At 60.8% G+C, this 43,961-nt stretch carries 40 protein-coding genes, 1 pseudogene and 2 riboswitches; of the genes and pseudogenes, 25 read left to right on the forward strand and 16 right to left on the reverse strand.

Annotated features, from left to right (window positions below):
- Positions 1-154 precede the first annotated feature (154 nt).
- The 3 genes from Q9290_RS16015 to Q9290_RS16025 are packed head-to-tail and all read left to right on the forward strand — an operon-like array spanning position 155 to position 2,951.
- Entirely contained in the window at positions 155-1,291 is a 1,137-nt protein-coding gene (locus Q9290_RS16015; RefSeq protein ID WP_306080645.1) for an ABC transporter permease, read from the forward strand.
- Positions 1,288-2,226: an ABC transporter ATP-binding protein gene (locus Q9290_RS16020; RefSeq protein ID WP_306080646.1), complete on the forward strand. Its 939-nt coding sequence runs from the start codon at positions 1,288-1,290 to the stop codon at positions 2,224-2,226. Before Q9290_RS16015 ends, Q9290_RS16020 begins: the two co-directional genes overlap by 4 nt.
- The gene (locus Q9290_RS16025; protein ID WP_306080647.1) at positions 2,223-2,951 is read left to right on the forward strand and encodes an ABC transporter permease; all 729 of its coding nucleotides are present in this window, start codon (positions 2,223-2,225) and stop codon (positions 2,949-2,951) included. The genes Q9290_RS16020 and Q9290_RS16025 overlap by 4 nt, the downstream gene beginning before the upstream one ends.
- Positions 2,952-3,074: 123 nt before the next feature.
- Here Q9290_RS16025 and Q9290_RS16030 read toward each other — a convergent pair whose 3' ends face one another.
- The 4 genes from Q9290_RS16030 to Q9290_RS16045 all read right to left on the reverse strand — a co-directional run bounded on the left by Q9290_RS16030 (position 3,075) and on the right by Q9290_RS16045 (position 6,531).
- The gene (locus Q9290_RS16030; protein ID WP_306080684.1) at positions 3,075-3,896 is read right to left on the reverse strand and encodes an IS4 family transposase; all 822 of its coding nucleotides are present in this window, start codon (positions 3,894-3,896) and stop codon (positions 3,075-3,077) included.
- 5 nt (positions 3,897-3,901) lie between these two features.
- Positions 3,902-4,111, reverse strand: a complete 210-nt coding sequence (locus Q9290_RS16035) for a hypothetical protein (protein WP_306080648.1) — start codon at positions 4,109-4,111, stop codon at positions 3,902-3,904.
- 348 nt (positions 4,112-4,459) lie between these two features.
- Entirely contained in the window at positions 4,460-5,758 is a 1,299-nt protein-coding gene (locus Q9290_RS16040; protein WP_306080649.1) for an LLM class flavin-dependent oxidoreductase, read from the reverse strand.
- Positions 5,758-6,531, reverse strand: coding sequence for a 3-oxoacyl-ACP reductase (locus Q9290_RS16045; RefSeq protein WP_306080650.1), 774 nt, complete (start codon positions 6,529-6,531; stop codon positions 5,758-5,760). The genes Q9290_RS16040 and Q9290_RS16045 overlap by 1 nt, the downstream gene beginning before the upstream one ends.
- Positions 6,532-6,579: 48 nt before the next feature.
- Positions 6,580-6,676: riboswitch (TPP riboswitch) on the reverse strand.
- 194 nt (positions 6,677-6,870) lie between these two features.
- Between Q9290_RS16045 and pyrC the strand changes: the two genes are divergently transcribed.
- The 4 genes from pyrC (at position 6,871) to Q9290_RS16065 (ending at position 12,139) form a co-directional block, all read left to right on the forward strand.
- Positions 6,871-7,902: a dihydroorotase gene (gene pyrC / locus Q9290_RS16050; protein ID WP_306080651.1), complete on the forward strand. Its 1,032-nt coding sequence runs from the start codon at positions 6,871-6,873 to the stop codon at positions 7,900-7,902.
- A gap of 92 nt (positions 7,903-7,994) precedes the next feature.
- Positions 7,995-8,101, forward strand: a riboswitch (TPP riboswitch).
- A gap of 81 nt (positions 8,102-8,182) precedes the next feature.
- Positions 8,183-9,622 (forward strand): sodium:solute symporter family protein, encoded by a 1,440-nt coding sequence (locus Q9290_RS16055; RefSeq protein ID WP_306080652.1) that lies wholly within the window; start codon positions 8,183-8,185, stop codon positions 9,620-9,622.
- A gap of 159 nt (positions 9,623-9,781) precedes the next feature.
- The gene (locus Q9290_RS16060; RefSeq protein ID WP_306080653.1) at positions 9,782-10,207 is read left to right on the forward strand and encodes a PGPGW domain-containing protein; all 426 of its coding nucleotides are present in this window, start codon (positions 9,782-9,784) and stop codon (positions 10,205-10,207) included.
- Positions 10,208-10,435: 228 nt separating this feature from the next.
- A complete protein-coding gene (locus Q9290_RS16065) occupies positions 10,436-12,139 on the forward strand; it encodes an AIPR family protein (protein WP_306080654.1) in 1,704 nt (567 codons plus the stop codon).
- An 89-nt stretch (positions 12,140-12,228) separates the two neighbouring features.
- Here the strand turns inward: Q9290_RS16065 and norR are convergent, their stop codons facing one another.
- A complete protein-coding gene (norR, locus tag Q9290_RS16070; protein ID WP_306080655.1) occupies positions 12,229-13,761 on the reverse strand; it encodes a nitric oxide reductase transcriptional regulator NorR in 1,533 nt (510 codons plus the stop codon).
- A gap of 154 nt (positions 13,762-13,915) precedes the next feature.
- Here norR and ytfE point away from each other — a divergent pair, with 154 nt between their 5' ends.
- The 4 genes from ytfE to Q9290_RS16090 all read left to right on the forward strand — a co-directional run bounded on the left by ytfE (position 13,916) and on the right by Q9290_RS16090 (position 18,501).
- Positions 13,916-14,593 carry an iron-sulfur cluster repair protein YtfE gene (gene ytfE, locus Q9290_RS16075; RefSeq protein WP_306080656.1) on the forward strand — a complete coding sequence of 226 codons (678 nt, stop codon included), beginning with the start codon at positions 13,916-13,918 and terminating at the stop codon, positions 14,591-14,593.
- The gene (locus Q9290_RS16080) at positions 14,586-16,886 is read left to right on the forward strand and encodes a nitric-oxide reductase large subunit (protein ID WP_306080657.1); all 2,301 of its coding nucleotides are present in this window, start codon (positions 14,586-14,588) and stop codon (positions 16,884-16,886) included. Before ytfE ends, Q9290_RS16080 begins: the two co-directional genes overlap by 8 nt.
- 236 nt (positions 16,887-17,122) lie before the next feature.
- Positions 17,123-17,392 (forward strand): DUF4282 domain-containing protein, encoded by a 270-nt coding sequence (locus Q9290_RS16085; RefSeq protein ID WP_306080658.1) that lies wholly within the window; start codon positions 17,123-17,125, stop codon positions 17,390-17,392.
- A gap of 227 nt (positions 17,393-17,619) precedes the next feature.
- Positions 17,620-18,501, forward strand: coding sequence for a pirin family protein (locus Q9290_RS16090; RefSeq protein ID WP_306080659.1), 882 nt, complete (start codon positions 17,620-17,622; stop codon positions 18,499-18,501).
- Positions 18,502-18,510: 9 nt separating this feature from the next.
- Here the strand turns inward: Q9290_RS16090 and Q9290_RS16095 are convergent.
- Positions 18,511-19,488: pseudogene (locus Q9290_RS16095) on the reverse strand (PAS domain-containing protein).
- A 39-nt stretch (positions 19,489-19,527) separates the two neighbouring features.
- Complete coding sequence (locus tag Q9290_RS16100) at positions 19,528-20,298, reverse strand: EAL domain-containing protein (RefSeq protein ID WP_306080660.1); 771 nt, start codon at positions 20,296-20,298, stop codon at positions 19,528-19,530.
- A 150-nt stretch (positions 20,299-20,448) separates the two neighbouring features.
- On the opposite strand from Q9290_RS16100, the gene Q9290_RS16105 reads away from it, so the two are divergent.
- The 5 genes from Q9290_RS16105 (at position 20,449) to Q9290_RS16125 (ending at position 23,607) form a co-directional block, all read left to right on the forward strand.
- Entirely contained in the window at positions 20,449-20,823 is a 375-nt protein-coding gene (locus tag Q9290_RS16105; protein ID WP_306080661.1) for a thiol-disulfide oxidoreductase DCC family protein, read from the forward strand.
- Positions 20,824-20,825: 2 nt separating this feature from the next.
- Entirely contained in the window at positions 20,826-21,824 is a 999-nt protein-coding gene (locus Q9290_RS16110) for an NAD(P)/FAD-dependent oxidoreductase (RefSeq protein ID WP_306080662.1), read from the forward strand.
- A gap of 96 nt (positions 21,825-21,920) precedes the next feature.
- Positions 21,921-22,334 carry an arsenate reductase/protein-tyrosine-phosphatase family protein gene (locus Q9290_RS16115; RefSeq protein WP_306080663.1) on the forward strand — a complete coding sequence of 138 codons (414 nt, stop codon included), beginning with the start codon at positions 21,921-21,923 and terminating at the stop codon, positions 22,332-22,334.
- Positions 22,328-22,678, forward strand: coding sequence for a metalloregulator ArsR/SmtB family transcription factor (locus Q9290_RS16120; RefSeq protein ID WP_306080664.1), 351 nt, complete (start codon positions 22,328-22,330; stop codon positions 22,676-22,678). Before Q9290_RS16115 ends, Q9290_RS16120 begins: the two co-directional genes overlap by 7 nt.
- Before the next feature lie 77 nt (positions 22,679-22,755).
- Entirely contained in the window at positions 22,756-23,607 is an 852-nt protein-coding gene (locus Q9290_RS16125; RefSeq protein ID WP_306080665.1) for a putative metalloprotease CJM1_0395 family protein, read from the forward strand.
- A 2-nt stretch (positions 23,608-23,609) separates the two neighbouring features.
- Here Q9290_RS16125 and Q9290_RS16130 read toward each other — a convergent pair whose 3' ends face one another.
- Positions 23,610-25,031 (reverse strand): aminotransferase-like domain-containing protein, encoded by a 1,422-nt coding sequence (locus Q9290_RS16130; RefSeq protein ID WP_306080666.1) that lies wholly within the window; start codon positions 25,029-25,031, stop codon positions 23,610-23,612.
- Between the two features lie 124 nt (positions 25,032-25,155).
- On the opposite strand from Q9290_RS16130, the gene Q9290_RS16135 reads away from it, so the two are divergent.
- The 4 genes from Q9290_RS16135 to Q9290_RS16150 all read left to right on the forward strand — a co-directional run bounded on the left by Q9290_RS16135 (position 25,156) and on the right by Q9290_RS16150 (position 28,400).
- Positions 25,156-26,043, forward strand: coding sequence for a DMT family transporter (locus tag Q9290_RS16135; protein WP_306080667.1), 888 nt, complete (start codon positions 25,156-25,158; stop codon positions 26,041-26,043).
- A 51-nt stretch (positions 26,044-26,094) separates the two neighbouring features.
- Positions 26,095-26,592: a M48 family metallopeptidase gene (locus tag Q9290_RS16140; protein ID WP_306080668.1), complete on the forward strand. Its 498-nt coding sequence runs from the start codon at positions 26,095-26,097 to the stop codon at positions 26,590-26,592.
- Positions 26,593-26,788: 196 nt separating this feature from the next.
- A complete protein-coding gene (locus Q9290_RS16145) occupies positions 26,789-27,349 on the forward strand; it encodes a c-type cytochrome (RefSeq protein WP_306080669.1) in 561 nt (186 codons plus the stop codon).
- Between the two features lies 1 nt (position 27,350).
- Positions 27,351-28,400 carry a c-type cytochrome gene (locus tag Q9290_RS16150; RefSeq protein ID WP_306080670.1) on the forward strand — a complete coding sequence of 350 codons (1,050 nt, stop codon included), beginning with the start codon at positions 27,351-27,353 and terminating at the stop codon, positions 28,398-28,400.
- A gap of 51 nt (positions 28,401-28,451) precedes the next feature.
- Here Q9290_RS16150 and Q9290_RS16155 read toward each other — a convergent pair whose 3' ends face one another.
- Both Q9290_RS16155 and Q9290_RS16160 read right to left on the reverse strand, forming a co-directional pair.
- The gene (locus tag Q9290_RS16155) at positions 28,452-29,744 is read right to left on the reverse strand and encodes a mechanosensitive ion channel family protein (RefSeq protein WP_306080671.1); all 1,293 of its coding nucleotides are present in this window, start codon (positions 29,742-29,744) and stop codon (positions 28,452-28,454) included.
- A gap of 57 nt (positions 29,745-29,801) precedes the next feature.
- Entirely contained in the window at positions 29,802-30,479 is a 678-nt protein-coding gene (locus tag Q9290_RS16160) for a glutathione S-transferase (protein ID WP_306080672.1), read from the reverse strand.
- Between the two features lie 152 nt (positions 30,480-30,631).
- On the opposite strand from Q9290_RS16160, the gene Q9290_RS16165 reads away from it, so the two are divergent.
- On the forward strand, positions 30,632-32,095 hold the full coding sequence (locus Q9290_RS16165) for a DUF3360 family protein (protein WP_306080673.1): 1,464 nt from the start codon (positions 30,632-30,634) through the stop codon (positions 32,093-32,095).
- 122 nt (positions 32,096-32,217) lie between these two features.
- On the opposite strand, the gene sbcC is transcribed toward Q9290_RS16165, so the two are convergent.
- Entirely contained in the window at positions 32,218-35,616 is a 3,399-nt protein-coding gene (gene sbcC, locus Q9290_RS16170; RefSeq protein ID WP_306080674.1) for an exonuclease subunit SbcC, read from the reverse strand.
- Positions 35,613-36,830, reverse strand: a complete 1,218-nt coding sequence (gene sbcD / locus Q9290_RS16175; protein ID WP_306080675.1) for an exonuclease subunit SbcD — start codon at positions 36,828-36,830, stop codon at positions 35,613-35,615. Before sbcD ends, sbcC begins: the two co-directional genes overlap by 4 nt.
- Before the next feature lie 125 nt (positions 36,831-36,955).
- Here sbcD and Q9290_RS16180 point away from each other — a divergent pair, with 125 nt between their 5' ends.
- Positions 36,956-37,852 carry a DMT family transporter gene (locus Q9290_RS16180; RefSeq protein WP_306080676.1) on the forward strand — a complete coding sequence of 299 codons (897 nt, stop codon included), beginning with the start codon at positions 36,956-36,958 and terminating at the stop codon, positions 37,850-37,852.
- Positions 37,853-37,862: 10 nt separating this feature from the next.
- Here the strand turns inward: Q9290_RS16180 and Q9290_RS16185 are convergent, their stop codons facing one another.
- Entirely contained in the window at positions 37,863-38,483 is a 621-nt protein-coding gene (locus tag Q9290_RS16185; protein WP_306080677.1) for a glutathione S-transferase family protein, read from the reverse strand.
- Between the two features lie 149 nt (positions 38,484-38,632).
- Positions 38,633-39,154 (reverse strand): MarR family winged helix-turn-helix transcriptional regulator, encoded by a 522-nt coding sequence (locus Q9290_RS16190; protein WP_306080678.1) that lies wholly within the window; start codon positions 39,152-39,154, stop codon positions 38,633-38,635.
- A gap of 161 nt (positions 39,155-39,315) precedes the next feature.
- Between Q9290_RS16190 and Q9290_RS16195 the strand changes: the two genes are divergently transcribed.
- Positions 39,316-39,777, forward strand: coding sequence for a c-type cytochrome (locus Q9290_RS16195; protein ID WP_306080679.1), 462 nt, complete (start codon positions 39,316-39,318; stop codon positions 39,775-39,777).
- An 83-nt stretch (positions 39,778-39,860) separates the two neighbouring features.
- On the opposite strand, the gene rep is transcribed toward Q9290_RS16195, so the two are convergent.
- Complete coding sequence (rep, locus tag Q9290_RS16200; RefSeq protein WP_306080680.1) at positions 39,861-41,879, reverse strand: DNA helicase Rep; 2,019 nt, start codon at positions 41,877-41,879, stop codon at positions 39,861-39,863.
- Positions 41,880-42,000: 121 nt separating this feature from the next.
- On the opposite strand from rep, the gene Q9290_RS16205 reads away from it, so the two are divergent.
- Complete coding sequence (locus Q9290_RS16205) at positions 42,001-43,215, forward strand: aminotransferase class V-fold PLP-dependent enzyme (protein WP_306080681.1); 1,215 nt, start codon at positions 42,001-42,003, stop codon at positions 43,213-43,215.
- Positions 43,215-43,637 (forward strand): cysteine desulfurase sulfur acceptor subunit CsdE, encoded by a 423-nt coding sequence (gene csdE / locus Q9290_RS16210; protein ID WP_306080682.1) that lies wholly within the window; start codon positions 43,215-43,217, stop codon positions 43,635-43,637. Before Q9290_RS16205 ends, csdE begins: the two co-directional genes overlap by 1 nt.
- Positions 43,638-43,659: 22 nt before the next feature.
- Here csdE and Q9290_RS16215 read toward each other — a convergent pair.
- The coding region (locus Q9290_RS16215; protein ID WP_306080683.1) for a hypothetical protein at positions 43,660-43,961 on the reverse strand (302 nt) is incomplete at its 5' end.

Raw genomic sequence — 43,961 nt, forward strand, 5'->3', positions numbered from 1 at the left:
AGTTATGGCAGACTGTGCGGACGGCAGGCATGGCGGGTCCTCTTTGTTTTTTTGGCGATTAACAAAAGAGAAAATCTACCATGCCTGCCTATTTTTTTGGGGATCCCTCAGCGCCTTCGCGGGGGTGACTGTCTTCAGCCATTAAGGAGTTTGTTTGACCTTACCCAAAACCGACAAGGTCGGCGGCCTGCTGACTACAGCGCTGGTAGCCAGCCTGCTGGCGCTGCCCTTTGTCGGCCTGCAACCCAACCGTATTTTGCCCGGCGAGTCGCTGGGGCTGCTGACCGCCGCCGGGCCTGCCGGACTATGGCCGCTGCTGTTACTGCCCCTGTGCTCGATTAACCACGGGCTCAAGCAGCGGCTGGCCCTCACCGCTGCTGCCCTGCCGCTGCTGCTGTATACCGCCGGCCACACCGCCACCGCCCTGCTGGAAAACGCCGGCCCCCTGGCCCGGGTGTCGTTGGGGTCGGGCTTCTGGCTGGGGCTGTTCTGGCTCAGCCTGTTGATCACCGACGCTGCCATCAGGCTGCAACTCAGGCCATTGCCACGACTGGCGCTGGTGGCAGCCCTCACCGGCGCCGTGGTGGCGCTGCTGGCCTCGGGCCGCTGTGACGACCTGTCGCTGCTGCGGGAATTTCACAACCGCAGCGACTTCTGGCGCCAGGGCCTGCGCCATCTGCAACTGGCCCTGGGCAGCCTGGTGCCGGCGGTGCTGGCAGGCATTCCGCTGGGTGTGGCCTGCCACCGCTCGCCGGGGCTGCGGGCGGCGCTGTTTCCGGTGCTCAATATTCTGCAGACCATTCCCAGCCTCGCCATGTTTGGCCTGCTGATGGTGCCGCTGAGCCTGCTGGCCACCGCGCACCCCTGTCTGGGAGAGCTGGGCATTCGCGGTATTGGCGCGGCACCGGCGGTAATCGCCCTGTTTCTGTATTCGCTGCTGCCCATTGTCAGCAACACGGCGCTGGGCTTTGACCGGGTCGACGCTCATGTGCGCGAGGCCGCCACCGCCATGGGCATGAGCCACCGCCAGCGCTTGTGGCGAGTGGAGTTTCCGCTGGCGTTGCCGGTGATCCTGAGTGGCTTGCGCGTGGTGGTCACGCTAAATATCGGCCTGGTGGCGGTGGCGGCCCTGGTGGGGGGCGGTGGCTACGGCACCTACATCTTTCAGGGGCTGGGACAGACCGCCACCGATCTGGTGATCCTCGGCGCCCTGCCGACCCTGCTGCTGGCGTTCTTGTTCGCCATCCTCATCGACACCCTGATCGCCCTGCAACAAGGCATTCGCAAATGATTGAAGTAAAAAACCTGAGCAAACAGTTCGGCCAGCAACTTGCAGTGAAAGACCTGTCTTTCCGGGTAGAGAGCGGCCGGGCCTGCGCCCTGGTGGGCACTTCCGGTTGCGGCAAGTCCACCACCTTGCGCATGCTCAACCGGCTGATTGAACCCAGTTCGGGCGAGATATTTATTCAGGGGCAGAATGTCACCACGATTCCCGCCGAGCAGCTGCGCCGGCGCATTGGCTACGCCATTCAGGGCGTGGGGCTGTTTCCGCACCAGACCATTGCCCGCAACATTGCCACAGTGCCGCGCCTGCTGGGCTGGCGCAAAAGCGACATCGATGCCCGGGTGAGCGAGCTGCTGAGCCTGTTCCGGCTCGACCCCGCCACCTTTGCCGGCAAATACCCGCATCAGCTCTCCGGCGGCGAGCAGCAACGAGTCGGTGTGGCCCGGGCGCTGGCAGCACGCCCCCAGCTGCTGCTGATGGACGAGCCCTTTGGCGCCCTCGACCCGCTCACCCGGGAGCACCTGCAGGACGAGCTGCTGCATATTCAACAGTTGCTGGGGATCACCATCATCATGGTGACCCATGATCTGGAAGAAGCCATTAAAATGGCCGACGTTATCGCGGTGATGGACAAGGGCGAGATATTACAGATGGACAGCCCAGAGGCCCTGCTTCGCCACCCCAAACCGGGCTTTGTGCAAAGCCTGGTGGGCGGCCAGGACAGATCCCTGCGGCTGCTGGCCACACAAACACTGGGCGACATCATGACCCCGGCCTCTCAGCCCGGCGGCCCGGCCATGGCCGCCGGCACCAGCCTGCGGGACGCCATGGCCGAGTTGCTCTGGCAGGGCGCCGACCGGCTGACCGTGGTGGATAACGCCGGCGAGCCGGTGGGCGAAGTGACCCTGAATGAGCTGTTAAAACGGGGAGCCGGGGCATGAGCCGCGCCCTTGGGTGGCTGGCGCCGGGGCTGCTGCTGGCCCTGCTTACCGTAAACATGGAAGCGCTCACGCCGCTGTTTCGCCCCCTGGTGATTGAGCCCGCCCCGGCCATTTATGCCCGCGACAGCTTTGCCAACCTGCTGGGCTGGCATGCCCTGGCGGTGTTTGCTGCCATTGCCGCCGCCACCCTGCTGGCACTGGGGGCGGCCGTGGCCGTTACCCGGCCATGGGGCCGGGCCTTCTTTCCGCTGGCCCGGGCCGTGGCCAACCTGGGCCAGACCTTTCCGCCGGTGGCGGTGCTGGCGCTGGCGGTGCCGGCCCTGGGCTTTGGCCTGACGCCCACCCTGGTGGCCCTGCTGCTCTATGGCATGCTGCCGATCTTTGAAAACGCCGTGACCGGCCTGCAGCAAATTCCTCCCAGTGTGCGCGAGGCGGCCAAAGGCATGGGCATGACGCCCCTGCAGCAATTGTGGCGGGTGGAGTTGCCCCTGGCCTTGCCCACCCTGGTGGCAGGCATTCGTATTTCACTGGTGATCAGCATCGGCACCGCCACCATCGGCTCCACGGTGGCGGCCAAGGGCTTTGGCGAGGTGATTATCGCCGGCCTGCTCACCGACAACCTGGCCTTTGTGCTGCAGGGGGGCGTGATGGTGGCGCTGATGGCCATGGTGCTCGACGCCCTGTTCCGCCGCCTGGAGCTACGACTCACGCCGCCGGGCGGGTGATATGCCGTCATGCCCGTGAAGTGAGCATTCAAGAACAGAAATGCACAGGGCTAAACACGGCACCGCCTGTGACATGGCCCCCGTCCCCGCCTTCGCGCTGAGGGCTCCCCAGTTTTTTACTGGTCATGCAGAAACGCCTGGTGAGAGTAAGTAAAGGCGGCTCAACCTTGCCAGAGCTCGCTCCAGTAGTGAGCCTGTCACTCGCCGGGATTCATGAAACAGCACTTGCTTGCCCAGAGTGATAAAAGACAGCACCCGGCGTTGCAGCGTATTCGCCTGATAACGCCGGTGCCGTCCTTGTTGTTCGCACTCGAACCCCACCAGCCACAGCATCAGCGTGGCAACCTGGGCAATCAGGCACAGCACCGCAATCCGTTTTTCCCCGAGCGTTTTACTGTTACTCCAGCCAAAACCGTAGCGCTGGCTCTTGTCATCGCGGAAGTTCTGCTCAATTTGCATCCGGGTCTGGTAGATGGAGACCACTTCTTTCGCGCTCAGGCGCTCATCCGAGGTCACCAACAACCAGGGCTCCTTGGCCAGGGCGCTGTAACGTGCCTCTGCTTGCGGATAAAGCGGCTGTTTTTTACCCCGCTTTTTATGCCGTCCCTTGGATGGTCCGTGATATTGATGAAAATACACCGGGCAACGCCGCTGCACTGACTTGCCCAACAAACCCAGCCCCAGTGCCTTGGGGATAGAGTTCGCATGCTGTGCCAGTTCGGCCGCCGGGTGCCATTCCTGTTCACTATCCAGCTTGCCGTAGATACGGCCGCGGACCCGCCCCACAAACTCCCAGCCCAATGCGCGTACCTGCCGTAACCATGGTGTTTTGAAGCCGGCATCTGTCACAATCACCACACGACGCAGTGTTCCCAGCAGTGTTTGCAGGTCGAGAAGAAACTGCTGGTGCTCATCGGTGTGCTCCTGACGCTCGGAGGACACCACCCGGTTCAACAAGGGTAACCCACGCCCTCGTACACCAGACTGGCACGCAACACATGGAAGTCCTGGCTGCAGCAGCCACTCCAGTCAATGGCAATGACACAGCTGGGCAGGCATGCCGTGATACGGCGGGCAATAGCGGCGCTGATGGCGGTATTTTCATGGTGCAGTTTTTTATTGCCGATGAACCGGTCTACCCGCTTTATCTTGTGCTTCACCTTGGATTTTCCCGGAAAATGGCGACCAATTTGCGTCAGGGAAAGCGTGTTCCCCGCGATCAACCCTTCCGCGCAAGACAGCAGGTTTTTGGTACGAGCCTGATGGAAAGAAGTGAGGGCAGAGCGGAAGAAGTTATGGCAGACTGTGCGGACGGCAGGCATGGCGGGTCCTCTTTGTTTTTTTGGCGATTAACAAAAGAGAAAATCTACCATGCCTGCCTATTTTTTTGGGGATCCCTCAGCGCCTTCGCGGGGATGACGTTCCTTCGCGGGGGGTGACAGTATTTAGATTTCGCGGGGTGACGAGCAGAGTAAGCGCTGGGCCGTCGTGGTCAGCACCGAACCGCCTTACGGCTTCGCCAGCCCCAGATGGTCACGCAGGGTAGTGCCTTCATACTCGGTGCGGAACAGGCCTCGGCGCTGCAGCTCGGGCACTACCTGCTCCACAAAGTCCTCAATACCGGCGGGCAGCGACGGCGGCATCAGGTTAAAGCCGTCGGCGCCCTCGTTGTTAAACCACTGCTCCATGCGATCGGCAATGGACTCGGGCGTGCCCACCATGGTGCAGTGGCCGCCGCCGGCGGCAAGCCGGCCCAGCAGCTGACGCACCGTGGGCTGCTCGGTTTCAATAATGCGCAAGATGGTGGCGTAACGGCCCTTGGGACCGGTGAACACCTCCAGTGACGGCAGTGCCGGCACCGGCGCGTCCAGCTCCCAGCCGGAGCAGTCCTGCCCCACATAGGTGCCGAGCTGACGCAACGAGGCGTCGGCAGGCAGCAGCTCGTCCAGCTCCCGCTGCTTGGCCTTGGCCTCAGCCTCGGTGGAGGCCACATAGGTCACCAGCCCGGGCATAATGGGCACATTGGCACTGCGACCGCTTTCATGCACCCGGCGCTTGATGTCGCGGTAATAGTCCTGGGCAGCCGGCAGATCGTAGGCCACGGCATAAATGGCCTCGGCGCATTTGGCCGCCAGGGCCCGGCCCTGCTCGGACGCGCCGGCCTGAAACAGCACCGGGTGACCCTGAGGCGGGCGCGGCACGTTGAGCGGGCCGTCCACCAGAAAGAATTCGCCGTGGTGGTTGATGGGGTTCACCTTGTCCGGGTCGGCGTAGTGACCGGCGCGATCCATCACCAGGGCATCGGCAGCCCACGAATCCCACAGTTTAATCACCGCGTCCACAAACTCCTCGGCCCGGCGATAGCGCTCGGCGTGGGCCGGCATCGACTCGTAACCGTGGTTACGGGCTTCCACGTCGAACATGGAAGTGACCACGTTCCAGCCCATGCGGCCACTGGAAATATGATCCAGCGAGGCCATCATGCGGGCGGCGTGAAAGGGGGTGAAAAAGGTGCTGGAGACGGTGCTGATAAAACCGATGCGATCCGTGGCCCGGCTCATGGCCGCCATGGCGGTGAGCGGCTCCAGAAACCAGTAACTGCCGTCCGTCACGCTGCCGGCAGACTGACCGTCGGCAAAGAACACCGCATCCAGCTTGCCGCGTTCGGCGGTTTGCGCCAGCCGCTCGTAATAGCGAATGTCACCCAGTTGCTCGACCGATGAGTTGGGGTGACGCCAGGCCGCCCTGTGGTGGCCGCATCCGAACAGAAACAGGTTCAGGTGCATCATGCGTTGATTCATGCTCATCAGTTTTTCACCAGACCGCCGTCCACCACCAGGTTCTGGCCGGTGACCGAGCGCGACCAGGGTGAGGCGAAGAACAGGGTGGCGTCGGCAAATTCCGCCGGCGTGGTCACCCGGCGCAGCGGCGTGCTGGCGGCAATGTAATCAAACACAGCTTCCGGAGTGGCGGCAGAGGCGTCGGTGGTGCGCAGCAGGCCGCCGGACACCATGTTGACGGTAATGCCATTCGGGCCCAGATCCTGAGACAGGGTACGGGTCAGGGACAGCAGTGCGGCCTTGGCGGCGGTGTAGTCGTGATAGGGCACCACCGGGTTCTGGAACAGGTTGGTGCCCACATTGACGATGCGGCCAAAGCCCTGCTTGCGCATGCCGGCCAGCGCCGCCCGGGTGGTGTTGATGGCACCGCCCAACACGCCTTCCAGCTGCTGGTTGAGGTGCTCCCAGGCCAGTTCCTGGGCGTGAGTGCGGGCGTCACCGTTAAAGGAAAAGGCCGGCAGGGCGTTGTTGATTACGGTGGTCACCGGGCAGCCGAAGTGGGCTTCGGCCTGCTCAAACATGGCCTGCACGGCGGCGGCGTCGGTCACATCGGCCTGAATGGCCAGCGCCTGCTGTGGGGCCTCGGCGGCCAGTTTCTGGGCTGCCTCGGCGCTGTTCAGGTAATTGATCACCACTTTGGCGCCTTCGCGCAGAAAGGCGCGCACCAGATGTTCACCCAGGCCGCGGGCACCGCCGGTGACCAGCACCAGTTGTTCGTTCAGCTTGATGGAAGTTTGCATGACTACCTCGATAGTGAGGCGAAGGCATGATGCGGCAGCAATGGCCCTTGGCCGGCAGGCTGACATCCCTTCGCCAGTATGAACTGGATCAGGTTCAACGGGTGTTATCTCAGCCCTGCGCTGCAGGACACCCCGTGTCTCGCTGGCACCATAACATACCCCTGCGCCCAAGGGCGAGAGGCGTGAGGGGTAAGGTGTGAGGGGAAAAATACCTGCCAGGCCGTCTGTTTTTCACCTCACCCTTCACGCCTCACCCCTTACGTTTTCAGAAGTTTGGTGAAAAAGGCTCGTGGGTGGATAATAAAGCCCTCGAAAGCAATGGATAACGCCGAGCCGACTATGACCACCTTAACAATTACCCGCCCCGACGACTGGCACCTGCACCTGCGCAACGGTGAGCAACTGAAAGACACCGTACGCGACGCCAGCCGCTATCTGGGCCGCGCCCTGGTGATGCCCAACCTGGTGCCGCCCGTCACCACCACTGCGCTTGCCAATGAATACCGCGAGCGCATTCTGGCGGTACGCCCCGAAGGCAGCAAATTCGAGCCGGTGATGAGCCTGTATCTCACCGACAACACTGACCCCGAAGAAATTCGCAAGGGCCGCGCCAACGGCGACATTGTGGCCTGCAAGCTTTACCCGGCCGGCGCCACCACCAACTCCGACTCCGGCGTGACCGATGTGAAGAACATCTACCCGGTGCTGGAAGCCATGCAGGAAACCGGCACCCTGCTGCTGGTACACGGCGAAGTGACCGATTCCCGCATCGACATCTTTGACCGGGAAAAAGTATTCCTGGAAACTGTGCTGCCCGACGTGGTGCGCGACTTCCCCGATCTCAAGATTGTGCTCGAGCACATCACCACAGAGCACGCGGTGAAGTTCGTAGAGCAGGCCGGCGATAACGTGGCTGCCACCATCACCGCCCACCACCTGCTGTTCAACCGCAACCACATGCTGGTGGGCGGCATTCGCCCGCACTACTACTGCCTGCCGATCCTCAAGCGCAACACTCACCAGCAAGCGCTGGTGCGCGCCGCCACCAGCGGCAGCAAAAAGTTCTTTATGGGCACCGACTCGGCGCCGCACTTTCAGCACCGCAAGGAAGCCGCCTGCGGCTGCGCCGGCGCCTATACCTCTCACGCCGCCGTGGAGCTGTATGCCGAAGCCTTTGAAGAAGCCGGCGCCCTGGACAAGCTGGAAGCCTTTACCAGCCACAACGGCCCAGACTTCTACGGCCTGCCCCGCAACAAAGACACCATCACCCTGGTGAAGGAGTCCTGGACCGTGGGCGAAACCCTGCCCCTGGGCGGCGACCGGCTGGTGCCGATCCGCGCCGGCGAAGAAATTGGCTGGATGGTGAAATAAGCCATTCGCCCTTTACAAAACGCGGCTCAGGCCGCGTTTTTTATGCGTCTGCACCGCATTGACAATAAATCGTCCACCCCTTACTCTCATTTCGCTATTCCTGGGGGAGCCCACACGGGCTGAGACTCCGCCACACCGGCGGTAACCCTTAGAACCTGATCCGGGTAATGCCGGCGAAGGGAAGGAAACGAACGATCCCGCGCCATTCCGATCTGCCCTCTCCCTTCCTCAGCCCGCGTTTTCCGGCCATTTAGTGCCTGTGAAGGCAAAGGGAGAACACATGCTGGACACCACCACCGCCATTTTATGGCTCTGTTTATTTGCGGCGGTCTTCGCCATACCCGGCCTGCTTTACGCCCGCCGGCAAAACGATCAGCCGGAAGACTTTATCGTGGCCCGCAACAGCCAGAGCGGCAGCGCCACCATGCTGACCCTGCTGGCCACCACCATGGGCACCTGGATTCTGTTTGGCCCGGCCCAGGCCGCCACCTGGGGGGGCGTGGGTGCCATTACCGGCTACGCCCTCGGCGTGCTGGCGCCCCGATTGGTGATGATACCCCTCGGCAAGCGCATTCGTGAGCTGATGCCCGAAGGCCACACCCTCACCGAGTTTGTGATGGGCCGCTATGGCCGGGGCATGTTCGGCTTTGTGCTGGTGATCATGCTGTTCTACATGTTTATTTCGCTCACCGCCGGCCTCACCGCCATCGCCCAGATGGTGGCACTGCTGGCCCCAGTGCCGCTGTGGACCACCGCCGGCATTGTGATGGTGGCCACCCTGCTCTACACCCTGTACGGCGGCCTGAAAGTGACCATTTTCACCGACCGGGTGCAGATGCTGGTGATACTGCCGTTTTTGCTCACCCTGATCGTGCTCGGCTGGCAGGCCACCGGCGGCCTGGCGCCGGCCCTGGCCGCCCTGCAGGAAACCGCCCCGCACCTGCTTGACCCGCTCGACACCACCGGGCTGAAGTCGGGCCTAACCTTCTTCCTCGCCGTGGTGCTGACCGGCCTGTTCTACCAGGGCACCTGGCAGCGGGTGTTTGCCGCCCGCGACAACAAGGTCATTCGCAACGGCTTTATTCTGAGCGGCGTGCTCAGCTTTCCCATCATCTTCATCATGGGCCTGTTTGGTCTGGCCTTTGTGGGCCTGGGCTCGAACGGCGATGGCTCGGTGGCGCTGTTCAGCGTGCTCATGCCCAACATGCCGCTGTGGTTTGCCATTGGCCTGCTGCCCTTTGGCCTGGCGCTGATCATGAGCAGTGCCGACTCCACCATCAGCGGCCTGACCAGCATGCTGGTCATCGACCTGCGCCGGCTGCTGCCGCAAACCAGCGTGCACACCCTGCTGGGGTTGTCGCGCTGGCTGATTGTGCTGCTGTCGATTCCGGTGCTGTATGTGGCCTCTCAGGGCTTCAGCGTGCTGTACCTGTTTTTGCTGGCGGATCTGCTGTGCTGCGCCGCCGCCTTTCCGGTGTTTTTCGGCTTTTACAACGCCCGCTATCAGGGCTGGAACGCAATGCTCAGCACCCTCGGCGGCCTGGTGGCCGGCCTGATGCTGTTCCCGGCCCCGGGCGAGCCAGCCACCTACCTGCTGGAGTCCTTCCTGCTGGCCACCTTTGTGCCTGTGGCCATTTCTGCCCTGCTGCTGCTGGTGCCCAACCGCCAGCCCTTTGACTTTGCCGCTCTCGCCGGCAAGGTGCGCAGCCTGGAAAGCTGATTTCGATTCGTCGCAAAAAATTACCGGCGCGCCGCAAGGCCGCCGGTTTTTTTGTGCCCAACACCGCCCTTGTTCATTCGGAAGGCTGCCGGCCGCATTGTTTTCACTCATAATGGCGCTATTCGAGCCGGCATTTTTACCCAGAAGAGCAACTACACCGTGAATGAGCTTATTCAACTACTCAGCCACCCTACCCTGCTATGGACTCTGGGCATATCCAGTGCGGTGTGCTTTATCGGCTCGCTGCTGGTGATCCCCTGGCTGGTGGTGCGCATTCCGGTGAACTACTTTTGCGATGAATACCGCCACCGGGTGCCCTGGGCCAAACAGAACCCGCTGCTGCGCTGGCTGCTGCTGATCCTGAAAAACCTGCTGGGGCTGGTATTTCTGCTACTGGGCATCGCCATGCTGGTGCTCCCCGGCCAGGGGCTGCTGACCATACTGATCGCCCTGGTGCTGCTGAACTTTCCCGGCAAATACCGGCTGGAACGCCGGCTGTTCAGGGTGCCCTCGGTGCGCAAGGGCGTGAACTGGCTGCGCAAACGGGCCGGGCGTGAGCCGTTGAAGTTTGATGGGGAGGTGTAAGAGGCCGTACTTATTAGCTGACCGCCCTCGGCGGTCGAGTACACAGTCTAGAAAGCTAGTTTGTCTGGTTGCAAAACACTTAAGTTGTATTGATTTTTTTCGTGCAACTCGTAAAGATATCAACTGTCAACATGAAAAATAACGCTCATTAAAAACATCTCTCCAGACTAAAAACAACGTTCACAAAAACAAAAATACAAATCAACCAACTTAAAGCACAGAGGATTTATGTCAGAAATTGCTAGCATTAACGACTTCAAACTTTTAAATATAAAATGCAAAAAGTATTTTGATCTATTCTCAAAAGGCGCCGCCTTCCAAAACCTCCCTGAAAATGAAAAGCTTAAGGAAAGGTTTGGGTTTTACCTATTCATGCTTGAAAGTTTATGCAATGAGAAAGATTTAGATCGCATAAGTGATATCATAACTGACACTGAATACAACGCTCACCTAAGTAACAGGAGAAGTAACGACCAAGGAATTGACGCGATATACATAGACGATGACAAAAAAGAGATAATGCTATTTAACTTTAAGTTTAGAGAGTCATTCAAGGTCGGACAGATGCAAAGTTCGAACGAAGTCTTTGTATCAACAAAATTGATAAACTGCATATTAAACGGACACACTGATGGCCTCGAAGGAAAACTGAAAGAACTTGTTGGCAATGCAGTAAAGAAGTTAAACTCCAATGACGTTTGGAAAATTACTCTTTATGTAATAAGCAATGAAGCGATTCCAATTGACATAGACGAGACCGCCATTCAGCAACTAAAAGATTTTTATGACATGGAAGTGGAATCCATCTGCTTACCAAAGATAAAAGCAATAATGTCAATTCGACCGAACCCTATTAAAGCAGAATTGATAATTGACAATGACGCTTTAATGTCTTATTCGGAAAGTACAATTTCGACATCTAAATCATATATTGTAAGATTAAATGCTGCTGACATCATTAGGATAACATGTAAAAACTCAGAAGTACGTAATAACTACAATTGTGAACGCATTGAATCCCTTAGCAAAGAGAAAATAGATTACGGCGTCCTTTTTGATAATGTTCGAGGTTTCGTTCAGAGATCAAAATACAATGAAGCAATAGCCAAATCCCTAAAAGAAGAACCAAACAAATTCTTCATGTACAACAATGGGATGACAATTGTTGCACGCGACATAAAAGCCACCCAAGTCAATGGAAATAAAAAAGTAAGGATTACAATAGATGACTTCCAAGTTTTAAACGGGGGGCAAACATTAAGAACCTTACATAACTTTAATGCTCAAGATGAAGAAAACATAACTAACTACTTATCAAAGAGTGAAGTTTTAGTTCGTATATTCAATGCATCAAATAGTGATGCTGTTAACAAAATTGCAGAGTACACAAATAGTCAGAATGCCATTTCCAATGTAGATCTGAAGTCACTAAGCACCTTACAGATTCAACTAGAACAAATACTTGATGAGCACGATATAATCTATTCAAGAAAAAATGGCGACACAGGAATGAACGATAATAAAAATTATCGTTACAAAATCAGCATGGAACAATTTGGACAAATATTATTCGCAATACAAGGAAACCCTGAGAAATCATCAAACCAAAAACAACACATATTTGGAAAATATTACGACGAGATTTTCTCAGAGAAAAACTTCAACGTTTCTGAAGCACCATCAATAATTGAGAACTATTTTGAAGTTAAAAAAGCATATGATACTGAGTCCGATAGCCTCCAAAAAATAGAACAAAAAGTATTCTACATCCTTTACATGAAAAAAATCAGGCCAGACTTAGAGTACCATCAATGCATTAAAGAACTAGAACGGATATTGAGAGAATTCGAGCCAACAAAAGAATCTATCACTGATGCTCGTAAAATGATCCAAGTTAGATTCAAGGAGTTTTTAAATTCAGAGTTGTGCTAAGTATCCTTATCATTCTAATCGCACAACAAAAGTAACAAACTTACTCCCACCCGCTGCTCCCGCAGCGGTTTTTCTTTCAAAGCTTCCCCTCACTTCATCCCCAGCCGCTTCGCCAGTTTATGCAGGTTACTGGGGTCCACTTCCAGCAGGCGGGCGGCGGCAGCCCAGTTGTGGTCGGTGGCGGCCAGCGCCCGTGCAATGGCCTGTTGCTGGGCCTGGTTGGTCACCTGTTGCAGGCTGGCCTGCGGGGTTGGTGCCACCGGTGTGGGCCTGCTTTCTGCCTGAGCGGGTTCGGCCAGTGGCTCACTGCCCCCCAAATCCAGCAGCTCCGGCCCAAGAGTGATGATATCGGCGCGGTCGGCCCCCCGGCTCAGGGCCTTGATGGCGGCGCGGCTGATCACATGCTCCAGTTCGCGCACGTTGCCGGGCCAGGCGTAGGCGCACAGGGCCCGTTCGGCGGCGGGGGACAGCCGCAGGCTGCGCAGGCCCAGGCGGCCCCGGTTCAGCTCCAGAAAGTGGCCAGCCAGCACCAGCACGTCGTTTTCCCGCTCGCGCAGCGGCGGTATCGGCACCGGATACACCGACAGCCGGTGATAGAGATCCGCCCGAAAGTGGCCGTCGCGCACGCTGTCGTGCAACTGGCGGTTGGTGGCGGCAATCACCCGCACGTTCACCTTACGTGGCGCGTCTTCCCCCAGCCGCTGAATTTCGCCGTTTTGCAGCGCCCGCAACAGCTTGGCCTGAATGCCGAGCGGCAGCTCACCCACTTCATCCAGAAACAGGGTGCCGCCGTCGGCGGCTTCAAAGCGGCCGGGCCGGGCGTTGCCGGCACCGGAAAAGGCGCCCTTTACGTGACCGAACAGCTCGCTTTCGGCCAGGGATTCGGGCAGGGCGGCGCAGTTTACCTGCACCAGGGGCTGATCGCGGCGGGGCGAGCGCTGGTGCAGGCGGCGGGCAAACAAGTCCTTGCCCACCCCGGTTTCCCCGGTGAGCAGCACCGGCAGATCCGAGTCGGCCACCACGTCCAGCTCGTGCAGCAGCCGCTTGAGCCCGGTGCTTTGCCCCAGAATTTCCCCTTCCTGCCGGTCGCCAAGCGGCACCGGTGAATCCTGCCGGGCCAGGCGCAGGGCGCGAATGTCCCGCTCCAGCCGGGTCATGCGCACGGCGGCGGCCACGGTGAGCGCCAGCCGTTGCAGGGAATCTTGAGCGTCCTGATCAAAGGTGCCGGCGGTGAGCGCGTCCAGGGTCAGGGCGCCCCACTGCTCGCCGTTTACATACAGGCTGATGCCCATGCAGTCGTGCACCGGCAGCGCCTCGCCCACGTGGTGTTCCAGCAGGCCGTCGTAGGGGTCGGGCAGGGGAGAGTCGGGGGCAAAGGCTACTGTGCTGCGACTGGCCAGAATGGCCGCCAGCCGGGGGTGCTGGGCCACCACAAAGCGCCGGCCAAGGGCTTCGCGCACCAGGCCCTCTACCGCCACCGGGCTGAGCACGCCGTCCTGCAGCCGCAACAGGCACACGGCACCGCAGCCAAAGTGTTCGCGCATCATGCGCACCAGACTCTGGAGCCGCACGGCACTGGGCAATTCGGCGGCCAGATCCGCCAGCAGGAGTTCATAGAGCATGGTTGTTTTTACCATTAAAGGGTTTTATTCACCCTATTCGATTAGGGTAAAAAATACCATCTAAAATACATAACCCATTAAAATCAGCAAGTTAAAAAGTGGCATGTTAATTGCCATTTATTGAGCAAGGGTAACATGAACAAGGAGCCATATCATGAGCCTGCTCAACCATTCCCTGGGCACACTGGCCCGGGACATTCCGGGAGCCACCCGGGTATTTCATCATTACCGGCTGGATTATTGCTGTGGCGGCAACGTGCTGCTGAGCGAAGCACTGGCCGAACGCGGGCTGGACAGCGCCGAGGTGATTGCCCGGCTGGAAGCCCTGCCCGCTCGCAACGAAGACGACACCAACTGGGCCGAGGCCGGCACCGGCGAGCTGATCGATCACATTCTGGCTCGCTACCACGAGGTGCACCGCCAGCAGTTGCCCGAGCTGATTGAACTGGCCCGTCGGGTGGAGGCGGTGCATAACGAGCATCCCCTCTGCCCGCACGGGCTGGCGGATCATCTGGAAACCATGCGCCAGGAGCTGGAAAGCCATATGCAGAAGGAGGAGCAGATTTTGTTCCCCATGCTGCGCCGGGGCCTGTTTGCGCCCGCCCAGGGGCCGATCAGCGTGATGCGCATGGAGCACGACGATCACGGCCAGGCCCTGGCAAAACTGCTGGAGCTGACCGGTAATTTCTCCCTGCCCGCCGATGCCTGCGCCAGCTGGCAGGCGCTGTATGCGGGTATTGAAGAGCTGCAGCTCGATTTAATGCAGCACATTCATCTGGAAAACAACCTTCTCTTTTCTTCTTCCCGGCACCAGGAGGTGCAGCATGGCTAACTATCGTCGCCTTTGGCTACTGTTACTGGTGGTTCTTGGCATTACCTTTGCCATTCTTGGTTACTTCGGACGTGAAGTGTACCGGGTGGCCCCGCCCATTCCTGCTCAGGTAGTGACCGAAAACGGCACCCTGCTCACCACTCACGACGGCATTCTCGACGGCCAGACCGCCTGGCAGTCGGTGGGCGGCATGCAGCTGGGCTCAATCTGGGGCCATGGTGCCTATCAGGCGCCGGACTGGACCGCCGACTGGCTGCACCGGGAGCTGATGGCCTGGCTGGAGCTGGCCGCTCAGGAGGAGTTTGGCACCGCTTATGCCAATCTTGAAGGCGAGCAGCAGGCCGTGCTGCAACACCGGCTGAAGCAGGAATACCGCAGCAACGGCTATGACGCCGAGGCCGATGTGCTGGTGCTGTCGGAACGCCGGGCGCAGGCCATGGCCGATACCGCCGCCTATTACGATCAGCTGTTCAGCGACAATCCGGCACTGCGCGGCACTCGCCAGAGCTTTGCCATGAAGGAGAACACCCTGCCCAGTGCCGAGCGCCGGGCCGACATGACCAATTTCTTCTTCTGGACCGCCTGGGCCGCCGCCACCGAACGCCCGGACAGCACCGCCACCTACACCAACAACTGGCCCCATGAACCGCTGATCGGCAACAAGCCCACCGCCGAGAACATTGTCTGGTCCATCGTCAGCGTGGTGCTGCTGATCGCCGGCGTGGGCGGCCTGGTGTGGGCCTGGTCGTTCCTGCGCAAGGAAGACGAAGCCGACCCCGAGCCTCCGGCGAAAGATCCGCTGACCAGCTTTAAACTGACGCCGTCACAAAAGGCACTGAGCAAATACGTGTTCCTGGTGGTGGCGCTGTTTACCTTTCAGGTGCTGCTGGGTGGCGCTACTGCCCACTACACAGTGGAAGGCCAGCATTTCTACGGCGTCGAGCTGTCGAAGTGGTTCCCCTATTCACTGCTGCGCACCTGGCACATTCAGAGCGCCCTGTTCTGGATTGCCACCGGCTTTCTCGCCGCCGGCCTGTTCCTCGCGCCCATCATCAATGGCGGCAAGGATCCCAAATATCAGGCTCTGGGCGTAAACGTACTGTTCTGGGCGCTGGTGGCCGTGGTAGTAGGCAGCTTTGCCGGTAACTATCTGGCCATTGCCCAGATCATGCCCGCCAACCTCAACTTCTGGCTGGGTCATCAGGGCTATGAATATGTGGATCTGGGCCGTCTGTGGCAGATTGGCAAGTTCACCGGCATCGTGCTGTGGCTGGTGCTGATGCTGCGCGGCGTGGTGCCGGCGCTGCGCCAGCCCGGCGACCGCAACCTGCTGGCCCTGCTTACCGCGTCCTGCGCCGCCATCGGCCTGTTTTACGGTGCCGGCTTCTTCTACGGCGAACGCACCCATATCTCGGTAATGGAATACTGGCGCTGGTGGATTGTGCACCTCTGGGTGGAAGGCTTCTTTGAGGTGTTTGCCACCACCGCCCTGTCCTTTATCTTCTGCAGCATGGGCCTGGTGTCACGCCGCGCCGCCACCACCGCCAGCCTGGCCTCGGCCTCGCTGTTTATGCTGGGCGGCATTCCCGGCACCTTCCACCACCTGTATTTCTCCGGCACCACCACCCCGGTGATGGCGGTGGGCGCCACCTTCAGCGCCCTGGAAGTGGTGCCCCTGGTGGTGCTGGGCTACGAGGCCTGGGAGAACTGGCGTCTGAAGAACAGCGCCCCCTGGATGGAAAGCGTGAAATGGCCGCTGATGTTCTTTGTGGCGGTGGCGTTCTGGAACATGCTGGGTGCCGGTGTGCTGGGCTTTATGATCAACCCCCCGGTGGCGCTCTATTACATTCAGGGTCTGAACACCACCCCCACTCACGCCCACGCGGCCCTGTTTGGTGTGTACGGCTTCCTGGCCCTGGGCTTTGCCCTGCTGGTGCTGCGCTACATTCGCCCCAACATGGTGTTTAACGAGTCACTGATGAAAACCGCCTTCTGGTGGATGAACGGCGGCCTGGTGCTGATGCTGTTTACCAGTGTGCTGCCGGTGGGAGTCATTCAGTTTGTGGCCAGCGCCAGCGAAGGCCTCTGGTATGCCCGCAGCGAAAGCTTTATGCAGCAGGGCCTGCTGCAAACCCTGCGCTGGGTCCGCACCTTTGGTGACGTGGTATTTATCATCGGTGCCCTGGCGGTGACCTGGCAGGTGATCATCGGCCTGCGTCAGCCCGCCGGCCACGCCCTGCCTCACGCCATTGAGCCGCAGGAATGCGATGTGCCCGAACTGATGTCGAAATAAGTATTGGTGTAAGTTGTTAGTCTGGTTTGGCCCCGCTTGTCGGGGCCTTTTTTTGCCCGTAACCCATACGCTGGCGCACTCCGGCATTCGCAATACACCTGCGGACAAACAAAACATACAACCCCAAAAAAAGATTCAAGTGGAACATATTATCGTGTCGTTCTGTTTCCCTGATCATAATCATAAGCTCAGCGAAAACCACAGAGCGCAAATAACCAACTAGGAATAACTACTCCATGAAAAACCTGTTTTTCTTCGACTCCATGCTGACTCCCAAGATCATCACCCTGGTTTACTGGCTCTTGCTGCTGGCTTCCATCATCTCGGGCGTCAGCTACATGTTTGCCGGCTATGGTGGCTTTACTGTCAGCCAGTTTTTTCTGGGCCTGCTGATCATCGCAGGCGGCGCCGTGTCTGCCCGTATCTGGTGTGAGCTGCTGATCGTGCTGTTCAAGATCAACGGCAATCTGCAGCGAATCTCCCACGATCGGACCGCGGAAAAGTAATTTTCAGGCAACCCATGTTTACACGGCCGCTGTTGCGGCCGTTTTTTTGGTTACCCAAAACCATGCATAAGACCGGGTTTAAACACGCAACCCGGTTGCCAGCACACCTGATACAAAGGTGTTTAATCGATTTTATTGTTATCAACGCTCTCTCTGCTCTTTCGAATGCTTTCTCCCTTGTACCACTATGCTGAACAAGGAAGCCCTGACAATGAGAAGGAGCCATGATGAGCCCGTTTGAACGACTGCCCGCCCGCCAGGCCGAGGTGGGCGGCATTCCGGTGGCGCGCTTGCTGCCGGTGCGCCAGCGGCGGCTGATTGGTGCCTGGTGTTTTCTCGACCACGCCGGCCCCGCGCAGTTTGCCGCCGGCGAGCCGGGATTGCGGGTGGGCCCCCATCCGCATATTGGCCTGCAAACCTTTACCTGGATGCTCAAGGGCCGGGTGCTGCACCGAGACAGCCTGGGCCACGAGCAGGTGATTCAGCCCGGCCAGGTGAACCTGATGACCGCCGGCCACGGCATTGCCCACAGCGAGGAATCGGTAGCCGGTGAGCGCGTGCTGCATGCGGCCCAGTTGTGGATTGCCCTGCCCGAGGCCGACCGGCATACCCCGCCCCGCTTTGATCACTACCCCCGGCTGCCCATGTGGTCGCAACAAGGCGTGTGTTTTACCCTGCTGGCGGGGGATTACGCCGGTCACAAGGCGCCTACCCTGTTGTTTTCCCCCCTGGTGGGGCTGGATCTCCATGCCCGGCAGGCCGCCACACTGACCCTGCCGCTGCGGCCGGAGTTTGAATACGGTTTGCTGGCACTGGAAGAAAACATGGACGTGGCCGGCGAGCGGGTCGGGCCCGACGAGCTAGTGTACCTGGGCGCGGCGCGGGACCGGCTTGAACTCACCCTTGAAGCAGGCGCCCGCGCGCTGTTGCTGGGCGGCGAGCCGCTCGAAGAGCGTATTTACATCTGGTGGAACCTGGTGGGCCACAGCGAGGCCGAGATTGCCGAGGCCCTGGCCGACTGGCAGGCCGGTAGCCAGCGTTTTGGCACAGTGACAGGCTACAACGGCGAGCCGATGACGGCACCGCCGCTGCCGGCCGGCCTGAAATAGCCGGAGACGCTAGCCGGTGCGCCTCTGGCGCTCCGTCACGCCAATGCGTCCGGCCACCGGCTCGGTATTCACCGCCATGCCGTGCTTGCCGGCGCGCTTTACCTGATACATGGCGGCGTCGGCCCGGGCTATCACATCGGCGAAGTCGTCGTGCTCGCGCACGCCTTCCACTCCCATGCTCATGCCCACTTGCGCCTCGCCGTTGTCCAGCTCAAAGGGCTCATCCAGGCAGTCGATACAGGCCTGGGCCAGCGGCTGGGTACGGGACTGGTGCAATGACTAGGGCAGCAGCAGCACAAACTCGTCGCCGCCCAGGCGCCCCAGCACCACCTCGGGCGGGCACAGCCGGCGCAGGCGTTCGGTCAGCTGCACCAGCAGCCTGTCGCCGGCCCGATGGCCAAGGGTGTCGTTCATCTGTTTGAAATCGTCGAGATCGATAAAACACAGGGTGAGTTCGCCCTCGGCTTTCAGGGCGTTAAAGCGCTCAATCAGGCCGCTGCGGTTAAGCAGGTCGGTAAGCGGATCCTTGTGGGCCAGGCGCGACAGAGCCTGCTCGTATTCCTTTTCCTGAGTAATGTCGATATGGGTGCCCATCACTCTGAGCGGCCGGTGTTGCTCGTCCCACTCCACCACCCGGCCTCTGTCCTGCACCCAGGTCACGGCGCCGTTTTTGGCCACCATACGGTGCTGCACCTCGTAAAAAGTGCTGCGTCCGTGCAGGTGATCATAAAAGTTGTTGAGTACCTCTTCCCGGTCTTCCGGATGCAGGTGCGCTTTCCACACCTCAAAGCTGGCTTCCAGCTCCTTGGGCTGAAAGCCCAGCATGGAGCCCCAGCGCCGGTTAAAGATAATCAGCTTGCCGCTGGGCACATGCAATTGCCACACGCACAGGCCGGTGCCATCCATGGCCGCTTCCAGCTTTTCCCGGGCGTCGGCGGCAATGCGTTTTAACCGCTCGTTTTCCGCCTGCAGCTTCAGCAATTCCATTGAAGGGGTTCTGTCCATGGTTACCTTCCAACAGCCGGCTCAGTCCCATCCCGTGATTTGCGCCGGCCCCAGCAGTTCTTCCAGCATGGGCCGGGCAAACAGATAACCCTGCAAATAGCGCACACCGGCGTTAATCAGGTAGTCCCGCTCTTCCACCGTTTCTATGCCTTCGGCCAGCACCAGGGCACCCAGCTCTTCGCACACCCGCTGCACCTCAGCCAGTTGTTGCTGCCTGACCGAGTCCTGATGAATATCGCGCACCATGCCCATATCGAGCTTAACGATGGCGGGCCTCAGGCTGTACAGCCATTCCGGGCTGGTGAAGCCGGCGCCGTAGTCGTCGATGGCGGTATAAAAACCGTAGCGGGCGTAGGACTCAAAAATGCGCTTGAGCTTTTGCTGGCTGACGATGCGCTCGCCTTCGGTAACCTCGAAAATAATCTTGTTGAGGTCAAAGCCGTACAGCTCGGAAGCCTCTATGGTGGCGCGAATGCAGGTGTCGGGGTTGTAAATGGCGTTGGGCAGAAAATTAATGCTGAGCAGATGGTCGCAACCCAGGCGGGCGGCGGTTTCAATGGCTTTTACCCGGCACATCTGGTCGAAGTAATACTTGTTGCCCTCGTTGATGCGTTCAAACACCCAACCAGCACCCTGCCCTTGCGGGCCGCGCACCAGCGCCTCGTAGGCAAAAATGTCTTTCTGCTGCCAGTCGATGATGGGCTGAAACGCCATTCGAATATCAAACCCCAGGGAATGGCCGCTCAGACAGTCCATGCAGGTTTGCCGCTTGATCCGTATCGGAATATCCATACTCACCCTGTTATGACCGTCGAAAAGTACTCATTGTAATCCTGAGTGCGATGAAAAACGCGGCTCAGGGTTGAAAAAACACTGAAAGAAAAGAAGGTCGGCTTCGGTCTCAAAAAAATTCTAACCGCTCACTTCACAGGAAGCGTCACCATGCTGACCGTGTTTTACGATGGCCGCTGCGGCCTGTGCGACCGGGAAATTGCCTTTTATCGCCGCCACGCCCGGCCGGACTCGGTGCGCTGGCTCAATATCTGGGAGCACCCCACGGAGCTGGCCGCCGCCGGCCTGACCCCGGCGCGCTGTGTGCAGGAGCTGCACCTGCTGGATGAACAGCAGCAAGTACACACCGGGGTAAATGCCTTTGTGCTGCTGTGGCAGACGGTTCCCCGGCTGGTCTGGCTGGCCCGCCTTGCCCAAATAGCGCCGGTGCGCTGGCTGCTGACCCTGGGTTACCGGTTGTTTTTGTGCTGGTACCGCCGCCAGCCCCATGTTCAACAATGCACAATAAACTCAAAGCAAGGATAACAATGAAACCAAGCATCGCCATTATCGGCGCCGGTCTGGCCGGCCTGACCCTGGCCCGGGAGCTGAGTGAGCACGCCGACATCACCCTGTTTGAAAAGGCCCGGGGGCTGGGCGGACGCATGTCCACCCGCCGCCGCGAACAGCACCGCTGGGATCATGGCGCTCAGTTTTTTACCGCCCGTTCCCGGGCTTTTAAAACCCTGCTGAGACCCTTTATCGACAGCGGTGCCGTGGTGGAATGGCAGCCCAATATCACCACCCTGAACCCGGAGCAGGCCCCCTACAAGCGGCCCTGGTTCGAACCTCACTATGTGGCCGCGCCCGGCATGAACGGCCTGCTCAAGGCCATAAGCCCCGGCCTGAACATTGCGCTGCAAACCCGGGTGGAAACTCTGGAGCAACACCAGGGAAAATGGCAGCTGTTTGATGACAAGCATGAGCCGCTGGGCGAGTTTGACTGGGTCATCAGCTCGGCGCCGCTGCCACAAACCGAGGAGCTGATGCCGTTTGAAGCCAGCACCTGGGCCGGCTTTGGCATGCTGCCCTGCTATGCCCTGATGTTGAAGGTGGACGACCACGACCTGCCGGTGTGGGACGCCGCCCAGGTGAACGACTCACCCCTGCGCTGGATTGCCTTCAATCATCGCCTGCCCGGGCGCAATCGGGAACTGGGTGCCGTGGTGGCCCACAGCACCGCCAACTGGGCCGCGGCTCACCTGGAAGACGATCAGGAGCAGGTCACCCACATCCTGACCGAGCACTTCTGCGCCCTGACCGGGGTCGCCCCCGAGGCGGTGCAGGAGGCGCAACTGCACCGCTGGCGCTACGCCCTGGCCACCGAGGTGGAAAACGATCCTTTGGGTCATGAACCTCAGGGTTATGTACTGGATAGCGAACGCAAACTCGCCGCCTGTGGCGACTGGTGCCTTGGCGGGCGGGTGGAAGCGGCCTTTACCAGCGCACACCGGCTGGCAGTGCAACTGAAGCAACAGGGGCTCTGACTCAGGGCTCAAAATATGACAGCGCCGTGACAGCAGCGTTGACATGCAAAAGTCCGTATATAAGATGAGCGCATTCATCAGGAAACAGACTTTGCCATGACTTCCGTGCTTTTTGTCTGCCACAGCAATGGCGTGTGCTCCCCCATCGCCGAGGCGCTGCTCAATCACCTGGCGGCCGACCGTTACCGGGTCATGAGTGCCGGCGTGCAGCCCACCCAAACGGACACCAACGCCCTGGCCGCCCTGCACAAGCTGGGGGTCAATACCGACGGCCTGAGCTGCAAGGGGCTCGAGGCCGTGGACGGCGAGTATTTTGATATTGTCATCAGCCTGTGCGAACAGGCCGAGCCTGCTGCTCAGGGAGTGCCGGCAGCACGCCACATGGCCTGGCATTTTGATGACACACCCTGCTGCACTCAGGCCAACGCCACCAAGGTGGCTCAGGAAATTTACGAGCGCATCAAGCTGCTGGTGCTGGTGCAGGACCGGCAGGAAAAAAGCCTGTGGTAAGCTCACCCCTGCCTCTGTTCAAGGCCCTGGCCGACGACACCCGGCTGCAGCTGGTGCTGCTGATCATGGCTGAGAGCGAAGTGTGCGTGTGCGAAATGACTCACGCCCTGAATGAAACCCAACCCAAGATTTCCCGCCACCTGGCACTGCTGCGCCAGGCCGGCCTGCTGGCCGACCGCCGCGAAGGCCAGTGGGTGTATTACCGCATTTCTCCCACTCTGAGCGAGGCCGCGCACACCCTGCTGCGCCACACTCAGTACCACTATCAGGACTATATAACTCCGGCCCTGACCCGGCTGGCTCAAATGGGCAACCGCCCCGAGCGCCAGCGGCTGTGTTGCTGACCGCACGCGCGCCCTTTCCTGTTTGGCCAAAATGATGAATAATCAAACAATTCATTCAAGTCTTTGGTGAGGCGCTCATGAACATCGACAACCGGCTCAACGATCCGATTTTCACGCCGGCGCCGCTGGCCGGCAGCCAGCCGCGCCAGGACAACAATAAGCTGGAGCGGGTGGCCCCCGCCGAGCAGGCTGACGCCTTTGCCGGCCGGGATGAACGCCGGGAGCGCGGCAGCGATGACGTGGCGTTGTACGATGCCCGTGGCCAAAAAACCGCTGACAACAGCGGTACCGCAAAGGCCGAGGACGAGCCCGCCGAGGCCACCGAAGACAATCCTCAAGCCGCCGAAGAATCCTCACGCCCCAGCAAACCGTCCGGCGAGCCCATGAGCGAAGAGGAAGTGCTGGAGCTGAACGATCTCAAACTGCGGGATCAGGAAGTACGTACCCATGAGCAGCAGCATGCCGCCGTGGGTGGCCAGCATGCAGGCTCGCCCAGTTATGAGTATGAAACCGGCCCCGACGGCAAGCAGTACGCGGTGGAAGGCTCGGTACAGGTGGACATGTCGCCGGTGCCGGGCGACCCGGAAGCCACCATCGACAAGATGCAGCAGGTCAAGGCCGCGGCACTGGCCCCGGCAGAACCCTCTCAGGCCGACCGCAGCGCCGCTGCTCAGGCCGAACAGCTGATTGCCGAGGCCCGAAGCGAGCTCAGGGAGCAACAGAACGAGCCGGCTACCGGCGACAAACCCGGGGCCCGCCCCGACGACACCGGCGAGGACAAGACCACCACACCGACTGCCAACACCGCCGAACCTGCCGGCCCGGCACCGAACAACAGTGCTCAAATGCAGCAGCGTAACGAGGTGATCGCCGGCGTGTATGGCCACTCCGCCGAGCGCCAGGCCCGGGCGCTGATCGGCCTGGCCTGAGTTCAGTCGCTCACTTCATTCATCAATCGTTCCAGCCGGGGCCAGAGCGCCTCCGGACAATGGGCCGGGTTGATGCGCATGTAGCTGTCGGCATCGGGCTGATGACTGAAATAGCGTCCCGGCGCCAGCAAAATGCCTTCTTCCGCCGCCCGCCGGCTGAGCCCCGAGGCGCTGAGCCCGTCGGGCAGCCTTAACCAGCCGAAAAAGCCCCCCGTCGGCCGGTGCATCACCTCAAACCCCAGAGATTCAAAGCGCGTCAGCGTGGGCTCGCGCACCTCGTCGAGTCGTCGGTGCAGTTGTTCCACATGACGACGATACCGCCCGCCGGTGAGCAGCCGGTACATGATGGTTTCGGTCGAGGGCGGGGTCGACATGCCGGTGATCAGCTTGATGTCGGTGAGTTCGGCGATCAACGCCGGACTGGCCACCAGAAACCCCACCCGCAGATCCGCCGACAGGGTTTTCGACAGGCTGCCCAGGTACACCAGCCGGTCGAACCCCGCCAGACTGGCGTAGCGCAGGCTTTGCTGTACGTCGAAGTCGGCGTAGATATCATCTTCCAGCAGCCAGCAACGGCGCTCCGTCAGCAGGCTGAGCACCCGGTGCGCCCGGCTGCGGCTGACACTGGCGCCGAGCGGGTTGCTCAGCACCGAGTTGGTCAGGTAGAGCACCGGTTTGTGCTGCTCCAGCGCCAGTCGCAGCGCCGCCAGCCCGGGGCCGTCTCCGTCCCGGGGCAGCGCCACCGGCACGGCGCCGTGCAGCCGGATCAAGGCCTGAAAGTTATAGAAGCCGGGATCGTCCACCAACACCCGGTCGCCCGGGCGTACCAGCGCCCGCATCACCAGATCCAGCCCGTGGGACGCACTGGAGGTCATCAGGATCTGGGCCGGATCGGCGGGAATATCGAGCCGCTCCAGGCGCAACCCCAACTGCCGGCGCAAGGCCGGGTGGCCCTGAGCGCTGCCATATTCGGTGAGCGGTGCCGGCTGACGGGCCAGCTCTCGCAATGCCGAACGAATATCGCCGTCTCCCAGCCAGTCGGCGGGCAGGCAGCCATTACCGGGCTTGAGGGAAAAGCGCTCGGTATCCATCACCCGGCGCAACAAAATCACTTCCTGGGCCATGGCGCTGGCGGAGGCATCCACTTCCAGTGCCAGCCGGCGGGTTTGCGTGCTGCGCGCCACATACACACCGCTGCCCTGACGACTGACCACCAGGCCGGCGGCGGCCAGCCGCTCGTAGGCGTCGGCCACGGTAAACCGGCTGACACCCAGCCGTTCTGCCAGCTGACGAATGGACGGCAGTTTTTCACCGGGTTTCCAGCGGCCCTCGCCCACGGCCTGAGTGGCACAGCGCACCAGTTGCTCTACAAAAGGCTCGGTACTGGCCTTGTCAAAGGCCCAGTCGGCGGCAGAAATTGTCATGGCCATATCACCTGCACACTTGGGTCAATACCGGACAAAGTGTCCTGATTGTCTGGTAGTAAAGCGACTATGATGATCAAACTCAAGCGCTTCCTTACTCCATTGTTGTGATCAGGATATTGTCATGAACCAGGCCCAAACACTGTCCTCTCCGGCCCCTCAGCCCCTGCTCGGCATGGCGCTGGGCGTGCTGGCCGTGATGCTGTTTTCCGCCGGCCTGCCCGCCACCCGGGTCTCGGTGGAGGCGGGCATGTCGGGGCTGTTTACCGGGGCTGGCCGTGCCGCCCTGGGTGCGCTCTTTGCCACCATATTGTTGCTGGCAACCCGCCAGCGCCTGCCCGCGCCACGCCAGTGGGTCCGCTTGAGCGTGGTGGCGCTGGGGGTGGTGTTTGGCTATCCCCTGCTGTCGTCGGTGGCGCTGGAAACCGTGTCGGCCACCCACAGCGTACTGGTGACCGCCCTGCTGCCCCTGTGCACCGCCCTGTTCGGCGCCTGTTTACATCGCCACCGCCCGCGGGCGGGGTTCTGGCTGTGCGCCGTGGCCGGCACTGCCCTGGTGCTGTTTTACGCCGGCCGCCAGGCCGAGGGGCAATGGCACCTGGCGGATCTGTGGTTGTTGCTGTCCTGTGTGCTGTGCGGGCTGGGGTATGCCGAAGGCGCCCGACTGGCCAGGGAGCTGGGCAGCTGGCAGGTGATCTGCTGGGCGCTGGTGCTGTCGCTGCCGTTGCTGCTGCCCATTGTCTGGGTCAGCTGGCCACAGACCGAGGTGGCCCTGTCGGGCTGGCTGAGCATGCTTTACCTGAGCTCGGTCAGCATGTTTATCGGCTTTTTCTTCTGGTATCGGGGGCTGGCCATTGGCGGCGTGACCCTGGTGAGCCAGACCCAGTTGCTGCAGCCCTTTGGCGCGCTCTGGCTGGCGGCGCTGCTGCTGGGTGAGCCGGTATCGGCCCAGGCCATATGGATCTGCCTTGGGGTGGTGGCCTGCGTGGCCCTGGGGCGGCGCTACGCCTGACGCCCGCTTTCACCTTATAATGGGGCTCACGACAACCTGCGGAGAGCCCCGTTGAACACTCCCAATTATCTGGCCGGCTATCCGGACACCCTGCAGCAACAGGCCGCCGAACTGCTTGCCAACGGCCGGCTGGGCCTGTATCTGGAACGCAAATATCCCGCCAGCCATGCGGTGCAGAACGACAAGGCGCTGTACGACTTCGTGAGCGAGCTGAAAAGCCGCTATATGAAAAAGGCGGCGCCGCTTAGCCAGGTGCGCTACGACAGCAAACTCAATGTGGTGAAACAGGCGCTGGGCCTGCACACCTACCGGGCCCACCTGCAGGGCAGCAAACTCAAAACCCGCAACAGCATTGCCGTGGCCGCCCTGTTTCGTGACGGGCCGCCGGAATTTCTGCGCATGATAGTGGTTCATGAACTGGCCCATTTTCGGGAAAAGGAGCACAACAAGGCTTTTTATCAGCTTTGCTGTCATATGGAGCCCGGCTATCACCAACTGGAGCTGGACACCCGGCTGTGGCTGCTGTGGCGGGATCACCACACAGCCTGAACACCTCGCTTCAAGCACTCACTTTTTCTTTTAAAAACAATAAAGAACCCGTTGTTTATGTGGGAAATACGTATACTCGCCCCGCGCCGCGGGTTCTAGAATTAGCCCTGATAAATATCACTCCACATCGGGGATAATAACAGTGACCAGAACCATACTACTGAGTGCTTTACTGGGAGCCGGTGCCGCCCCTGCAATGGCAGAGATGCCAGCCCAGGCTGCCACCTGTATCAGTTGCCATCAGGCCTCGGGCCTCGGCATGGCCAACGTGGCGCCTTCCATTGCCGGCATGCCGGCTTCCTACCTGGCCGCACAACTGCGCCACTTTCAGAATGGTGAGCGCAACAATGCCATCATGAAACCCATGGCCATGATGCTGGATGACACCGGCATTGAAGCGGTAAGCCAGTGGTTTGCCGGCCTGCCGGTGAGCCTGCCTGAAGATCCCGCATTCCGGGGCGAAAAGCCCGCACCACAAAGCATGGCCGCCGGCGAAAAGCTGGCCTATCAGGGAGACTGGCAGCGGGGCATTCCGAGCTGTGTGTCCTGCCATGGCCCCGAAGGCGTGGGTGTGGGTAAGGTCTTTCCCCACCTGGCCGGCCAGCATGCCGACTACATTGAAAGTCAGCTCAAGGCCTGGCAAAGCGGCGGCCGCGCCACCGATCCCAACGGCCTTATGGCTCCCGTGGCCAAAAAACTGACCGCGGAAGACATCACCGCCGTTGCCAGCTATTTCGCCAGCCTGGGAGGCCAGTAACATGAACCGAATTTCAGCCATTATGCTGGGCCTGTCGCTGGCCAACATCACCGCGGCTCACGCCGTAGACACCGCCAAGCTGGCCATTCAGGAAGAGCTGCCGGTGGGCAAGGCCGCCGGCGACTACCCCGCGCCGCCAGGCTGGGACAAACTGCCCGAGGGCGAGTTTGGTGAAAAGGTGGTACGCGGCTACAACTATTTCGTCAACACTCAGTCGCTGTCGCCGGAATTCGTGGGCAACGGCCTGAACTGTGTGAACTGCCACATGGACGGCGGCAAAAAGGAAAACGCCGCCCCGCTGTGGGCTGCCTACATGAGCTACCCGGCCTATCGCAAAAAGAACGACCGCATCAACAGCTATGAAGAGCGAATTCAGGGCTGCTTCCTCTATTCCATGAACGGCACGCCCCCGGAGCACATGAACCCGGTGCTGGTGGACCTGTCCGCCTACGCCTACTGGCTGGCTCAGGGCACCCTCACCGGCGAACAGTTCGATCCGGCCAGCATGACCATTCCGAGCGACGAAGACCTGCTCAAGGGCGGCAAACGCGACGATTTCCCCTTTACGCAGGCCTATCTGGCCACGGGCGGCAGCGCCGAACTCAAAACCCCGGGCCGGGGCTACCCCAAACTCTCGGAGCCGGAACAGGCCCCCGATATTGCCCGGGGAAAACAGGTGTATGAACAGGAATGCGCGGTGTGCCACGGCGCCAATGGCGAAGGTCAGAAGGTCAACGACCGTTATGTGTTCCCGCCACTATGGGGCCCGGATACCTACAACTGGGGCGCCGGCATGCAGCGGGTGAACACCGCCGCCTACTTTATTCACCAGAACATGCCCCTGGGTCAGCCGGAAAAACTCACCGAGCAGCAGGCCTGGGATGTAGCCATGTTCCTCGACACCCACGAGCGCCCGCAGGACCCGCGCAACCAGGGCTCACTGGAAGACACTACCGAGAAGTTCCACGGTGGCTTCAGCCAGTACGGCAAGGAAGTGAACGGCAGCGTGCTGGGCACCGCCAGCTACCCCAACCATCCCAACAAGCCGTAATTACCGCACTTAGCACTTAGCAAAAGGCCGGGCATTCCCCGGCCTTTTTGGTTACACCACCTGTCTGAACGAGGCCGGATTCGGGCTTCCTCCCGCCAGCATGCGCAGATCAAAGCCGGTGGGGCTTTGGTGCACGCGCAGGTCGAATTCGGGCAGCACGGCAAAGACGTGATCGAAGATGTCGGCCTGTATGCCTTCGTACTCCACCCAACTGGTGGTGTTGGTAAAGGCGTAGATCTCGATGGGAATGCCTTCGTTACCGGACTCCAGCTGGCGCACCATCAGGGTCATTTGCTGGTGAATGTGCGGGTGCTGGTGCAGCATCACCGCCAGGTAGGCCCTGAAGGTGCCCAGGTTGGTAAGGCGGCGACCGTTGACCAGTGAGCTCATGTCGGCCGACTGTTCAATGTTGTAGCGTTGAATGTCCTGCAGCTTGTCATTGAGGTAGCCGCCGAGCAGACAGGATTTCTGCAGTCGCTGAATGTCGGCTTCGTCGAGAAAGCGCACGCTGGCGGCGTCAATCTGCAGGCTGCGCTTGATGCGCCGGCCACCGGACTCGCTCATGCCCCGCCAGTTTTTAAAGGAGTCGGAGATCAGCGCATGGGTGGGAATGGTGGTAATGGTGTGATCCCAGTTCTGCACCTTGACCGTGGTGAGGCCGATGTCGATCACTTCACCGTCGGCGCCATAGCGGCCCATTTCCAGCCAGTCGCCTACCGCCAGCATATCGTTGGCGGACAGCTGAATACCTGCCACCAGGCCAAGAATGGGGTCCTTGAACACCAGCATCAGTACCGCCGTCATGGCGCCCAGGCCACTCAGCAGAATCACCGGCGACTTGCCGATCAGGGTCGAGACGATCAGCAAGCCGATAAAAATGCTGGCAATGAGTTTGACGCTCTGAAAAATACCCCGCAACGGAAATGCCCGCATGGCCGGACGCTGACGAAAGATATCGAGCACGGCATCGAGCAGGGAATAGAGCGACAGCAGGGCAAAGAGCAGTATCCACAGGTTGGCGGCGGTCTGAATTGAAGGCTGCAACAGGGTGCCCTCTTTCAACCAGAGACCGGCCTGCATATAAATGATGATGCCCTGCAGGGTCAGCGCCAGCCGGCCAAACAGCTTGCGCTCAAAAAAGGCCCGCCGCCAGATGCGCCGGGCGCCACGGGCCCGGCCTTCCACCCAGCGCAGCACCACCCGGTGCAGCACAAAGTGAATGGCGAGAGACATCACCACGATCAGCGTCAGCACTATGCCGGTATAAGCCAGCTTGGCAAACTGTGGAACATAGGTGTTGAGCCAGGGCATCAGCCAGCCTTCCAGATCCTTGACCTCGTTCATTCTCTTAACCCGTGTTGTTGATATGAGCGTTCATGCTACCGGCTGCATGCTGCCCCATCAATTGGCCGGACCATAACGGTAGTCACCGCCGGCCTTGAGTGCCTTGCGATAGGCCGGCCTGGCCTGCAATGCATCCACGTAGGCCCGCAACCGGGGAAAGCTGTCGGCAAGCTCGGGGCTATGCATGGCGGCCTCCAGGGGAAAACTCATCTGAATATCGGCGGCGGTAAAGCGGTCACCGATGATCCACTCGTGGCAGGCCAGGTGATCGGCAACGAAGTTGAGGTGGGTCTGGATCTGCTCATTAAGAAAGGCCTGGTTCACGCCCGCCACAATTTTGCCCACCAGGGGGCGCACAAAAAACGGCATGGGCGCCTGTTTGACCCGCTCAAACACGAAGCGCATCAGCAGCGGCGGCATCAGCGAGCCCTCGGCATAGTGCAGCCAGTATACATAATCCCACCAGGTGTCGGTATCACGGGCGGGCAGCAGGGTGGCGGCGCCGTAACGCTGGGCCAGATAGTCGATAATGGCGCCCGACTCGGCCAGGGTGAGCTTGCCGTCGGTGATCACCGGCGACTTGCCCAGCCCATGTACTTTTTTCAGGCTGCCGGGCGCCAGCCCGGTGTCGGCATCGCGCCGGTAACGCACCAGCTCGTAGTCCAGCTCCAGCTCTTCCAGCAGCCACACAATGCGCTGGGCGCGGGAATGTTCCAGATAATGCAGGGTGATCATTCGCGACTCCTTGTGAACAAAGGCCCGTTTGGTACCGACCCTAAATGTAACAAAAATGTTTTAAGACTTATGTCCAATGGTGACAGCCATTAACAGGCCTTAGGATGACAGACGCTTAAACAGGGAAAGTATTATTCATCGAGGAGATGACCATGTCTGATGCACCATCCCAGACCTACCGCTCGCAACGCAAGCCCCGCAGTGACTTCGACAGCCGGGCTGCCTACCTTGAGCACGAATTGTCCATCATGTCGCCCCGCCGCTGGGGGATCAACCTGCCGTTTCGCGACTACAGCTTTGAGCTGGAAGATTTTGTGCCGGCACTGGCAGCAACCATCGGCAAAATCGTCATGGTCGCCGCCGTGGTGGCCGCCTTTGCCGGGCCGCTGGGCCTGAGCGACGCCTTTGTAGTGGAAAACGTTCGCTTTGAAATGCTTATCGCGGCGCTGCTGTTCGTGATTTTGTTCTCGGGTTTTGTCAACCCCAACGCCAACCTGGCCGGTACTCATGGCCCCATGATTCCGCTGATCCCGCTGATTGTGGCGTCTGGCGGTCACCCGTTGGCACTGGGGTTAATGGTGGGGATGCTGGGGCTGCTGCTCAGTATCAGCAAGGGCGGCAGCAAGCTGATGGCGCTTACCAGTGACGGGGTGCGCGGCGGCCTGCTGATTTACCTGGGTGCCATGGGGCTGCTCAGCCAGATCAAGGCGCTCACCGCCTGGGCCAACGGCCTGGAGATGGGCCACATCGCTTTTGTGGTGATCCTGGCCACCATCATCATGTATGCCCTGCTGGCCCGGCTGGAGATGCGCTGGCTGTCGATTCCACTCGGCTCCGGCATCGCCTTTCTCATCGCCATCGCCCTGGGCGCCCCCTTTGAGTTCGTGACCGAGCCCGGCATGCCGCACCTGAGCCCGTCCTACTGGTGGGGCGAGAACACCGGCTGGCAGATGGGCTGGCCCGAGTTCCATCACTTTATCAGCGTGGCTCCCTTCGCCGTGCTGGCAGTGGCCATGTGGTCCCCCGACTTTATGGGTCACCGGGTGTTCCAGGAGCTGAACTACCCGAAGAAGGCCACCAAGGTGCTGATGAACGTGGACGACACCATGTCAGTGGCGTCAGTACGCCAGGCCGTGGGCAGCGTACTGGGTGGTGGTAACCTGGCGTCTTCCTGGGGTACCTACATGATCCCCGCCGCCATCGCCAAGCGTCCCATTCCCGCCGGCGCCGTGCTCACCGGTGTGCTCTGTGTGGTGGCCGCGCTCTGGGGTTACCCCATGGATCTGGCGGTATGGGCGCCGGTACTGCGGGTAGCACTGATTGTGGGTGTGTTCATGCCGCTGCTGGAAGCCGGCATGCAGATGACCCGTAACACCACCAGCAGCCAGTCGGCCGGTATCGTGGTATTCGCTTCCGCCTTTGTTAACCCGGTGTTCGGCTGGTCCATGACCATGCTGCTCGACAACCTGGGCCTGATTGGCGACAAGGAGCGGGGCAAGAAACTGCGCCTGATGGACCGCTGGGTGATTCCGGGCATCACCTTTGTCATTCTGCTGGCCATCATGGCTGCCGTGGGCATGCTGCCGGGCATTCCGGCACTGATCACCGGCGAATAAGCGCCAGCGTGATACCAAAAGCCGGAGCAGTGCTCCGGCTTTTTTATTGCCTTCTGGTAAGGATGGAGGAGCAAGGAAACCCACAGACACTTCCCCGGCTTTTTCTCCTCATTCCGGTCCCCTCACCCCTTACCGTTAAACGCAAATTCCGGTGCCAGCCGGCTGAGGCCCAGGCCCTGGCCCTTGCTCAGTTTTATCTGTACCGGCACCCGCTCCTTCAGCGCCTCGATATGGCTGATCACGCCGATCATCTTGCCGCTGGCATTAAGCGCATCCAGCGCATCCAGCGCCACTTCCAGGGTGTCGGCGTCCAGGGTGCCAAAGCCCTCGTCCAGAAACAGCGAATCGATGCGGGTCTTGCTGCTCACCAGATCCGACAGCGCCAGCGCCAGCGCCAGGCTCACCAGAAAGCTTTCGCCCCCCGACAGGGTTTGCGTATCCCGGGTCACGTCCGCCTGCCAGGTGTCGATTACCGCCAGCTCCAGCTCGGCACTCTTGTTGCGGGCCAGCCGGTAGCGGCCGTGCAGCCGCTCCAGCCGGCGATTGGCCAGGTACACCAGATGCTCCAGGGTCAGGCCCTGGGCAAAACGACGGTAACGGGCGCCATCGGCAGAGCCAATCAGGCTGTTGAGCTGCTCCCAGCGCTGCAGCTGGCAGCGGGCCTGCTCAATCTCGTGCAGCAGTGCCTGCTGCCGGCTGCGCTGGGCGGCGTCGTGCTCCAGCCGCTCGTCCAGCCGGCCCAGTTGCTGCTGCCGGGCATTATATGCCTGTTGCTGCACAGCTTCTCGCTGTTGCAAGGCTTCAAGGGGCTCAGGGGCAGTGTCACCCAGTTGCTGCCAGGCCTGCTCGGCCTGAGCCAGCCGGTCGCCAGCCAGTGCCAGCGCCTGCTGCAGCGCCTGCAGCCGTGTTTGCAGCTGCCGGCGCTCATCATCGGGCAACAGCGCCGCCAGAAAGGCGGCGTCGTCGGCAAAGGGACTGGCGGCCAGGGCCTGTTGCCAGCCGCTGCGCGCCTCGGCCAGCTCTCGTTCCTGTTCGGCCTGCTGCCGGCGTTCCTGCTCCAGTACGGCGCTCTGGCGCTGCAGCTCGTCGTTCAGTGAAGCAAGCCGGGTTTCCGCCTCGTTGGCTGCCGCCAGAGGATCGGCGGCCGTTACCGGCTCGCCATCGGCCAGACCCAGCCCTCGCCAGCGCTCCTGCCAGCGCCGGGCCAGACTGGCCGCCTCGCTGAGATCGGTGGCCAGTTGCTGGCGCGCTTCCTTCAGCTTGCCGGCGGCTTGCTGCTGTTGCTGCCAGTGTTGCCATTGCTGCTCGGTGTGCTGTAACCAGGTTGGCCAGTGTTCGGGCCTGTGGCCAACGCTGGCCGTCAGTCCCTGCTCCAGCTCATCGCGCTGGTGCTCAATCTCCTGCAGCTCGTCGCTCAGCTGTTGTACCTGTTGTTGCAGCGTGTGGCCTTGCTGGGCCAGCAACTGCTGCCGGTGTTTGAGCTCGCCGGCCTGATGGGTTGTCGCCTGGAAGGCCTGCTCTGCCTGGTTCAGGGCGGTCCTGGCAAGGTCGAGCTGTTCGCTCTGTTGTTCCAGCCGGGCCAGCTGCTGCCGGCGCTCGTCGACTTGTTCCGTCCAGCCGGCCGCGGAGAGCTCCAGCTCCTGCAGTATGCTGTGGTGCTCGGCGGTCTGGCGGGCAATGGCGTTGCCGAGGTCGTGCAAACGCCGGTTTAGCTGCTCCAGTGCGGCCTTGCGCTCCGCCTGCCGCGTACCCAGCGTCTGCCCCTGCTGCTCGGTGGCATCCAGCTCGACCTGTTTTTGCTGCAGTTCGGTCGCGGTGCGGTTATCCAGGTGGCGATAATCTTCTATGGCCGGATGAGACTCGCTGCCACAGAGGGGGCAGGCCTCGCCGGGCTGCAACTGCGCCCTGTGCTGTTCCAGTGAGCGAATGACTTTTTCCTGCTCCAGCAACCGGGTCTTGTCGCGCACCTGCTCCTTGAGGGAGCGGTAATGCTCGCGCACCTGGGCCAGTTGCTGCTCACCCTGCTGCCATTCGGGCTCAAGCCGGGCCAGCGTTTGCTGCTCCTGCTGCTGTTCACGCTGCAACTCCTGCAGCCGCTCGGCCCCCTGTTGCAGCGCCAGCCATTGCGGCTGCTGGCCGCGCAACTGCTGCAGCCGGGCTTTCAGCACCGGCTCGCTGTCATTCCCCAGCACCTGTGCCAGCGCCTGTTGCTGTTGCCGGAAGAGCGTATCGGCGTGCCGTCTTTCCTGCTCCGCCGCCTGCTGTTGCTGCACCAGTGCTTGCTGGTCACGCTCAAGCCGCTGTTGCTCTGCGCGGTGTTGCTGCTGCCGGGAGCCTGCCTTGCCGGCCTGCTGCTGCAGCCGGTTCAGCTGCTCTACACTGGCCCGCCAGCCGGCCAGTTGCTCGCCCAGCCGTTCACCGGCGGCATTGGCGGCCATGGCATCGGCCAGTTGATGCAGTTGCTGCTCCAGTTCCTGATCCCGGGTCAGCAGGGCCTGATGATGCTGATGGCTGAACGACAGCCCCTGCCAGCAGTCCTGATTGCGCTCTGCAGTCAGGCGGCTCAGCCCGGCTTCACGCGCGATTATCTGGCGGTTCAGCGCCTGCAGTGAGGTTTCTTGCTGCTGCCGTTGCTGCCAGTGCGGCTGCAGCCGGGCCGCCGGCTCGCTTTGCTCGAGTTTGCGCTGCTCGGGGGCCGCCTCGTTCAGCGCCGCCTGCGCTCGTTGGTGTGCCTGGCTTGCCTGAGCCAGCTGCTGCTCGCACCGATCCCACTGCTGCCGGTGCTGCAACGCGGCCCGGGCTTGCTGCAGCATCTGCTGGCCTTCGGCCTGCTCACGGGCCACCTCTTCGCGCTGCTGCTCAATGGCCTGGCGCTCTTCTTCATTCAGCAGGGCCATGCCCTGCAACTGCGCTTCCTGCCGGGCCAGCGCCTGCTTGTGGTCCCGGGTCTGCTCAAACACCCGCTGGGAAATGCGCGCGTAAATGTCGGTGCCGGTCAGCTCTTCCAGCAGTTCGGCGCGCTCATTGGCATCGGCATGCAAAAAGGCGGCAAAGCCCCCCTGAGCCAGCATCATGGACTTGGTGAAACGGCCGAAGTCGAGGCCGGTGAGCTCTTCGGTTTGCTTGAGCTTGTCGTTGATTCTGTCGGTAAGGATTTCGCCATCCCGCCTGGCCAGCTCCACCCGGGGGGCCTGCAGCTTGCCGTTGGCCTTGCCCCGGGCCCGGCGCTGGCTCCAGAAGGCACGATAACCTTCACCTTTGACCTCAAATTCCACTTCCGCCAGGCAGTCGGCGGTGTGCCGGGTCATCAGCTCGTTGCTGCCGGCGGACACGGTTTTCATGCGCGGGGTCTGGTGATAGAGCGCCAGGCAGATGGCATCGAGCAGAGTGGTTTTGCCGGCGCCGGTGGGGCCGGTAATGGCAAACAGGCCGTTGTCGGCAAAGGGCGACTGGGTAAAGTCGATTTTCCACTCGCCCTGCAGGGAGTTGAGGTTTTTCAGCCGCAGGCTCAGTATTTTCATGCTTGCTCCTTCAAGTCTGCCACTATGCGGGCATAAAGGCCGTTGAGCTCGGCATGTTCGTCCGGCGCCAGCTCCTCGGCGGCCAGCCGCCGTTCAAACACCTGCTCAGGCGTCAGCTCGCTCAGGGTTTCCTTCTGCTCGGCCACCAGGGTGGCACTGCGTTCGTGCCGGCCCCGGCGTACCAGCAGCACCTCCACGTTCAGTCCCTCGCACAGGGCCTGCACTCTGGGCTGCAGATCGCTCAGGTAATCGTCTTCGGTGACCGTGACTTCCAGCCACACCGGGCGCTCGGCCGTGCTCATGGCCGCCGCCTCGGGCAAGCGGTGTTCCAGCTCTGCCAGACTGCCGGTGACCCGCGCCAGGGGCTGAAACACCGGTACCGGCACCGGTGTAACCTCTTGCAGGCCGGACGGGGTCAGCTCTACCAGCAGCACTTCCTTTTGCTGGCCGGTTTCATCAAACCCCAGCGCCAGCGGCGAGCCGCTGTAACGAATATGCTCACATCCGCCCACCTTTTGCGGCCGGTGAATGTGCCCGAGGGCAATGTAGTCAGCGGCGGGAAAGGCGCTGGCAGGAAAGGCCTCCAGGGTGCCGATGTAAATTTCCCGCACCGAGTCGCTGCTGCTGGCTCCCACGGTAGTGAGGTGGCCGGTGGCCACGATAGGCAGCTCACCGCCCAGCGCAGCGCAGCGATCCTGTGCCCGCTCGAACAAATCCTGATAGTGCCCGGCAATAGCCTGTTGCAGGGCCCGGCCCTTGTCATCGGCGCTGTCGCCGGCGCGGCTTTCCAGCAGATCCCGCGGGCGCAGAAAGGGAATGGCACAGAGCACCGCCGAAGGCTCGCCGGCCCGGTTGGCAAGAGTAATCAGTTGCTGCTCCGGCTCGGCCAGCGCACCGGGGATCACTTGCACATTCAGCGCACCCAGCAGGGCCCGGGATTCGTTGAGCATGGCTACCGAGTCGTGATTGCCGCCCAGCAGCACCAGGCTGGCACCGGTGCGGCTCATGGCCACCACAAAGTTGTGGTAAAGCTCGCGGGCATAGCTGGGGGGGGTGCCGGTATCAAAAATATCTCCGGCCACCAGCACGGCATCGATCTGGTGATGCTCTACCTGCGCCACCAGCCAGTCGAGAAAGGCGGCGTGCTCAATGATCCGGGTTTTGCCCATGAAATGCTGGCCCAGGTGCCAGTCGGAGGTGTGCAGAATGCGCATGCAGGCCCTTGTGTGCGAACGGGTTGACCGGCTATTAAACCCCCTCGGCGGCGGCGGTGCAATTGGCCTTGGCCTGACCGCAAAACTTGCTAGACTCACGCCTTTCCTTCTTTGCTTGTTGCCACATGCCGTTTTCCTACGATTTTCTCGCCCTGGCCGCCGCCGCCTGCTGGGCCATCTCCAGTTTGCTCTCGGCCAGCGCCGCCCGCCACCTGGGCGCCTTTGCCTATTCCCGCTGGCGCATGTTTTGCGTCAGCCTCATGCTGTGGGCCGCGGCCCTGGTCACCGGCGGCTGGGCCAGTCTGGATTCACCGGCCCTGGGAGTGATGGCGGCGTCGGGGCTGATTGGCATTTTTATCGGTGACACCGCCCTCTATGCCGCCATGAACCGGCTGGGGCCGCGCCGGGCCAGTGTGCTGTTTGCCACTCATGCGTTGTTTTCGGTGGTGCTGGGCTTTGCCCTGTTTGATGAGCGCATTGGTGGCCGGGCCCTGGCCGGCGGCGTGCTGCTGGTAGGCGGCGTGATGACCGCCATCTTCTTTGGCAAACGCGGAAGCGAAACCCATGCCTGGGAGCAGGATAACGGCAGTCCCTGGCCGGGCATCGCGCTTGGGCTGGTGTCGGCCCTGTGCCAGTCGGTGGCGACCCTGATGGTCAAACCCACCATGGAGGGCAATGTGGATCCGGTGGCAGCCTCGGCGGTGCGCATGACCATGGCCTTTGCGGCACACCTGGCACTGCTGTGGGCCGGGCTGGCGGTGGCCAGACCCTTGCAACGCATTAACTGGCCGGTGTTCGGCATGGTGGCGCTGAACGCCTTTCTGGCCATGGGCGTGGGCATGACACTGATTTTGCTGGCGCTGCGTTATGGTGAGGTGGGCATGGTGGCCATGCTGAGCTCGGTTAGCCCGGTGCTGGTGCTGCCGCTGCTGTGGTTGATTATGAAACGGCGTCCGGCCGGTGGCGCCTGGCTAGGCGCCCTGGCCACCGTGATTGGCACGGCGTTGATTGTGACACGCTAGGTGCCGGGTATCAGAGACTGAGTCCTTCTTCGCCGAGGGCCCGGCGCACACCCGCGTCTTCCTTCATGTCCTGAAAGTGACGGGCCAGGTGCGGATAAGGTGTCAGCCCCTGAGGCAGCACCTGCGTGGCCCAGTATTCATAGGCAAAGGCACAGGCATCGACAATGCTTCGGTGCTCGTCCATATACCAGGTGCGGCTGGCGAGATGGTTGTCCATGCGTTGCAGAAAGGGCGTCACGCGGGCGGGCACAGCCGCCTTGATGGCATCGTGAGCGGCAAAGCTGCGATCCGAGGTGTATTTCTGGGGAGCGAAAAACGGCACAAAGGCGTTATAGACATCGGCATTGAGAAAGCTCAGCCAGTAATCGCACTGATATTGCAGCACGGGATCGGTCCCTGGCCCCAGATGCTCGCCATCTGGCAATCGGGCCAGATAACGCAAAATGGCACTGTTCTGGTAGAGGGCCCCCATGTCGTCGGTCATCAGCACCGGTACCGCGGCCATGTAATTAATCTTGAGAAACTCCGGGTCCCGCGTATCGGCCAGCTCCAGCTCAAACGGGGATTCCAGCCAGCACAGCACTATGTGCGGCGCCAGCGAACAGGCGCCGGGCTTGTAATACAGCTTCATCGAATAACACCTCCTTGATTCGGCAAAATGCCGCGGCGGCACTGACATCGCCGCCGCGAACTTACTCCAAGTATTGGCAGGGAATGAAAAATTGGCGACGCTTCAAAAAGAAATGTCGCCAATCGAGTACCAAAAAGGTGAGGTATGCCTCAGTCTTCCACCGTCAGCAGCATTTTCTTTAACAGGGCGGCAAATTGTTGCTGCTCTTCGTCGGAGAGGGCGCCGGCCAGCTCGGCCTCGGCGGCCAGGTGGTTTTTAACCGCCTCTTCCACCACGCTGAAACCGGCGTCGGTGAGGGTTACGATCACGCCGCGGCGGTCGTGATCCGCCTGAGCCCGGGTGACCAGACCCCGGCTTTCGAGCCGGTTGATGCGGTTGGTGAGCGCGCCGGAAGAGATCAGCACCATGCTCTGCAGCTGGTTGGGAGACAACTGAAAGCCGGGCGGGTGCCGGCGCAGGGCGGCCAGTACGTCGAACTCGCCCACATTGAGATCGAAACGGGCCAGATCCTGCAATACCCGGCGGGTAATGAAGTATTCCAGCCGCACCACCCGGCCAATAACTTCGGTACTGTCAAAATTCAGATCGGGGCGGGCCCGCTGCCACAGGGTCACGATGCGATCAATCTGATCCATGATGGCGTCGGTAGATTGCGTGTGGTTGTCGTTCATTGTTCTTGGTTCTTCCTGGAAGCCATTTTGATATCAAGACAATCTACATCATAACATAAAGCCCATGTGCTAAACCCCGGTCCAATATCGGGATATTCGCCGCCCGGCGCATTTAATGACCACGATTCTTGGGGTATACTCGCCGAGTTTAACGGAAAATAATGAAAGCCAACTGGGAGAATGAAAAGGTGAGCCTGTTTAAAAACCTGTTGCTTGCCGGTGTTGCCGCTGCTTCGCTGAGTGGTATGGCCTACGCCGCCAATGATATGTCGCCTGAAGCCATTGCCGAGCGCACCAAGCCGGTGGGCAGCGTATACACCGCCGCCGATCTGGAAGGTATCATCGATACTGCCGCCGCCGGTGACAGCGGCGAGCCCGCCGAGCCCCGCAGCGGCGAAGCCGTCTACACTGCCGCCTGCTCCGCCTGCCACGGCACCGGTGCCGCCGGCGCCCCCATCAAGGGCGATGCCGATGCCTGGGGTCCGCGCGTCGCCAAGGGTCGCGATACCCTGCTGGATCACGCCCTGAACGGCTTTAACGGCATGCCGGCCCGTGGTGCCTGTGGCAACTGCTCCGATGAAGAGATTGCCAACGCCGTTGACTACATGATGAACGCCATCTGAGTAGCCTGCTCAGGCAGTGAAAAAAGCCGCAGCAATGCGGCTTTTTTATTGTCCGGTGCTCCTCACCCCTTACCCTTCACTGCTCATGATTTTTTATCAAACATGGCCCGCAGACTGGCCACGCCGGCCTGACCCTTTTGCATGCGCTCACCCTCGCTCTGGGGCTTGCGGTTGTGCTCCCAGTCCAGATCCTGCTGGGGCAGCTCCAGCAGAAAACGGCTGGGCTCGGGGCGAATGGTTTCGCCGTACTGGCGCCGCTCCCGGCACAGGGTAAAGGTGAGCGCCTGCTGGGCCCGGGTAATACCCACATAGGCCAGCCGCCGCTCTTCCTCGATATTGTCTTCGTCAATGCTGCTCTGATGGGGCAGCAGACCCTCTTCCATACCCACCATAAACACAAAGGGAAACTCCAGGCCCTTTGACGCGTGCAGGGTCATCAGCTGCACCTGTTCGCCGTCATCCTCGTCTTCGCCCCGCTCCATCATGTCGCGCAGGGTCAGACGGGTAACCACCTGAGGCAACGTCATGGCTTCTTCCAGATCCGAGCCTTCCAGCATCTGGCTGACCCACTTGAACAGGGTGGAGACATTCTGCATGCGCATCTCGGCGGCACGGGGGCTGGGCGAGCTTTCGTACAGCCATTCCTCGTAATGAATATCCTTGATCATGTCGCGCACCGCTTCCACCGCATTGCCCCGGGCAGCTTCGTCGCCGAGGCGCACCAGCCAGTCGCTGAAGGCGCGCACCGCTACCAGCCCTCTGCCGGTCAGGGTCTGCTCCAGCCCCAGCTCAAAGCTGGCGGCGAACAGGCTTTTGCCCCGACCGTTGGCATAGGTGCCGAGTTTTTCCAGGGTGGTGGGGCCAATTTCCCGCCGGGGCGTGTTCACCACCCGCAGAAAGGCGTTGTCGTCGTCCGGGTTCACCAGCAGCCGCAGGTAGGCCATGATGTCCTTGATTTCGGCGCGGGAGAAAAACGAGGTGCCGCCGCTGATCTTGTAGGGAATGCGGTTGGTCATCAGTGCCTTTTCCAGCAACCGGGACTGGTGGTTGCCCCGGTACAGAATGGCATATTCGCCGAACTTGCTGGCGTTCATGAACTTGTGGCCCATTATCTCGGCCACCACCCGCTCCGCCTCATGCTCTTCGCTCTTGGCAAACAGCACTCGTACCGAGGCCTCGTATTCCATTTCCGAGAACAGCTGCTTCTCGAACACATGGGGGTTGTTGGCGATCAGAATGTTGGCGCACTGCAGAATACGCCCCCGGGAGCGATAGTTCTGCTGCAATTTGATGACCTTGAGGCTGGGGTAATCTTCCTTCAGCAGCACCAGATTCTGGGGCCGGGCACCGCGCCAGGAGTAGATGGACTGATCGTCGTCCCCCACCACGGTAAAACGGGCACGCTCGCCGGCAATCAGCTTGACCAGCTCGTACTGGCTGGTGTTGGTGTCCTGATATTCGTCAACCAGCAGGTAGCGAATTTTGTTCTGCCACCAGGCCCGCACTTCGGCGTTGGTCTTGAGCAACAGGGTGGGCATCAGGATCAGATCGTCAAAATCCAGTGCGTTGTAGGCTTTCATGTGGCGCTGATAGCGCTCGTAGCACTGGGCAAACAGCACGGTTTCGGCGTCGGTGGCCAGGCGGGCGGCGCGGGGGGGGAGCACCAGATCGTTTTTCCAGTTGGAAATGGTACTCAGCAACCGGGAGATCTTTTCCTTGTCGCCGTCCAGCTCCTTTTCGGTCAGCTCTTTGATCAGCGCCAGCTGATCCTGATCGTCAAACAGGGAAAATCCCGCTTTCAGCCCCAGGGTCTTGTGCTCGCGGCGAATGATCTCCAGCCCCAGGGTATGAAAGGTGGACACCATCAGGCCGCGGGCTTCACGCTTGCCCAGGGTCTGGGCCACCCGCTCTTTCATTTCCCGCGCCGCCTTGTTGGTAAAGGTGACGGCGGCAATGTGCCGGGCGGAATAATCGCACTGGCGCACCAGGTAGGCGATCTTGTTGGTGATCACCCGGGTCTTGCCGGAGCCGGCGCCGGCCAGCACCAGGCAGGGTCCAGCAATGTAGCGTACGGCGTCGTCCTGGGCGGGGTTGAGTTTCATGGCGGCTCCTCGGCATTAAACGGTCGGTGATTTTAACGCCATGGCCGCTCCGGGTGAAGGGTGCCTTGTCATCGACCCGGCTTTGGCCCATGATCCTGACAGTTTTTTCTTATGGTTATGCATGATCGTGGATATTCGAGTACTCAGACGCGACTTCCCTACTCTGGCGCAAATCGTCAACGGCCACCCGCTGGTGTATCTCGACAACGCCGCCACCACCCAGAAACCGCAAGCCGTACTGGATGCGCTCAACCATTACTACCGGGATACCAACGCCAATGTGCACCGGGCTTCCCACGCCCTGAGCGGTCAGGCCACCCGTGCCTTTGAGCAGGCCCGGGAAAAAGTGGCGCGTTTCATTCATGCGTCCTCGCCCAACGAGATCATCTGGACTCGCGGCACCACGGAAGCCATTAACCTGGTGGCCTTCAGTGTTGGCCGGCATTTTCTGAACGCCGGTGACGAAATACTGGTATCCACCTCGGAGCACCACGCCAATATCGTGCCCTGGCAGCAGGTGGCGGCCGCCACCGGCGCCATACTGAAGGTCATTCCCCTTACCGACAGCGCCGAGCTGGACTTATCCGCCGCCGAGCAGCTGATTAACAAGCGCACCCGGCTGCTGGCCATCGGCCATGTCTCCAATGCCCTGGGGCAGCTGAATCCGGTGGCCGAGCTAATTGCCATGGCCAAGGCCGTGGGTGCCATCACCCTGATTGACGGTGCCCAGGCGGTGGGGCATTTTCCGGTGAATGTTCAGGCAATGGGCTGCGACTTTTACGCCTTTTCCGGCCACAAGATGTTTGCGCCCACCGGCATCGGTGTGCTGTATGGCCGCACCGAGTGGCTGGAGAAAATGCCGCCCTGGCAGACCGGCGGCGAGATGATAAAAACCGTGAGTTTCGAGCACACCAGTTTTGCCGCGCCGCCGTTCAAGTTCGAGGCGGGCACCCCCAACATTGCCGGTGCCATTGCCCTGGGGGCGGCGGTGGATTACCTGCAGGGCCTGGACAGAGCCGCACTACAGCGCCACGAACAGGCACTGCTGACACAGTTGCTGAATGGCCTGGCCGCCATGGACGACATTCGCGTCATTGGCCGGCCTCGGGCCGGGGCCGTGTCGTTTACCATGGACGAAGTACACCCGCAGGATCTGGCTACCCTGCTCGACATGCAGGGCATTGCCGTGCGCACCGGTCACCACTGCGCCATGCCGCTGATGCAGGCGCTGGGGCTGAAAAACGGCACGGTACGCGCCTCGCTTTCCTTTTATAACACCGCCGATGACGTGGCTACCCTGCTGGCCGGCATCGACAAGGCCCGGGAGCTGCTGTAATGACCCATCCCTTTGGTACCGAGATCACCGACGCCGAGGTTCGCGCCTTGCTCGCCGCCGCCCACGGCTGGGAGGCCCGCTATAAGCAGCTGATCAAACTGGCCAAGCAGTTGCCGCCTCTGGCAGAAGAAGAAAGAGTTGATGCCAACGCCATTCACGGCTGCGAAAGCCAGGCCTGGCTGCTGGCCGGGCTGGATGCACAGGGGCGCTGGCAGTTTCACTGCGACTCCGACGCCCGCATCGTCAAGGGGCTGATGGCGGTAGTACTGGCGGCCCTCAGCAACAAGACCGCCGCCGAGATCGCCGCTTTTGATATGGATGCCTACTTTGAAGAACTACAACTGCTCAACCACCTGAGCCCGTCCCGGGGCAACGGTTTAAGAGCGGTGGTGTCGGCGATTAAAGCCAAAGCCGGAAGCTGAACACTCTGCTCAGCAGCCAGCCTCAAAAAGGTTTGACGGAGCGTGCACTACTGTCGGCCAAAGCGCACTGCTTCTCCGGCACGCCATAAACCCACCCTTTGCCCTCCTCGGCACGCTCGGTGCTGACTGCCGTTATGCAGGCGACACCGATGCTACCCGAAGTAGCAGTGGGGATTGCCGTAGCCGACCATAAAATGCCATGGATGATGAGATGGACACCTCTTGTGTAACCGGCGTCGCGATGCGCCATATTTGGGTTGAGGCTCAAATATCCACAAAAGGTGTCCACTATGAACATTACGCTCATTGGTCTCGATTTGGCAA

Source organism: Oceanimonas aquatica, from assembly GCF_030732065.1.
Taxonomy (GTDB): Bacteria; Pseudomonadota; Gammaproteobacteria; order Enterobacterales; family Aeromonadaceae; genus Oceanimonas.

What these genes read in the sequence shown, in the direction of transcription:
- Q9290_RS16020 (WP_306080646.1), top strand. Translation starts at nt 1,288, where the DNA reads ATGATTGAAGTAAAAAACCTGAGCAAACAGTTCGGCCAGCAACTTGCA.
- Q9290_RS16025 (WP_306080647.1), top strand. Translation starts at nt 2,223, where the DNA reads ATGAGCCGCGCCCTTGGGTGGCTGGCGCCGGGGCTGCTGCTGGCCCTG.
- Q9290_RS16040 (WP_306080649.1), bottom strand. Translation starts at nt 5,758, where the DNA reads ATGAGCATGAATCAACGCATGATGCACCTGAACCTGTTTCTGTTCGGA.
- Q9290_RS16045 (WP_306080650.1), bottom strand. Translation starts at nt 6,531, where the DNA reads ATGCAAACTTCCATCAAGCTGAACGAACAACTGGTGCTGGTCACCGGC.
- pyrC (WP_306080651.1), top strand. Translation starts at nt 6,871, where the DNA reads ATGACCACCTTAACAATTACCCGCCCCGACGACTGGCACCTGCACCTG.
- Q9290_RS16055 (WP_306080652.1), top strand. Translation starts at nt 8,183, where the DNA reads ATGCTGGACACCACCACCGCCATTTTATGGCTCTGTTTATTTGCGGCG.
- Q9290_RS16065 (WP_306080654.1), top strand. Translation starts at nt 10,436, where the DNA reads ATGTCAGAAATTGCTAGCATTAACGACTTCAAACTTTTAAATATAAAA.
- norR (WP_306080655.1), bottom strand. Translation starts at nt 13,761, where the DNA reads ATGCTCTATGAACTCCTGCTGGCGGATCTGGCCGCCGAATTGCCCAGT.
- ytfE (WP_306080656.1), top strand. Translation starts at nt 13,916, where the DNA reads ATGAGCCTGCTCAACCATTCCCTGGGCACACTGGCCCGGGACATTCCG.
- Q9290_RS16080 (WP_306080657.1), top strand. Translation starts at nt 14,586, where the DNA reads ATGGCTAACTATCGTCGCCTTTGGCTACTGTTACTGGTGGTTCTTGGC.
- Q9290_RS16085 (WP_306080658.1), top strand. Translation starts at nt 17,123, where the DNA reads ATGAAAAACCTGTTTTTCTTCGACTCCATGCTGACTCCCAAGATCATC.
- Q9290_RS16090 (WP_306080659.1), top strand. Translation starts at nt 17,620, where the DNA reads ATGAGCCCGTTTGAACGACTGCCCGCCCGCCAGGCCGAGGTGGGCGGC.
- Q9290_RS16100 (WP_306080660.1), bottom strand. Translation starts at nt 20,298, where the DNA reads ATGGATATTCCGATACGGATCAAGCGGCAAACCTGCATGGACTGTCTG.
- Q9290_RS16105 (WP_306080661.1), top strand. Translation starts at nt 20,449, where the DNA reads ATGCTGACCGTGTTTTACGATGGCCGCTGCGGCCTGTGCGACCGGGAA.
- Q9290_RS16110 (WP_306080662.1), top strand. Translation starts at nt 20,826, where the DNA reads ATGAAACCAAGCATCGCCATTATCGGCGCCGGTCTGGCCGGCCTGACC.
- Q9290_RS16115 (WP_306080663.1), top strand. Translation starts at nt 21,921, where the DNA reads ATGACTTCCGTGCTTTTTGTCTGCCACAGCAATGGCGTGTGCTCCCCC.
- Q9290_RS16125 (WP_306080665.1), top strand. Translation starts at nt 22,756, where the DNA reads ATGAACATCGACAACCGGCTCAACGATCCGATTTTCACGCCGGCGCCG.
- Q9290_RS16130 (WP_306080666.1), bottom strand. Translation starts at nt 25,031, where the DNA reads ATGACAATTTCTGCCGCCGACTGGGCCTTTGACAAGGCCAGTACCGAG.
- Q9290_RS16135 (WP_306080667.1), top strand. Translation starts at nt 25,156, where the DNA reads ATGAACCAGGCCCAAACACTGTCCTCTCCGGCCCCTCAGCCCCTGCTC.
- Q9290_RS16145 (WP_306080669.1), top strand. Translation starts at nt 26,789, where the DNA reads ATGGCAGAGATGCCAGCCCAGGCTGCCACCTGTATCAGTTGCCATCAG.
- Q9290_RS16150 (WP_306080670.1), top strand. Translation starts at nt 27,351, where the DNA reads ATGAACCGAATTTCAGCCATTATGCTGGGCCTGTCGCTGGCCAACATC.
- Q9290_RS16155 (WP_306080671.1), bottom strand. Translation starts at nt 29,744, where the DNA reads ATGAACGAGGTCAAGGATCTGGAAGGCTGGCTGATGCCCTGGCTCAAC.
- Q9290_RS16160 (WP_306080672.1), bottom strand. Translation starts at nt 30,479, where the DNA reads ATGATCACCCTGCATTATCTGGAACATTCCCGCGCCCAGCGCATTGTG.
- Q9290_RS16165 (WP_306080673.1), top strand. Translation starts at nt 30,632, where the DNA reads ATGTCTGATGCACCATCCCAGACCTACCGCTCGCAACGCAAGCCCCGC.
- sbcC (WP_306080674.1), bottom strand. Translation starts at nt 35,616, where the DNA reads ATGAAAATACTGAGCCTGCGGCTGAAAAACCTCAACTCCCTGCAGGGC.
- sbcD (WP_306080675.1), bottom strand. Translation starts at nt 36,830, where the DNA reads ATGCGCATTCTGCACACCTCCGACTGGCACCTGGGCCAGCATTTCATG.
- Q9290_RS16180 (WP_306080676.1), top strand. Translation starts at nt 36,956, where the DNA reads ATGCCGTTTTCCTACGATTTTCTCGCCCTGGCCGCCGCCGCCTGCTGG.
- Q9290_RS16185 (WP_306080677.1), bottom strand. Translation starts at nt 38,483, where the DNA reads ATGAAGCTGTATTACAAGCCCGGCGCCTGTTCGCTGGCGCCGCACATA.
- Q9290_RS16190 (WP_306080678.1), bottom strand. Translation starts at nt 39,154, where the DNA reads ATGAACGACAACCACACGCAATCTACCGACGCCATCATGGATCAGATT.
- Q9290_RS16195 (WP_306080679.1), top strand. Translation starts at nt 39,316, where the DNA reads ATGAAAGCCAACTGGGAGAATGAAAAGGTGAGCCTGTTTAAAAACCTG.
- rep (WP_306080680.1), bottom strand. Translation starts at nt 41,879, where the DNA reads ATGAAACTCAACCCCGCCCAGGACGACGCCGTACGCTACATTGCTGGA.
- Q9290_RS16205 (WP_306080681.1), top strand. Translation starts at nt 42,001, where the DNA reads ATGATCGTGGATATTCGAGTACTCAGACGCGACTTCCCTACTCTGGCG.
- csdE (WP_306080682.1), top strand. Translation starts at nt 43,215, where the DNA reads ATGACCCATCCCTTTGGTACCGAGATCACCGACGCCGAGGTTCGCGCC.